The organism is Sphingomonas degradans (assembly GCF_053502645.1).
This window is the reverse complement of record NZ_CP177172.1, coordinates 3,680,367-3,733,398: the sequence shown is the minus strand read 5'-3', so window position 1 is coordinate 3,733,398 and position 53,032 is coordinate 3,680,367. Positions and strand designations below refer to the sequence as shown.

At 69.9% G+C, this 53,032-nt stretch carries 61 protein-coding genes and 1 tRNA gene (2 of these 62 only partly in view); 41 read left to right on the top strand and 21 right to left on the bottom strand.

Annotated elements, in window-relative coordinates; translation table 11 throughout:
- The 5 genes from ACG3SL_RS17170 to ACG3SL_RS17150 form a co-directional block, all read right to left on the bottom strand.
- Positions 1-520, bottom strand: the 5' portion of a protein-coding gene (locus ACG3SL_RS17170) for a hypothetical protein (RefSeq protein ID WP_448662380.1). The gene continues 389 nt to the left of window position 1, outside the view; 520 of the gene's 909 nt are visible here — the first part of the coding sequence; the start codon lies at positions 518-520; its stop codon lies beyond the left edge, outside the window.
- A 118-nt stretch (positions 521-638) separates the two neighbouring features.
- Positions 639-2,111 (bottom strand): NAD(P)(+) transhydrogenase (Re/Si-specific) subunit beta, encoded by a 1,473-nt coding sequence (locus ACG3SL_RS17165; RefSeq protein ID WP_448665161.1) that lies wholly within the window; start codon positions 2,109-2,111, stop codon positions 639-641.
- Positions 2,112-2,136: 25 nt separating this feature from the next.
- Positions 2,137-2,430, bottom strand: coding sequence for a proton-translocating transhydrogenase family protein (locus tag ACG3SL_RS17160; RefSeq protein WP_448662379.1), 294 nt, complete (start codon positions 2,428-2,430; stop codon positions 2,137-2,139).
- A gap of 179 nt (positions 2,431-2,609) precedes the next feature.
- Positions 2,610-3,728 (bottom strand): NAD(P) transhydrogenase subunit alpha, encoded by a 1,119-nt coding sequence (locus ACG3SL_RS17155; RefSeq protein ID WP_448662378.1) that lies wholly within the window; start codon positions 3,726-3,728, stop codon positions 2,610-2,612.
- A gap of 3 nt (positions 3,729-3,731) precedes the next feature.
- Positions 3,732-3,869 carry an aa3-type cytochrome c oxidase subunit IV gene (locus ACG3SL_RS17150; protein ID WP_448662377.1) on the bottom strand — a complete coding sequence of 46 codons (138 nt, stop codon included), beginning with the start codon at positions 3,867-3,869 and terminating at the stop codon, positions 3,732-3,734.
- A 165-nt stretch (positions 3,870-4,034) separates the two neighbouring features.
- On the opposite strand from ACG3SL_RS17150, the gene ACG3SL_RS17145 reads away from it, so the two are divergent.
- Positions 4,035-5,462 carry a sigma-54-dependent transcriptional regulator gene (locus ACG3SL_RS17145; RefSeq protein WP_448662376.1) on the top strand — a complete coding sequence of 476 codons (1,428 nt, stop codon included), beginning with the start codon at positions 4,035-4,037 and terminating at the stop codon, positions 5,460-5,462.
- Positions 5,463-5,554: 92 nt separating this feature from the next.
- Here the strand turns inward: ACG3SL_RS17145 and nudC are convergent, their stop codons facing one another.
- The 3 genes from nudC to ACG3SL_RS17130 are packed head-to-tail and all read right to left on the bottom strand — an operon-like array spanning position 5,555 to position 8,726.
- The gene (gene nudC / locus ACG3SL_RS17140; RefSeq protein WP_448662375.1) at positions 5,555-6,421 is read right to left on the bottom strand and encodes an NAD(+) diphosphatase; all 867 of its coding nucleotides are present in this window, start codon (positions 6,419-6,421) and stop codon (positions 5,555-5,557) included.
- The gene (locus tag ACG3SL_RS17135) at positions 6,418-7,686 is read right to left on the bottom strand and encodes a serine hydrolase domain-containing protein (protein WP_448662374.1); all 1,269 of its coding nucleotides are present in this window, start codon (positions 7,684-7,686) and stop codon (positions 6,418-6,420) included. Before ACG3SL_RS17135 ends, nudC begins: the two co-directional genes overlap by 4 nt.
- Entirely contained in the window at positions 7,680-8,726 is a 1,047-nt protein-coding gene (locus tag ACG3SL_RS17130; protein WP_448662373.1) for an A/G-specific adenine glycosylase, read from the bottom strand. The genes ACG3SL_RS17135 and ACG3SL_RS17130 overlap by 7 nt, the downstream gene beginning before the upstream one ends.
- A gap of 28 nt (positions 8,727-8,754) precedes the next feature.
- On the opposite strand from ACG3SL_RS17130, the gene ACG3SL_RS17125 reads away from it, so the two are divergent.
- From ACG3SL_RS17125 to ACG3SL_RS17100, 6 genes are all read left to right on the top strand, one after another.
- The gene (locus tag ACG3SL_RS17125; RefSeq protein ID WP_448662372.1) at positions 8,755-9,288 is read left to right on the top strand and encodes a DUF721 domain-containing protein; all 534 of its coding nucleotides are present in this window, start codon (positions 8,755-8,757) and stop codon (positions 9,286-9,288) included.
- Entirely contained in the window at positions 9,288-10,004 is a 717-nt protein-coding gene (locus ACG3SL_RS17120) for a thioredoxin domain-containing protein (protein WP_448662371.1), read from the top strand. Before ACG3SL_RS17125 ends, ACG3SL_RS17120 begins: the two co-directional genes overlap by 1 nt.
- A gap of 33 nt (positions 10,005-10,037) precedes the next feature.
- Positions 10,038-10,790, top strand: a complete 753-nt coding sequence (locus ACG3SL_RS17115) for a thioredoxin domain-containing protein (protein ID WP_448662370.1) — start codon at positions 10,038-10,040, stop codon at positions 10,788-10,790.
- A 30-nt stretch (positions 10,791-10,820) separates the two neighbouring features.
- Positions 10,821-14,225 carry a chromosome segregation SMC family protein gene (locus tag ACG3SL_RS17110; protein WP_448662369.1) on the top strand — a complete coding sequence of 1,135 codons (3,405 nt, stop codon included), beginning with the start codon at positions 10,821-10,823 and terminating at the stop codon, positions 14,223-14,225.
- 4 nt (positions 14,226-14,229) lie between these two features.
- Entirely contained in the window at positions 14,230-14,772 is a 543-nt protein-coding gene (locus tag ACG3SL_RS17105) for a YcxB family protein (protein ID WP_448662368.1), read from the top strand.
- A 72-nt stretch (positions 14,773-14,844) separates the two neighbouring features.
- Complete coding sequence (locus tag ACG3SL_RS17100) at positions 14,845-15,318, top strand: hypothetical protein (RefSeq protein ID WP_448662367.1); 474 nt, start codon at positions 14,845-14,847, stop codon at positions 15,316-15,318.
- On the opposite strand, the gene ACG3SL_RS17095 is transcribed toward ACG3SL_RS17100, so the two are convergent.
- The 4 genes from ACG3SL_RS17095 to ACG3SL_RS17080 form a co-directional block, all read right to left on the bottom strand.
- Positions 15,315-16,319 (bottom strand): glycosyltransferase family 4 protein, encoded by a 1,005-nt coding sequence (locus ACG3SL_RS17095; RefSeq protein WP_448662366.1) that lies wholly within the window; start codon positions 16,317-16,319, stop codon positions 15,315-15,317. The genes ACG3SL_RS17100 and ACG3SL_RS17095 overlap by 4 nt on opposite strands.
- Entirely contained in the window at positions 16,316-17,887 is a 1,572-nt protein-coding gene (locus tag ACG3SL_RS17090) for an alpha-amylase family glycosyl hydrolase (protein ID WP_448662365.1), read from the bottom strand. The genes ACG3SL_RS17095 and ACG3SL_RS17090 overlap by 4 nt, the downstream gene beginning before the upstream one ends.
- A gap of 145 nt (positions 17,888-18,032) precedes the next feature.
- Positions 18,033-19,148 carry a glycoside hydrolase family 130 protein gene (locus ACG3SL_RS17085; RefSeq protein ID WP_448662364.1) on the bottom strand — a complete coding sequence of 372 codons (1,116 nt, stop codon included), beginning with the start codon at positions 19,146-19,148 and terminating at the stop codon, positions 18,033-18,035.
- A 31-nt stretch (positions 19,149-19,179) separates the two neighbouring features.
- Complete coding sequence (locus ACG3SL_RS17080; protein ID WP_448665160.1) at positions 19,180-19,473, bottom strand: chorismate mutase; 294 nt, start codon at positions 19,471-19,473, stop codon at positions 19,180-19,182.
- Positions 19,474-19,572: 99 nt separating this feature from the next.
- Between ACG3SL_RS17080 and ACG3SL_RS17075 the strand changes: the two genes are divergently transcribed.
- A complete protein-coding gene (locus ACG3SL_RS17075) occupies positions 19,573-20,586 on the top strand; it encodes a polyprenyl synthetase family protein (RefSeq protein ID WP_448662363.1) in 1,014 nt (337 codons plus the stop codon).
- A gap of 19 nt (positions 20,587-20,605) precedes the next feature.
- On the opposite strand, the gene ACG3SL_RS17070 is transcribed toward ACG3SL_RS17075, so the two are convergent.
- Positions 20,606-20,821 carry a hypothetical protein gene (locus tag ACG3SL_RS17070; RefSeq protein WP_448662362.1) on the bottom strand — a complete coding sequence of 72 codons (216 nt, stop codon included), beginning with the start codon at positions 20,819-20,821 and terminating at the stop codon, positions 20,606-20,608.
- Between the two features lie 59 nt (positions 20,822-20,880).
- Between ACG3SL_RS17070 and hrpB the strand changes: the two genes are divergently transcribed.
- Positions 20,881-23,346 carry an ATP-dependent helicase HrpB gene (hrpB, locus tag ACG3SL_RS17065; protein WP_448662361.1) on the top strand — a complete coding sequence of 822 codons (2,466 nt, stop codon included), beginning with the start codon at positions 20,881-20,883 and terminating at the stop codon, positions 23,344-23,346.
- 26 nt (positions 23,347-23,372) lie between these two features.
- A complete protein-coding gene (locus ACG3SL_RS17060) occupies positions 23,373-23,654 on the top strand; it encodes an ETC complex I subunit (protein ID WP_448662360.1) in 282 nt (93 codons plus the stop codon).
- 7 nt (positions 23,655-23,661) lie between these two features.
- Here the strand turns inward: ACG3SL_RS17060 and ACG3SL_RS17055 are convergent, their stop codons facing one another.
- The 4 genes from ACG3SL_RS17055 to ACG3SL_RS17040 all read right to left on the bottom strand — a co-directional run bounded on the left by ACG3SL_RS17055 (position 23,662) and on the right by ACG3SL_RS17040 (position 26,518).
- On the bottom strand, positions 23,662-24,054 hold the full coding sequence (locus tag ACG3SL_RS17055; protein WP_448662359.1) for an acyl-CoA thioesterase: 393 nt from the start codon (positions 24,052-24,054) through the stop codon (positions 23,662-23,664).
- A gap of 22 nt (positions 24,055-24,076) precedes the next feature.
- A complete protein-coding gene (locus tag ACG3SL_RS17050; protein WP_448662358.1) occupies positions 24,077-24,724 on the bottom strand; it encodes a hypothetical protein in 648 nt (215 codons plus the stop codon).
- Positions 24,725-24,840: 116 nt separating this feature from the next.
- Entirely contained in the window at positions 24,841-25,194 is a 354-nt protein-coding gene (locus tag ACG3SL_RS17045; RefSeq protein WP_448662357.1) for a DNA primase, read from the bottom strand.
- A gap of 85 nt (positions 25,195-25,279) precedes the next feature.
- On the bottom strand, positions 25,280-26,518 hold the full coding sequence (locus ACG3SL_RS17040) for a multidrug effflux MFS transporter (RefSeq protein ID WP_448662356.1): 1,239 nt from the start codon (positions 26,516-26,518) through the stop codon (positions 25,280-25,282).
- Between the two features lie 120 nt (positions 26,519-26,638).
- On the opposite strand from ACG3SL_RS17040, the gene ACG3SL_RS17035 reads away from it, so the two are divergent.
- The 26 genes from ACG3SL_RS17035 (at position 26,639) to ACG3SL_RS16910 (ending at position 46,175) form a co-directional block, all read left to right on the top strand.
- Complete coding sequence (locus ACG3SL_RS17035) at positions 26,639-27,133, top strand: hypothetical protein (RefSeq protein WP_448662355.1); 495 nt, start codon at positions 26,639-26,641, stop codon at positions 27,131-27,133.
- A gap of 287 nt (positions 27,134-27,420) precedes the next feature.
- Entirely contained in the window at positions 27,421-27,888 is a 468-nt protein-coding gene (locus ACG3SL_RS17030; protein WP_448662354.1) for a hypothetical protein, read from the top strand.
- Positions 27,885-29,216 (top strand): DNA-packaging protein, encoded by a 1,332-nt coding sequence (locus ACG3SL_RS17025; protein ID WP_448662353.1) that lies wholly within the window; start codon positions 27,885-27,887, stop codon positions 29,214-29,216. Before ACG3SL_RS17030 ends, ACG3SL_RS17025 begins: the two co-directional genes overlap by 4 nt.
- Positions 29,217-29,252: 36 nt before the next feature.
- Positions 29,253-29,921 (top strand): spermidine synthase, encoded by a 669-nt coding sequence (locus tag ACG3SL_RS17020; RefSeq protein WP_448662352.1) that lies wholly within the window; start codon positions 29,253-29,255, stop codon positions 29,919-29,921.
- 505 nt (positions 29,922-30,426) lie between these two features.
- A complete protein-coding gene (locus ACG3SL_RS17015; protein ID WP_448662351.1) occupies positions 30,427-31,536 on the top strand; it encodes a phage portal protein in 1,110 nt (369 codons plus the stop codon).
- 106 nt (positions 31,537-31,642) lie between these two features.
- Positions 31,643-31,951, top strand: a complete 309-nt coding sequence (locus ACG3SL_RS17010) for a DUF6127 family protein (protein ID WP_448662350.1) — start codon at positions 31,643-31,645, stop codon at positions 31,949-31,951.
- Positions 31,951-32,352 (top strand): HK97 family phage prohead protease, encoded by a 402-nt coding sequence (locus ACG3SL_RS17005; protein ID WP_448665159.1) that lies wholly within the window; start codon positions 31,951-31,953, stop codon positions 32,350-32,352. The genes ACG3SL_RS17010 and ACG3SL_RS17005 overlap by 1 nt, the downstream gene beginning before the upstream one ends.
- Positions 32,349-32,843 (top strand): lyase, encoded by a 495-nt coding sequence (locus ACG3SL_RS17000; protein WP_448662349.1) that lies wholly within the window; start codon positions 32,349-32,351, stop codon positions 32,841-32,843. Before ACG3SL_RS17005 ends, ACG3SL_RS17000 begins: the two co-directional genes overlap by 4 nt.
- A 99-nt stretch (positions 32,844-32,942) precedes the next feature.
- A complete protein-coding gene (locus tag ACG3SL_RS16995; RefSeq protein ID WP_448662348.1) occupies positions 32,943-33,998 on the top strand; it encodes a phage major capsid protein in 1,056 nt (351 codons plus the stop codon).
- A 103-nt stretch (positions 33,999-34,101) separates the two neighbouring features.
- Positions 34,102-34,368: a spike base protein, RCAP_Rcc01079 family gene (locus tag ACG3SL_RS16990; RefSeq protein WP_448662347.1), complete on the top strand. Its 267-nt coding sequence runs from the start codon at positions 34,102-34,104 to the stop codon at positions 34,366-34,368.
- Positions 34,368-35,135: a hypothetical protein gene (locus ACG3SL_RS16985; RefSeq protein WP_448662346.1), complete on the top strand. Its 768-nt coding sequence runs from the start codon at positions 34,368-34,370 to the stop codon at positions 35,133-35,135. The genes ACG3SL_RS16990 and ACG3SL_RS16985 overlap by 1 nt, the downstream gene beginning before the upstream one ends.
- Positions 35,132-35,404, top strand: coding sequence for a hypothetical protein (locus ACG3SL_RS16980; protein WP_448662345.1), 273 nt, complete (start codon positions 35,132-35,134; stop codon positions 35,402-35,404). Before ACG3SL_RS16985 ends, ACG3SL_RS16980 begins: the two co-directional genes overlap by 4 nt.
- A 14-nt stretch (positions 35,405-35,418) precedes the next feature.
- The gene (locus tag ACG3SL_RS16975) at positions 35,419-35,982 is read left to right on the top strand and encodes a head-tail connector protein (RefSeq protein WP_448662344.1); all 564 of its coding nucleotides are present in this window, start codon (positions 35,419-35,421) and stop codon (positions 35,980-35,982) included.
- The gene (locus ACG3SL_RS16970; RefSeq protein WP_448662343.1) at positions 35,979-36,164 is read left to right on the top strand and encodes a hypothetical protein; all 186 of its coding nucleotides are present in this window, start codon (positions 35,979-35,981) and stop codon (positions 36,162-36,164) included. Before ACG3SL_RS16975 ends, ACG3SL_RS16970 begins: the two co-directional genes overlap by 4 nt.
- Entirely contained in the window at positions 36,161-36,556 is a 396-nt protein-coding gene (gene gp17 / locus ACG3SL_RS16965; RefSeq protein ID WP_448662342.1) for a tail completion protein gp17, read from the top strand. The genes ACG3SL_RS16970 and gp17 overlap by 4 nt, the downstream gene beginning before the upstream one ends.
- 174 nt (positions 36,557-36,730) lie before the next feature.
- Entirely contained in the window at positions 36,731-37,138 is a 408-nt protein-coding gene (locus ACG3SL_RS16960; protein WP_448662341.1) for a phage major tail protein, TP901-1 family, read from the top strand.
- A complete protein-coding gene (locus ACG3SL_RS16955; RefSeq protein WP_448662340.1) occupies positions 37,135-37,446 on the top strand; it encodes a gene transfer agent family protein in 312 nt (103 codons plus the stop codon). The genes ACG3SL_RS16960 and ACG3SL_RS16955 overlap by 4 nt, the downstream gene beginning before the upstream one ends.
- A complete protein-coding gene (locus ACG3SL_RS16950) occupies positions 37,443-37,664 on the top strand; it encodes a phage tail assembly chaperone (RefSeq protein WP_448662339.1) in 222 nt (73 codons plus the stop codon). The genes ACG3SL_RS16955 and ACG3SL_RS16950 overlap by 4 nt, the downstream gene beginning before the upstream one ends.
- Positions 37,657-38,211 (top strand): tail tape measure protein, encoded by a 555-nt coding sequence (locus tag ACG3SL_RS16945; RefSeq protein WP_448662338.1) that lies wholly within the window; start codon positions 37,657-37,659, stop codon positions 38,209-38,211. Before ACG3SL_RS16950 ends, ACG3SL_RS16945 begins: the two co-directional genes overlap by 8 nt.
- Positions 38,211-40,475, top strand: coding sequence for a DUF2460 domain-containing protein (locus tag ACG3SL_RS16940; RefSeq protein WP_448662337.1), 2,265 nt, complete (start codon positions 38,211-38,213; stop codon positions 40,473-40,475). Before ACG3SL_RS16945 ends, ACG3SL_RS16940 begins: the two co-directional genes overlap by 1 nt.
- Entirely contained in the window at positions 40,472-41,278 is an 807-nt protein-coding gene (locus tag ACG3SL_RS16935; protein WP_448662336.1) for a DUF2163 domain-containing protein, read from the top strand. The genes ACG3SL_RS16940 and ACG3SL_RS16935 overlap by 4 nt, the downstream gene beginning before the upstream one ends.
- Positions 41,275-41,697: a peptidoglycan endopeptidase gene (locus ACG3SL_RS16930; RefSeq protein WP_448662335.1), complete on the top strand. Its 423-nt coding sequence runs from the start codon at positions 41,275-41,277 to the stop codon at positions 41,695-41,697. Before ACG3SL_RS16935 ends, ACG3SL_RS16930 begins: the two co-directional genes overlap by 4 nt.
- 1 nt (position 41,698) lies before the next feature.
- A complete protein-coding gene (locus ACG3SL_RS16925; protein WP_448662334.1) occupies positions 41,699-43,855 on the top strand; it encodes a phage tail protein in 2,157 nt (718 codons plus the stop codon).
- 17 nt (positions 43,856-43,872) lie between these two features.
- Positions 43,873-44,370, top strand: a complete 498-nt coding sequence (locus tag ACG3SL_RS16920; protein WP_448662333.1) for a DUF2793 domain-containing protein — start codon at positions 43,873-43,875, stop codon at positions 44,368-44,370.
- A gap of 108 nt (positions 44,371-44,478) precedes the next feature.
- The gene (locus tag ACG3SL_RS16915) at positions 44,479-45,615 is read left to right on the top strand and encodes an OmpA family protein (protein WP_448662332.1); all 1,137 of its coding nucleotides are present in this window, start codon (positions 44,479-44,481) and stop codon (positions 45,613-45,615) included.
- A gap of 137 nt (positions 45,616-45,752) precedes the next feature.
- The gene (locus ACG3SL_RS16910; protein ID WP_448662331.1) at positions 45,753-46,175 is read left to right on the top strand and encodes a GNAT family N-acetyltransferase; all 423 of its coding nucleotides are present in this window, start codon (positions 45,753-45,755) and stop codon (positions 46,173-46,175) included.
- 6 nt (positions 46,176-46,181) lie between these two features.
- Here the strand turns inward: ACG3SL_RS16910 and ygfZ are convergent, their stop codons facing one another.
- Positions 46,182-46,913, bottom strand: coding sequence for a CAF17-like 4Fe-4S cluster assembly/insertion protein YgfZ (ygfZ, locus tag ACG3SL_RS16905; protein ID WP_448662330.1), 732 nt, complete (start codon positions 46,911-46,913; stop codon positions 46,182-46,184).
- Positions 46,914-46,957: 44 nt separating this feature from the next.
- Here ygfZ and ACG3SL_RS16900 point away from each other — a divergent pair, with 44 nt between their 5' ends.
- The gene (locus ACG3SL_RS16900) at positions 46,958-48,283 is read left to right on the top strand and encodes a dihydroorotase (protein ID WP_448662329.1); all 1,326 of its coding nucleotides are present in this window, start codon (positions 46,958-46,960) and stop codon (positions 48,281-48,283) included.
- Positions 48,284-48,290: 7 nt separating this feature from the next.
- Here the strand turns inward: ACG3SL_RS16900 and ACG3SL_RS16895 are convergent, their stop codons facing one another.
- Together ACG3SL_RS16895 and bdcA are read right to left on the bottom strand one after the other, a co-directional pair.
- A complete protein-coding gene (locus ACG3SL_RS16895; protein ID WP_448662328.1) occupies positions 48,291-48,560 on the bottom strand; it encodes a DUF1294 domain-containing protein in 270 nt (89 codons plus the stop codon).
- Positions 48,561-48,618: 58 nt separating this feature from the next.
- Complete coding sequence (gene bdcA, locus ACG3SL_RS16890; RefSeq protein ID WP_448662327.1) at positions 48,619-49,332, bottom strand: SDR family oxidoreductase; 714 nt, start codon at positions 49,330-49,332, stop codon at positions 48,619-48,621.
- 72 nt (positions 49,333-49,404) lie between these two features.
- Between bdcA and ACG3SL_RS16885 the strand changes: the two genes are divergently transcribed.
- Positions 49,405-49,998: a TetR/AcrR family transcriptional regulator gene (locus ACG3SL_RS16885; protein WP_448662326.1), complete on the top strand. Its 594-nt coding sequence runs from the start codon at positions 49,405-49,407 to the stop codon at positions 49,996-49,998.
- 22 nt (positions 49,999-50,020) lie between these two features.
- On the opposite strand, the gene ACG3SL_RS16880 is transcribed toward ACG3SL_RS16885, so the two are convergent.
- A complete protein-coding gene (locus tag ACG3SL_RS16880; protein WP_448662325.1) occupies positions 50,021-50,782 on the bottom strand; it encodes a DUF1134 domain-containing protein in 762 nt (253 codons plus the stop codon).
- Between the two features lie 153 nt (positions 50,783-50,935).
- Here ACG3SL_RS16880 and ACG3SL_RS16875 point away from each other — a divergent pair.
- The 3 genes from ACG3SL_RS16875 to ACG3SL_RS16865 all read left to right on the top strand — a co-directional run.
- Positions 50,936-51,028, top strand: a tRNA-Ser gene (locus ACG3SL_RS16875).
- A gap of 20 nt (positions 51,029-51,048) precedes the next feature.
- Complete coding sequence (locus ACG3SL_RS16870; RefSeq protein WP_448662324.1) at positions 51,049-51,828, top strand: FadR/GntR family transcriptional regulator; 780 nt, start codon at positions 51,049-51,051, stop codon at positions 51,826-51,828.
- Positions 51,829-51,916: 88 nt separating this feature from the next.
- On the top strand, positions 51,917-53,032 hold the 5' portion of the coding sequence (locus tag ACG3SL_RS16865; protein WP_448662323.1) for an aldehyde dehydrogenase (NADP(+)). It continues 459 nt past the right edge of the window; 1,116 of the gene's 1,575 nt are visible here — the first part of the coding sequence; it begins with the start codon at positions 51,917-51,919; its stop codon lies beyond the right edge, outside the window.

Below are 53,032 nucleotides of genomic sequence, written 5' to 3'. Positions count from 1 at the left end.
AGGCGATCGACAGCCGCACCTGAAAGAAGATCAGCGCCGCGATCAGGCCCAGCGCCAGCCCGAACTGGATAGCGATCAGCGCCCCCGGCGACGCGATCACCACCGACAGCGCGCTGACGATCAGCCCGTCGAGCAGGACAAGGACGAACATCGCCACCACGAAGGCGAGCGTCACCAGCAAGGTCAGGACGAACACGCGCACTTCGTCCATGCCCAGCCGCAACGACGCCGCGCGTTGTTCCTGCGGGCGCAGGACCGCGCGGAACACGGCAGTCATCAACACCGCGAGCAGCGCCAGCGCCAGCAACTGGGTGGTGATGCCCGCGACAAGCCCCATCTGTGCCGGTGGCGGCAGATCGCCGGGCCGGGGCGTGCGCATCGCCCCGAACGTCATCCCCATCCGCAGCCCGCCGATCAGGAAATTGCCGACCACATAAATCAGCGCCCAGCCGACCACCGCGCCTGGACGGCGCCGGATCAGGCCGAACGCGCCCCCCAAAATCGCACCAACGCTCGCCATGCCCCAGCCCCCGTGGCGCAGCACCCGGTCCTGCCGAACCGGGCCCTGCTCTAGTCATTTCGATCGTCGCGATCCGGGCCCGGCAGGCACGCCCACCGCCCCGGAGACCATCCAGCTGTCAGTCGAGCGACTTGACGATTTCTTCGACCATCTTCTTCGCATCGGCCAGCAACATCATCGTGTTGTCGCGGTAAAACAACTCGTTGTCCACGCCTGCATAGCCGACGCCGCCCATCGATCGCTTGATGAACAACACGGTCTTGGCCTTTTCGACGTCGAGCACCGGCATGCCGTAGATGGGGGAGGATTTGTCGGTCTTTGCCGCCGGGTTGGTCACGTCGTTGGCGCCGATGACGAAGGCGACGTCGGTCTGCGCGAATTCGCTGTTGATGTCCTCCAGCTCGAACACGTCGTCATAGGGCACGTTCGCTTCGGCGAGCAGCACGTTCATGTGCCCCGGCATGCGGCCCGCGACGGGATGAATCGCGTATTTGACGCGGACGCCGTGCGCCTTGAGCTTGTCGCCCATTTCGCGCAGCGCGTGCTGCGCCTGGGCGACGGCCATGCCGTATCCGGGGACGATGATGACCTGTTCGGCCTGGCTCATCAGGAACGCCGCGTCCTCGGCCGAGCCGCGCTTCCACGGGCGATCGGTGGCGACCGCGCCCGCCGGGCCGCCGCTGTCGCCGCCGAAGCCGCCCGCGATCACGCTGATGAAGCTGCGGTTCATCGCGCGGCACATGATGTACGACAGGATCGCGCCCGACGACCCGACCAGTGCGCCGGTGACGATCATCGCGGTGTTGTGGAGCGTGAACCCCATCGCCGCCGCCGCCCAGCCCGAATAGCTGTTGAGCATCGACACCACCACCGGCATGTCCGCGCCGCCGATCGGCACGATCAGCAGGAAGCCGATGACGAAGCTGAGCACCGTCACGGTCCAGAAGATCCAGGGGCTCTGGTCCTGGGTGAAATAGGCGATCAGGCCGAGGATGCCGGCGAGCAGCGCCAGGTTGATGACGTGGCGGCCCGGCAGCAGGATCGGCTTGCCGCCCATATTGCCGTTAAGCTTCAGGAAGGCGATGACCGAGCCGGAGAAAGTGATTGCGCCGATCGCGACGCCCAGGCCCATTTCGACACGGCTCTGGAGGAAGATCACGCCGTCCTCGGCAATGCCGAACGCGCCCGGATTGAGAAACGCGGCGCCCGCGACCAGCACGGCGGCGAGGCCGACCAGCGAGTGGAAGGCGGCGACAAGCTGGGGCATGGCGGTCATCGCGATGCGGCGCGCCGTGGTGATTCCGATCGCCGCGCCGATGCCGATGGCGGCGAGGATTTCGAGAATCGCGACCGTATCCAGCTGCCACCGGCCATAATTCTCGCAGATCGCGCCGGCGGGGCAGGCGGGCGGGGCGATCGGCACATGCGTGACCAGCGTGGTGACGACCGCGATCGTCATGCCGATCATGCCCGCACGGTTGCCCCGCTGGCTGGTGGCGGGGCTGGAGAGCCCGCGCAGCGCGAGGATGAAGCATACCCCGGCGACGAGATAGGCGAAGGACGCCCATGGGTTGGCGGCGACATGTTCCATGTTCAGCATTCCCCCTGAGCGCGCATCACCGCGCCTTCTTCTTGTACATGGCGAGCATCCGCGCCGTGACGGCAAAGCCGCCGAAGATGTTGATGCTGGCGAGCACCACCGCGAGCAGCCCCAGCCATTTGGAAACCGCGCCGCCGCTGCCCAGTCCCGATGCCGCGCTGGCGATCAGCGCGCCGACGATAATGACCGAGGAAATGGCGTTGGTCACCGCCATCAGCGGCGTGTGCAGCGCCGGGGTGACCGACCAGACCACGTAATAGCCCACGAAACAGGCCAGTACGAAGATCGACAGGATCGAGATGAAGTCCATGGCTTTCCTTAATCCTCCCCCTGCGCGGCAGGGCAATTGCACTATACTTCTTCGTCCCCCTCCCGCGTGCGGGAGGGGTTAGGGGAGGGGCCGCGACTTCGCGGCACTTCTTCCACCTCGGGCCCTCCCCCAGCCCCTCCCGCAAGCGGGAGGGGAGTGAGAAGGCCGCATGGTGCCCCCTAAAGCAGCCGCTCGTGGACGACCTTGCCGCCCTGCGTCACGCGGACGGCGTTGCCGATTTCTTCGTCCAGCACCGGCTTGCCTGCTTCCTTGTCCCAGAAGGCGGACAGGAAATTGAACAGGTTGCGCGCGAACAGCGCCGAGGCGTCCGCCGCCAGCCGGCTGGGGACGTTGCGGTGGCCGACGATCTTGACACCGCTTACCTGCGCAACTTCACCCGCAACGGCGCCTTCGACATTGCCGCCCTGTTCGACCGCGAGATCGACGATCACGCTGCCGGGCTTCATGCTGGCGACCTGCGCCGCCGAAATGAGGCGCGGGGCCGGGCGGCCGGGGATCAGCGCCGTCGTGATGACGATGTCCTGCTTGGCGATGTGCGCGGAGACCAGCTCGGCCTGTGCCGCCTTGTATTCGTCGGACATTTCAGTGGCATAGCCGCCGCTGCCTTCGCCTTCGATGCCGGCGACGTTTTCGACGAAGATTGGCTTGGCGCCGAGGCTAAGGATCTGTTCCTTGGTCGCGGCGCGCACGTCGGTGGCGGAGACCTGTGCCCCCAGCCGGCGCGCGGTGGCGATCGCCTGGAGCCCGGCGACGCCGACGCCCATCACGAAGACCTTGGCCGCGCTGACGGTGCCGGCGGCGGTCATCATCATCGGGAAGGCGCGGTCATATTCGGCAGCGGCGTCGAGCACCGCCTTGTACCCGGCCAGGTTGGACTGGGACGACAGGATGTCCATCGATTGCGCGCGCGTGATTCGCGGCATGAACTCCATCGCCAGCGCCTCGGCGCCCAGCGCGGCATAGCGATCGATCCGCGCGCGCTCGCCAAAGGGGTTGAGCCCCGCGACGATCCAGGCACCGGGGGCAAGCCCTGCCAGCGTATCGGGATCGGGACCCTGCACGCCCAGCACGATACCCGCATCGGCCAGCACCGCCGCGCGATCCGACACAGTCGCACCGACGTCGCCATAGGACTGGTCCGCAATCGAGGCCGTGTCCCCGGCATGCGATTCGATCCAGACTTGTGCGCCCAAGCCGATGAATTTCTTGACCGTTTCAGGAGTCGCTGCGACTCGCCGCTCACCGGCGGCGGTCTCCTTGAGTATCGCGATCTTCACTTTTTACTGCGCGATCAGGAAAACGACGAAGGCGGCAACCAGCGCGACGGCGACCGTGCCCCATTTCATCAGGGCGGTGAAACCGTGCCATGTCGCTTCATGCGACTGAATCTCGGCGCTATTATTTCCGGTGTCGGCCATGACTGCGCTTTCCCCTAAAACCTGTTTGATGCGACCTTACGCGCGGAGACGCTTGATCTTCAACCCCGCGCAGGCCAATCGCTTCTGCGGGGGGCTTAAGCCGACCTTTACCCATCCACTTTATGGAGTGCGACCTGAATTGGGACAGTGGGGACAGGAAACGCGATGACGCGCAACGGGCAGCGCCTCCTGATGTTGATCGACGACGAACCGGCGCAGCGTCGGCTGGTCGCGGCTATCGCTGCGCGCCGGGGCTGGCGCACGCTGTTCGCCGGCGAGGGCGAAGTCGCGATCGCGACGCTCGGCACGCCGGACGGCATGGCGCTCGACGCCGTGATCCTAGATCACGCTTCGTCCGATTCGGATGCGGCGGACCTGATCGCGGAACTGCGCGCGCGGCGGCCGCAACTGCCGATCCTGGTGCTAACGGCAAATGGGTCGGTCGCGTCGGCCGTGTCGGCGATGCGCGCGGGGGCGACCGATTTTCTGGTCAAGCCGCTGGCGGCCGAACGGCTGCTCGTCGCGCTGGAAGCGGCGGTGGGGGGCAAGACATCGGGCGAGCTGCGGCCGCTGACCGAGAAGCTGACCGCGCTGCTGGCGTTCGACGAGATCGTCGGATCGGCGCCGCAGTTCCGCGCGGCGCTGGCGATCGCGGCCAAGGCGGCGCGGGCGCGCGTGCCGGTGCTGATCGAGGGCGAGAGCGGCGTCGGCAAGGAAGTGGTGGCGGAGGCGATCCACGCCGCCTCGCCGCGCGGCAAGCGGCCGATGATCACGGTCAATTGCGGGGCGATTCCTGCCAATCTGGTCGAATCCGAGCTGTTCGGGCACGAAAAGGGCGCGTTCACGGGCGCGTTCGAGCGCAAGATCGGGCGATTCGTCGATGCCGATGGCGGCACGCTGTTCCTCGACGAAGTGGGCGAGATGCCGCTGGATGCGCAGGTCAAGCTGCTGCGCGTGCTCCAGACCGGCGAGATCCAGCCGCTGGGCGCGCGGCATGTGCGCGAAGTCGATGTGCGCGTGATCGCCGCGACCAACAAGACGCTGCTCGCCGAAGTCGAGGCGGGGCGGTTTCGCGAGGATCTCTATTACCGGCTCAACGTGGTGCAGGTGGCGATTCCCCCCCTGCGCGAGCGTACCGGCGACATTCCGGCGCTGGCCCGGCACCTGCTGGCGCGGATCGCCGAGCAGCCGGGGCTGCGCCCGCTGGGGATCACCGACGACGCGCTGCAGCTGCTGGGCAGCTATGACTGGCCGGGCAATGTCCGCCAGCTCCAGAACGCGCTGTTCCGCGCCGCCGTGCTGTGCGACGGCGACGGGCTGACGCGCGCGGATTTCCCGCAGATCGCGCAGCTTTCGTCCGGGCGGCCCGCACACGGCGCCGTGCCCAACCAGAATGCCGGCAATGGCGGCGTCACGCTGTTCCGCCCCGACGGCAATATGCGCCCGCTGGACGAGATCGAGGCGGACGTGATCCGACTGGCGATCGGCCATTATCGCGGGCGGATGACCGAGGTCGCACGCCGGCTCGGCATCGGGCGATCGACGCTGTACCGCAAGCTGGGCGAGCTGGGGATCGACCAGAGCGCGGCGTGAGGGGGCGCGCTGGATATGGGGCGGCGTTGTGGCGCTTCTTCCATGTCGGGCCCTCCCCTAACCCCTCCCGCAGGCGGGAGGGGAATAACTGTTCAGCCTTCGTACCAGGCGCGCAGCAGCGTGTGGGCGATCGCATAGTCCGGCGGCGCGATGAAGGGGGCGGCGGGATCGCGGGCAAGCGCGCGACCCACGTCTTCGCGGGTGTACCAGCCGGCATCCTCCAGTTCGTGGACGTCGAGCGTGATCGTGTCGTCGAGTGCCTGCGCGATGCACGCGATCATCAGCGAGGACGGGAAGGGCCAGGGCTGGCTGGCGACATAGCGCACCGCGCCGGTGGGCACGCCCGATTCCTCGGCGATTTCGCGGCGCACCGCTTCCTCGATCGATTCGCCGACCTCCAGAAACCCGGCCAGCGCCGAATAGCGGCCCTGCGGCCAGGGCGGCTGGCGGCCGAGCAGCACCTTGCCATCATATTCCGCGAGCATGATGACGACCGGATCGACGCGCGGGAAATGCTCGGCATGGCAGTGCGGGCAATGGCGGCCCCAGCCGGCGCGGAACAGGTCGGTTGGGGTGCCGCACACCGCGCAGAAGCCGTGCCGGGCGTGCCAGTCGATCAGGCTGCGCGCCGCCGCATAGAGCGCGGCATCGCCGGCGCGAAAGCGTTCGAGCATCGCGAACAAAGCGGGCGAGCGTCCGCCGGGCAGCCGCGTGCCGGGGGCGGGCGCCTGGGCGAACAGCGGCACGTCGCCGTCGAAGCCGAGGAACAGCGTCTCACCCGCAGCGGCTTCCATGCCGGTCCAGACCAGCCGGTCCTCGCCGTCCAGTTCGGGATCGAGCCCGTGCAGGACCAGCAGCCGCGCGGCGGGGTGCGCACGCGCGGCGTCGAGCAGCGCGGGTTCGTGGCGGACGCGGTCGGCACGGTCGATCGTGCCGCCGGTGAAGCCGGGGGCGTTCACCGGGCCAGATCGGCGTAGATGGCGGCAGTGGTGTCCTTGCGCAGCGTGGTTTCGGTGAAGAGGTTGATCATCACCGTCGCGCGCAGCCGGTGGACGGGGTCGACATAGCCGATCGTCCCGGCGGCGCCGCCCCAGCCGAACGTGCCCTTGCCCGGCCCGCCGGGCTTGTCGGCCAGATACACCGAACCGCCCGCGCCGAAGCCGAGCGGAACGCCGTTCGAGTCCTTTTCGAGCAGCGCCTTGTCGACGCCGGCGGGCAGCAGGTCCGACATCGCCAGCCGCACCGTATCCGCGTTCAGGATGCGCACGCCGTCGAGCGTGCCGCCGTTCAGCAGCATGTGGAGGAACCGGTCATAATCGCGCGCCGACATGACCAGCCCGGCGCCGCCATAGGGGAAGCTGGGCGGCTGGAGATAGACCGAGGTCGCGCCGGGATCGGCGGGCACCAGATTGTCGCCGACCCGGGCATAGTTGGTGGCGAGCCGCGCGGCCTGGTCCGCCGGTACGGTCCAATAGCTGGACTGCATCTTGAGCGGCGCGAAGATGCGCGTGTTGACGAAGCTGTCGAACGGCATGCCCGAGGCGACTTCGATCACGCGGCCCAGCACGTCGAGCCCGATCGAATAGCTCCATTTGCTGCCCGGCTCGGCAATCAGCGGCAGCGAGGCGACGCGGTCCGCAAACGCCTCCAGCGTCGCGGGGCGGACGCGGCGCATATTGGGCTCGGTCGCGGCGTTGACCTGCGCCGGATTGATGCCCAGCCGGTTATACTCGTCGAGCAACGGCCCCTTGGTGATGATGTTGTAGCCGAGGCCCGCCGTGTGGGTGAGCAGGTTGCGCACCGTGATCGGGCGCGTGGCGGGGCGAGTGGTCAGGTCCTTGGCCGGATCGACCAGCACCTTCATATCCTTGAACGCAGGGATGAAATCGCTGATCGGCTGGTCGAGCCGCAGCTTGCCTTCCTGCACCAGGATCATCGCGGCGATGCCGGTGATCGGCTTGGTCATCGAATAGACGCGCCACAGGCTGTCGGCATCGGCCGCCGGCGCAGTGGGCGCGGCGGCGATGCGGCCTTCGGCGATCAGGCGGGGGTCTTCGTTGCCGATGCCGGTCAGGATGACGATGCCGGGGACGGTGCCTTCGGCGACATAGCGCTTGGCGACGGCAGTGGTGGCGGGCTGGGCAGTGGCTGGCGCGGTCTGGCTCCATCCCGGCGCGGCCAGCACGAAAGCGGCAGTCATTCCCAGCCCGACCTGTCTCAGCATTCCACTCTCCCGAACCTGCGCGCCGCCTTGGCGAAAACCGTGGGAAGGCCGGCGGCGTCGATCGCATCGACCGGCCACCATTCGCCTTCGCCGGCGTCTGCATGCGCCGCGATCGTGACAGTCGCAAGTGCGACCTCCAGATCGAAATGGGTGAAGCCGTGTTCGACCGTATCGGGCAGCATCCGCCATTCGCCCGCGATCGGTGCATCGGCCAGACCGGGGGGCGCGTCAGCCCAGGGGCCGGTGGGGAGCGCGCGCATGCCGCCGAGCAGCCCCTTGTCGGGGCGCCGCACGAGAAGCACCGAATCGCCGCGTCGGACCCAGAACATCGTGCCGAAGCGCCGGGGTTTCGGCGGCTTCTTCGCCTTGACCGGAAACGTCTCGGGCGCGCCGGTGGCGAAGCCGTCGCACGCGCCGCGTAGCGGGCAGAGCAGGCAGCGCGGGCTGCGCGCAGTGCAGATGCCCGAGCCGAGGTCCATCATCGCCTGCGCGAAATCGCCGGCGCGGGCATCGGGGGTGATCGTGTCGGTGAGCGCGCGGATGCGCGGGCGCGCGCCGGGCAGCGGTTCGGCCAGCGCGAACAGGCGTGTCACCACGCGCTCGACATTGGCATCGACCACCACCGCGCGTTCCCCGAATGCGATCGCCGCGATCGCGGCGGCAGTATAGGCGCCGATCCCGCGCAGCTTCAGCAGTTCGGCCTCGGTCCCCGGCAACTGCCCCAGCGCGGCGACTTCGCGGGCGCAGGCGAGCAGGTTGCGGGCGCGGGCATAATAGCCGAGCCCCGCCCATGCGGCCATGACATCGGCATCGTCCGCCGCCGCCAGCGCCGCGAAATCGGGCCAGCGCGTCGTGAATTTCTCGAAATAGGGGATCACGCTGGCGACCTGCGTCTGTTGCAGCATCACTTCCGACAGCCAGACGCGATAGGGGTCGGGGGCATTGGCGCCGGGGGCGGCGCGCCAGGGCAGAATCCGGGCATGGGCATCATACCAGGCGAGCAGCGGCGCAGCGATTGCGCGAGGGACGTTGTCGGGCACGCCCCGCCTATGGCATGGACTGCCCGCAATGACGAAGCCCCCCCGTACCTCGACCCGACAGCCCAAGCTCGCGCCGCCGCGATCGAATCGCGCGCGCGCGGTGTCCGAGCTGCTGCCCGACGTGGGCCGGGCGGCGTTTCGCAAGTTTGGATTCGTCCAGCACGCGATCGTCAGCCGATGGGGCGAGATTGTCGGCGAACGCTATGCCCGCGTCTCCGCGCCCGAATCGATTCGCTTTCCGCAGGGCAAGCGCGCCGAGGGCGTGCTGAGCCTGGTCATATCGGGCGCGCACGCCCCGATGATGCAGCACATCGCGCCCGAGATCATCGAGCGGGTGAACCGCTTCTTCGGATACGAGGCCGTCGCGCGGCTGGCGATTCGCCATGGCGAAGTGCGCCGCCCGCAAAAGGCGGTGCCGCCGCCCAGCCTGAAGCCGCTGAGCGAGGCGATGGGCGACAGCCTGCGCGGGATTGCCGATCCCGAGCTGAAGGCGGTGCTCGAGGCGCTTGCCGCCGGGGTCGCGGCGAGCGACGACAAACTCAAGATTGGACGGATCGATTGATGCTGCGCCTGTTTGCCGCCCTTGCCCTGGTGTCGCTGGGCGTGACTGCCGCCCCGGCACAGCAGGCCGCGCCCAGGCGCGCGCCGGCGGCGTCCAAATGGGTCACCACGATCGTGCGCACGCCCGCCGGCGGCTATCGCCAGGGCAATCCCGATGCACCGGTGAAGCTGATCGAATATGGCTCGCGCACCTGCCCGACCTGCGCGCGCTTCGCCGCCGAGGGGATGGCGCCGCTGCGCGACCAGTATATCGCCACGGGCAAGGTCAGTTACGAATATCGCGACATGCTGGTCCATGGCGGGCCGGACTTCGCGCTGGCGCTGCTCAACCAGTGCGTGGGGCCGGCGCGGTTCTTCACGACGCTGGACGCGATCTATGCCAACCAGCCCGCGTTCGAGGAACGCGTCGACGCGATGGTGAAGGCGTCGGCCAAGGAGATGGAAGCGATCCAGGCGCTGGCCCCGGCGCAGATGGCGACGCGCTTTGCCGAGCGGCTGGGGTTCCTCAAATTCATGGCCGCGCGCGGGCTGCCCGAGGCGCAGGCGCGCAAATGCCTGAGCGATCCGGCATTGATCAAGGGCATTGCCCAGGTCCATGCCGATGGCATTTCCAAGTTCGATGTGCATGGTACGCCGAGCTTCTTCGTCAACGGGCGCCGGGTGCGCGCCTTTACCTGGGACCAGCTTCAGCCCGAATTATGGGCCGCTGGCGCCTGACCCTCTCGACTGTACGACCGGAGATGTGACCTCATGCGTTTTGCCCTAGCCCTGCTCCCCCTTCTCGCGCTCGCCGGCTGTGGCGGCGGCGGTTCGGGCAACAGCTCCACGCCGGTCAAGGCCGCGACTCCGGTCGCCGCCGTGACTGCCCCCGCCGGCAAGGCATGGGTCGATGTGGTGGAAAAGACCGCCGACGGATACCGCCAGGGCAACCCCAACGCGCCGATCAAGATCGTCGAATATGGCTCGCGCAATTGCCCGACCTGCGGCCGCTTCGCCGCCGAGGGGATCGAGCCGCTGCGCGCCAAGTACATCTCGACCGGCAAGGTTTCGTACGAATTCCGTGACTTCCTGGTCCATGGCGCGCCCGATTTCGCGGCGGCGCTGCTCAACCAGTGCGTGCCGACCGAGGCGTTCTTCGCGGTGCTCGATCAGTTCTTCGCGAACCAGAACACCTTCCTGGATCGCACGCAGGACATCGTGAAGAACCGGCCCGACGTCATCAACCAGCTCCAGTCGCTGCCGCCGGCACAGGCCGCCGCGGGCTTTGCCGATGCGCTGGGCTATGTCGAGTTCATGAAGCAGCGCGGGGTGCCCGAGGCGAAGGCGCGCGCGTGCCTGGCCGACAAGAAGAACATCGACGCGATCGCCAAGGTCAATGCCGAGGCCGTGAGCGTGCACAATGTGAGCGGCACGCCGACCTTCTTCATCAACGACCAGCTGGCGACCGACGTGGCGAGCTGGTCGGGCCTGGAGCCGGCGCTCCAGGCGGCTGGCGCACGCTGATGCCCCGCGCCGCCTGAAGGGGCGCGGCACATGCAGATCAAGCGGCTGCGGCTGACGGGCTTCAAGAGCTTCGTCGACCCAGCCGACTTGCGGATCGAGCCGGGGCTGACGGGAATCGTCGGCCCCAATGGCTGCGGCAAATCCAATCTTCTCGAAGCGCTGCGCTGGGTGATGGGGGAGACCAGCGCCAAGTCGATGCGCGGCACGGGGATGGAGGACGTGATCTTCGCGGGCACCGCGACACGGCCCTCGCGCGATTTTGCCGAAGTCTCCGTCCTCGCCGAGCTGGGCGCGGACGATGAAATGGAAGTCGTCCGCCGGATCGAGCGGGGGGCGGGCTCGGCCTATCGCATCAACGGCCGCGACGTGCGGGCCAAGGACGTGAGCCTGGCCTTTGCCGACGCCGCGACCGGCGCGCACAGCCCCGCGCTGGTGAGCCAGGGGCGGATCGGCGCGATCATCGCCGCCAAGCCCGCCGAGCGCCGGGCGATGCTGGAGGAAGCCGCCGGGATCGCCGGGCTGCACGTGCGCCGCAAGGACGCCGAGCAGAAATTGCGCGCGACCGAGGCGAACCTGACCCGGCTGGACGAAGTGATCGGCGACCAGGAGACGCGTGCCGCCGCGCTGAAGCGGCAGGCGCGGCAGGCCGAGCGGTATCGCGAGCTTTCCGACCGAATCCGCGTGGCCGAGGCGCGGATGATCTTTGCCCGGTGGCGCGATGCCGCCGCTGCCGCCGATGCGGCCAAGGGCGAGGCCAGGGAGGCCGAGGCGCTGGTGACCGCGCGCACCGCCGCGCACGACGAAGCCGCCGCCGCGCAACAGGCCGCCGCCGAGGCACTGGCGGGCATCCGCGCCGATTCGCTGACGGTGCGCGATCGGGCGAGCGAGGCGCAGCACCGGCTGGCGACGCTGCGCGGCGAGCGCGGCGCGGTGGAGCGGCGGATCAGGGAATTGCACGACGCCGCGCGGCGGCTGGAGGACGATCGGGGCCGCGAAGGCGCGCTGGCCCGCGATGCCGCCGAAGCGCTGGCGCGGCTGGCCGAGGAAACGACGCGGCTGGAGGCGCGCGTGGCGGAGGCGAGCGCGCGGATGCCGATGCTCGATTCGGCGCTGGCCGATGCCGAGCGGGCGGCGCGCGATGCCGAAGTCGCGCTGGCACAGGCGCTGGCGGCGCAGGCGAGCGAGGCGGCGGAGGCGCGCGTGGCCGAGGCGGCGCTGGCCGCCGCGCGGGCGCGGGCCGAGCGCGCGGCGCGCGACCTCGCGCGGATCGAAGGCGAACGCCGCGCGCTGCCCGCCGCCGAGCCGCTCCAAGCGGAACGTGCGCGCGCGGTCGAGGCACGCGCACAGGCGGTGCGGCAGGCAGAGGCTGCGCGCGCGGCGCTGGCGCAGGCGGATGCCGAGGAACGCGCCGCGATCGGCGGGCGTGACGGCGCGCAATCGGCGCGGTCGGTGGCACATGCCGAGCTGGCGCAACTGGATAGCGAGGCGGCAGCGCTGGAAAAGGCGACGCGCCCGTCGGGCAAGGACCGGCTGCTCGATGCGCTGACGGTGGCGCCGGGATATGAGCGCGCGCTGGCCGCCGCGCTGGGCGACGATCTGGAGGCGGGGCTCGACCCGCTGGCGGAGCGCCACTGGGCGGGGGCGGCACCGCAGCCGGGGGACCCCGCGCCTGTGCCGGGTACGAGCCCGCTGGCCGGGCATGTGACGGCGCCGGACGCACTGGCGCGGCGGCTGGCGCAGGTGCTGGTGGCGGAAAGCGATTCGGGCGCACCGCTGGCGGTGGGGCAACGGCTGGTGACGCTGGCGGGCGTGCTGCGCCGCTGGGACGGCTATGTCGCGCGATCGGGCGGCGCGGCGGCGGCGGAGCGGCTGGAGCGCGTCAACCGGCTGGCGGCGATCCGCGCGGCGCGGCCTGCTGCCGTGGCGGCGATGGAAGCGGCGGATGCGGAGCTGGCGCGGATCGACGCGACGATCGCGCAGGCGCGGCGCGTGGCCGCCGATGCCCGGCGCGCGCTGGACCAGGCCGACAATGCCGGGCGCGATGCGGCGCGGGCCGAGGACCGCGCCACCGCGCAGCTGGAGCGGCTGGAGGCGCAGCGTGCCGACCTGGACGCCCGCGTGGCGCGCGTCGCGGGCGAGCAGGACGAGGCGGCGGGCGAGCTGGCCCGTGCCGAGGCTGCGAAGGCGGCGCTTCCCGATGGCAGCGCGACGCGCGACCGCGTCGCCGCACTGTCGCGCGAGGCCGAGCTGCGCCGTACGGCGGCAGCGGCGGCGCGCGCCGAGCGCGGCACGCTGGAGCGCGACATCGCGCAGGGCCGCGAGCGGATGGCGGCGGCGGGGGCGGAGAGCCGGAGCTGGAAATCGCGCGCGGGCGAAGCGGCGCGCCGCGCGACCGAAATGGACAAGCGCGCCGCCGAACTGGCCGAGGAAAGCGCGCTGCTCGCCGGGCGGCCCGCAGCACTCGACGCCGCCGTGGCGGAGGCGGAGGCCGAGAGCGAGGCGACGCGCGCCGAATCGGTCGCGGCGCAAGTGGCCGAGCGCGGGGCGGAGGCGGCGCTGAAGGAGACCGAAGGCGCAGTGCGCGCCGCGAACGAAGCGCTGGCGCAGGCGCGTGAGGCGCGCGCGGGGGCGCTGGCGCGCGTCGAGAGCCAGGAAACCCGCCGGGTCGAAATGGGGCGGCTGTCGGGCGAGCGTTTCCAATGCCCGCCGCCGCTGCTGCCGCAAAAGGCCGGGTTCGATTCGGCCAGCGTCACCACGCCGCAGGACGAAGCCACCGGGCACGAGCGGCTGACCGCCGAGCGCGAGCGGATCGGGCCGGTCAATCTGGTCGCGGAAACCGAACTGGCCGAGCTGGAAGCCGCCTTCACCAGCAATGCCGCCGAGCGCGACGAGCTGGCACAGGCCGTCAACCGGCTGCGCGGCAGCATCGGCACGCTCAACCGCGAGGGGCGGCAGCGGCTGCTGGCGGCGTTCGAGGCGGTCGACACGCATTTCCGGCGGCTGTTCACGACGCTGTTCAACGGCGGGCAGGCGCATCTGGAGATGGTCGATTCGGACGATCCGCTGGAGGCGGGGCTGGAGATCATGGCGCAGCCGCCGGGCAAAAGGCTGCAATCGCTGACCCTGTTGTCGGGCGGGGAGCAGGCGCTGACCGCCGTGGCGCTGATCTTCGCGCTGTTCCTGACCAAGCCGGCGCCGATCTGCGTGCTCGACGAAGTCGACGCGCCGCTGGACGACGCCAATGTCGAACGGTTCTGCGACCTGCTGGAGGCGATGACGCGCGAGACGGCGACGCGCTACCTGATCGTCACCCACAATGCCGCGACGATGAGCCGGATGCACCGGCTGTTCGGCGTGACCATGGTGGAACGCGGGGTGAGCCGGTTGGTTAGCGTCGATCTGGGCGGGGCGGAGAGCTTGTTGGCGGCGGAGTAGGGATTTGGACGCTATCGAATTCACGGTTGGCGAGGCGGACTATCTGGCGGCGGTGCGGCGCAATTTCGCCGACCAGTTGCGCGGCACCCGCATGGTCTGGGGCGTGGCGATCCTGAGCGCGGTGTACGTGGCGATTTTCCTGGGCCTGCCCCTGTTAGACGGGGAGAGGTTTACGCTGGTTTCGGTGCTGGTCGCGCTGGCGGGCAGCGTCGCGACGGGTGCGGGGGTGTTCGTGGGTATCATGCTTGTCGCGCGGCGGTTGCTGCCGCGCCGGGCGCGCCGTGCCTATCGCCAGCATCGCGGACTGCGCGATCCGATTCGCGCCGAGTGGGACGATGCGGGGCTGCGGATCGCGGCGGCGACCGGCGAAAGCCGGCTGGCATGGGGCGATTATGTCCGCTGGAGCGCGGATGATCGCGTGCTGCTGCTGTACCAGACCGACTATCTGTTCAACATCCTGCCCCGCGCGGCGATGACCGAGGCGCAGCACGCAAGCATCCTCGCCGCGCTGGCCGCGCACGATGTGCCGCGCGGGCGGTCGCGCTGAGCGCACGCCTTGGCGACGGGGGCGGGGGCTCCCATATGCGACGCTTGCGGGGGCAACAGGGAGATTGAATCCATGCGACTAGCGCTCATCGCCGTCGGCCTCGCGCTGACGGCTGCCACCCCCGCCCTCGCGCAGAACAAGAAGCAAAGCACTGCCGATCAGGCCGGGCAGATTGCCGAACAGCCCGCCAAGGATGTGGGTGCGGTGCGGACCAAGATCCCGCCGGTGCTGCAAACCGCCGCGCGTGGGCCCTATAGCCTGTCGGGACTGGGCAAGTGCCGCGCGATCGGGGCGGCGATCGACGACCTGGACGAAGCGCTGGGCGACGACTTCACTGCCGGCGTCGATCGCAAGAAAAGCCGCAAGTTCCGCGTGACCGGCGATACCGTGGCGGGGCTGATCGTGCCGTTTCGCGGCATCGTGCGCGAAGTGAGCGGGGCTGCATCGGCGCAGCGCGAGCTGAACGCGGCGATCGACGCAGGCTTTGCGCGGCGCGGATTCCTGCGCGGCGTGTACCAGACGCGGGGCTGCAAGCCGGTGCTTTAAGCGAGGATGCGCTCGTACAACGCGATATAGTTGTCCGCCATCGCCTCTACGGAGAAGCGGGCCGCGATCGCTTCGCGGCACGCGCGGCGGTCGATCGTGGCGACGGCATCGACGGCGGCGATCGCTGCCTCGGCTGAATCGACCAGCAGGCCGGTGCGGCCATGGTCGATCAGTTCGGGCATCGAGCCGCGGCCAATCGCGATGACGGGCGTGCCGCAGGCCATCGCCTCGACCACCGAAAGGCCGAAAGGCTCGTCGAAATGGATGAGGTGGAGCAGCGCGCGGGCGCTGCCCAGTGCGCGCAGGCGTTCTTCGCTGCCGACGGGGCCGTGATAGACGATGCGCTCGTTCAGGTGCGGCACGACCTCGCGCTCGAAATAGCCGCGATCCTGGACGATGCCGTAGAGGTTGAGCCGTCGCCCGGTCGCCTGCGCCACGCGGATTGCGTCCGCCGCCCCCTTGTCCGGGTGCATCCGCCCGAAGAACAGCAGGTCGTTGCTGCCCTCCGCGTCGAACGGGAATTCGTCCAGGCGGATGCCGTGGTGGATCGTCGCGGCGTAGCGCAGGCTGGGATGGCGATCGGCATCCGAGATCGCGACATAGTGCACGCGGTGCTCGAACGGCTTGTACATCGGCAGGATGCGGTCCGACGAGAAGCCGTGGATCGTCGTCACCATCGGCGTCGCCACCAGCGGGGCAAAGGCGTGGGCGGGGAAATCGGCCTGGTTGTGGATCAGGTCGAATTCGTTCGCGCGCGAAAAGACGTGCGACAGATGGGCATATTCCCACACTTTCGCGTCGATCGCGGGGTCTTCCTCATAGGGCGCGGGGACGACGCCGGCGAGCGTGCCGGCGGTGACCGAATCCTGCGTCGCGAACAGCGTGACGTCGATGCCGCGCGCGACCAGCGCCTCGGTCAACAGGCTGGTGACCAGTTCCCATGGCCCGTAATGGCGTGGCGGGGTGCGCCACGCGATCGGGGCGATCATCGCGATTTTCATGCGAGAATATAGCCCTCGTTCGGGGTGAGGATCGCCGGATCGGTGCCCCCGCGCGCGGCGATGCGGATGGTGAGCCCTTCGGCCCATTCGGGGATCGCGAAGGGCTGGGGCGTGGCGCCGAGGTTGAGGACGACGAGCACGCGATCCTCGCCCAGCCGCCGCTCATAGGCCAGCACGTCGCCGCTGCACGCGACCGTGTGATAGGTGCCCAGCGCCAGTGCCGGGTGCGCGTGGCGCAGCGCCAGCAGCCGCTGGGTCAGCCGCCACATCGAGGCGGGGTCCGCGCGCTGGGCGGCAACGTTGCGCACCCGCCAGTCGTCGTGGAGCGGCAGCCAGGGCGCGCCGGTGGAAAAGCCGCCCTGCGGGCTGTCGTCCCACGCCATCGGCGTGCGCACCGGATCGCGGCCCATGCCGATGCCGGGTTCGTTCAGCTCGCGCGGGTCCTGGACCTGATCGGCGGGCACGTCGACATCGGCCATGCCGAGTTCGTCGCCATAATAGAGCGTCGGGGTGCCGCGCAGCGTGAGCAGCAGCAGCATCGCAATGCGCGCCTGCTCCGCCCCCACCCGCGTCGCGATGCGCGGGCGATCATGGTTGCCGAGCACCCAGTTGGGCCAGCCGCCGGGGGGCAGCGCGGCTTCATACTCGGCGATCATCGCGGCGAGCGCGGGCGCGCTCCATTCGGCGCCGATCAGCTGGAAATTGAAGGGCAGATGGACGCCGGGCGCCCCATCCTGCCCGTAATAGGTCATCAGTTTGGGCACGGGGAGGTAGATTTCCCCAATCAGCACCCGGTCGCCATAGGCGTCGGCGATCGCGCGCATCTCGGCGGCGATGGCGTGGACTTCGGGCTGGTCGGTCGAATGGAGCTGATGCACGGTCATATATTCGGGCATGCCGGGCTGCCATTCGGCGTTGACCGGATTGTCCGGGAAATCGGCGTGCTTGACCATGTGCCACAGCACGTCGATGCGGAACCCGTCGATCCCGCGCGCGAACCAGAAGCGCAGCACGTCGAGCATTGCCGCGCGCAGTTCGGGATTGCGCCAGTTGAGGTCGGGCTGTTCCTTCAGGAAGGCGTGGTAATAATATTGGCCGGTGGCGTCGTCCCACTGCCAGGCCGATCCGCCGAAATCGCTGATCCAGTTGTTGGGCGGGCCGCCATCGGGGGCGGGGTCGCGCCAGATATACCAGTCGCGCTTGGGATTGTCGCGCGACGACCGGCTTTCCTGGAACCAGGGATGCGCGTCCGAGCTGTGATTGGGCACCAGATCGAGCAGCACGCGGATGCCGCGCGCATGGGCGGCGGCGAGGAGCGAATCGAAGTCCGCCAGCGTGCCGAAGCGCGGGTCGATCCCGCAATAATCGGCGACGTCATAGCCGAAATCGGCCTGGGGGCTGGGGAAGATCGGCGAGATCCAGATCGCGTCGATGCCAAGGTCCCGCAGCACATCGAGCCGCGATTCGATGCCGCGCAGGTCGCCCACGCCGTCGCCGTCCGAATCCTGGAACGAGCGGGGATAGACCTGATAGATCACGGCGGACTGCCACCAGCGTGCGTCGGTCATGTACTGGACCCTCCATATGCGCTCCGCACTCGCTTGTGGGAGGAGCCGGGGGAGGGTCTGAACTGCGTGCGTCGCGAGAGTCGCACCCTTGGGCCCTCCCCTAACCCCTCCCGCAAGCGGGAGGGGGATTTTGTGGTCCTGCCGCTCACTGGAAGCGCGCCTTGGGCAACAGGGTGATGCGGCACGCCAGATCGGCCTCGCCCCCCGCGACGATATAATGGTCGCCCGCGTCGGCGATGCCGGTGGTGAAGACGACGGGCGTGGGCAGATACATCTGGTGCGCGATGTCGGCGGTGAGCGCGGGATTCGCCTCGAGCAGCGGCGCGCCATCCTCCTGCCGCAGGATGCGCGAGGGATCGTCGCGGTCGAGCAATGCCCAGAAGCTGCGATAGATGCCGACCGACTCGCGCTTCTCGACGCCGTGATAGATCAGCATCCAGCCTTGCGGCGTCAGGATCGGCTGGCTGCCGCCGCCGATCCGCTGGGTGCTGCTGGTGCCCTTGCGCGCGCGGATGCCGGGGGTGTCGAGCGGCTTCCAGTGGAGCCCGTCGGGCGATTGCGCCATGTTGATCGCGGGGCCGCCCAGCCAGGGGCTGTCCTCCGGATAGGCGAAATAGACTTCGCCCAACGGTCGCGTGAGCGCCATGAACTTGCCGCCCACCTTGCCCTCGAACAGCAGCATGTCCTTGTTCTGGTGATCGAGGACGACGCCGAGCAGCTTATAGTCGAGCCCGTTCACCGAATGGTACATCGCGGTGCAGTGCCGCTCGGCGGAGACGCCGCACACCGTCATCCACCAGCTGCCGCCGACCAGGCTGATCCGCGCATCCTCGACACCGTAGTCGAGGAAGCTGGCCGAGGGCTGGATCACGCGGTCGTAATGGACCTGCACGATACTGCGCCCGTCGCGGCTGATCTCCACCGGCAACAGCCACGAGATCGACGTGAGCCCGAGCAGCGCCGGGCGGCGGTCGCGCAGCGCGAACTGGCGCGGATCGCCCATGTCGAGCCCGGCCAGCGGGTGGCGATCGAGGACATAGCCCTCGGGGGTCCAGCGGATCGCGCGGGCGCAATCGCCGTCCACTGGCTGTGACAGCGCCTCCGCCACGCGGACCATCAGCAACAGATTGCCGTTGGGCAGCCGCGTCAGGCCGGGATTGAATGCGCCCAGGACGAAAGTGGGCTCGTCGATCGAGCCGCGGAGCGGAGACCGCGAAAGATCGACATCGTCGGGACGAAAGATCAGAAAGTCGTCGGTCACGCAGTTCCCCCTTGCGCAGGGCCGAACGGACTCAGGCGGGGCTGGTTCCGCTGCGGGCCTGCTGATGGTGCCGGATCACTTCATCGATGATGAAGCGCAGAAATTTCTCGGAAAATTCAGGGTCCAGATCGGCCTGTTGCGCAAGGGCGCGCAGCCGGGCGATCTGCGATTCTTCGCGGCCGGGATCGGCGGGGGGCAGCCCCGTCTCCGCCTTGTACCGGCCGACCGCCTGGGTGACCTTGAACCGTTCGGCGAGCAGGAACACCAGCGCGGCATCGATATTGTCGATGCTCTGGCGGTAGCGTTGCAGCGTCTCGTCCGGCATCGTCTGGTCTCCCTTGCGCGCTCCTTTTGCGCGGGTAGCGGCCATACGCAACCCCCGCGCTATTGCCTTTGCGGTGCACAATCGCCAGAGCCGCTGCATATGAGCGCTACCATCCATCGCTTGGGCCAGCGGCCCGAACCCTCCCTGGAACCGCTGCTTGCGCTGGTGGCGCACGATATGAACCTGGTGAATGCCGTCATCCTGGATCGGATGCGGTCGGATATTCCGCTGATTCCCGAGCTTGCCGGGCATCTGATCGCGGGCGGGGGCAAGCGGATGCGGCCGATGCTGACGCTCGCGAGCGCGCAGTTGCTCGGCTATCCGGGGACGCGCCACCACCGGCTGGCCGCCGCCGTCGAGTTCATCCACACCGCGACGCTGCTCCATGACGATGTGGTCGATTCGTCCGACCTGCGCCGGGGCCGCCGCACCGCCAACATCATCTGGGGCAACCCGGCCAGCGTGCTGGTGGGCGATTTCCTGTTCAGCCGCGCGTTCGAGCTTATGGTCGAGGCCGAGAGCCTGAAGGCGCTCAAGATCCTGAGCAACGCCAGCGCCGTGATCGCCGAGGGCGAAGTCAACCAGCTGACCGCCGTGCGGCGGCTGGACATTTCCGAGGAGCGCTATCTCGACATCATCGGCGCCAAGACCGCCGCGCTGTTCGCCGCTGCGTGCCGCATCGCCGCCGTGGTCGCCGATCGCAGCGAGGCGGACGAGGCCGCGCTGGATGCCTATGGCCGCAACCTCGGCATCGCGTTCCAGCTGGTCGACGACGCGATCGATTATGTCTCTGACGCCGACACGATGGGCAAGGACGCGGGCGACGATTTCCGCGAGGGCAAGATGACGCTGCCGGTCATCCTGGCCTATGCGCGCGGCGACGAGGCGGCGCGTGCCTTCTGGAAGGAAGCGATTTCGGGGCGCCGCACCAGCGACGAGGATTTCGCCGAGGCGATCCGGCTGGTCCGCGCCAGCCATGCGGTGGACGACACGCTGGCCCGCGCCCGCCATTACGGCCAGCGCGCGATCGACGCGCTGGGAGGATTCCCCTCGGGCGCCGCGAAAGACGCCATGACCGAGGCGGTGGAGTTCGCGGTGGCGCGGGCGTACTGAGTACCCCCGCGCTGCCGGATCAGACCTCTTCGGGCTTTTCCTCATCGGCGTCGTCGGCGCCGAGCATGTCTTCCTCATCGCTGTCGAGCTGTTCCTCGATCGCCTCGACGATCAGGTCGAGCTGCTCATAGCTCGCGACGAATTCCATCGTCTCGCCTTCCTCGTCCTCCAGCGTGAGGATGTAGTCGCCCTCGCCATCGGGAAGGATCGAAAATTGCGCCAGTGTCTTTGCCATGTCGAATGCTCCTTGCCTCGATTGCGCCCAACACCGGTTTAGGGAATTGGTTGCGCGCCATGGCCGAGACTCTGCCGATACACGCCGTCCTGCCCGACCTGCTCGCCCGATTGCGCGCAGGCGCCAATGCCGTGCTGGTTGCGCCGCCGGGGGCGGGCAAGACGACGGCGGTGGCGCCGGCGCTGCTCGGCGAGGACTGGTGCGGCGGCGAGATCCTGCTGCTGAGCCCGCGCCGGCTGGCCGCGCGCGCGGCGGCGGAGCGGATGGCCGCGCTGGCCGAAGAGCCGGTGGGGCGCAGCTTTGGCTATGCGACGCGGATGGACAGCAAACGGTCGGCGGCGACGCGCGTCACGGTGGTGACCGAGGGGATTTTCGTCAATCGCATCCAGTCCGATCCCGAACTGGCGGGCGTATCGGCGGTGCTGTTCGACGAAGTGCATGAGCGCAGCCTGGACAGCGATTTCGGGCTGGCGCTGGCGCTGGATGCGCAGGCGGCGCTGCGCCCCGACCTGCGGCTGGTGGCGATGTCGGCGACGCTCGACGGGACGCGCTTTTCCGGGCTGATGGGCGATGCGCCGGTGGTGGAGAGCGAAGGCCGCAGCTATCCGCTGGCGCTGCGCCATATCGGCCGCGCGGCGGAGGCGCGGATCGAGGATTCGGTCGCGGCGGCGATCCGCACCGCGCTGCGCGAGACGGAGGGCGGCATATTGGCGTTCCTGCCCGGCGTGGCGGAGATCGAGCGGACGGCGGAACGCATCGCCCTGCCCGAGGGCGCGGTGCTCCACCGGCTGCACGGCAGCCTGGACCCCGGCGCCCAGCGCGCGGCGATCGCCCCGGATCGCGAGGGGCGGCGCAAGATCGTGCTGGCGACGTCGATCGCCGAGACCTCGCTCACGCTCGACGGGATTCGCGTGGTGGTGGATTCGGGGCTGGCGCGGCGGCCGCGTTACGATCGGGCGGCGGGGATGACGCGGCTGGTGACCGAGCGGGCGAGCCAGGCATCGGTGACGCAGCGCGCGGGACGCGCGGCGCGGCAGGGGCCGGGCGTCTCCTATCGCCTGTGGGAAGAGGCGGCGACCGCAGGGCTGCCGCGATTCGACTCGCCCGAGATACTGGAGGCCGACCTGTCGGCACTGATGCTCGATTGCGCGCTGTGGGGCGTGGCCGATCCGCGCGACCTCGCCTGGCTGGACCCGCCGCCCGAGGCCGCGATCAGCGAGGCGCGGGCGCGGCTGCAGACGCTGGAGGCGATCGACGGCGATGGTCGCCCGACCGCGCATGGCAAGGCGATCGCCCGCCTGCCGCTGTCGCCGCGGCTGGGCCATATGCTGGTGCGCGCGGGCGAGCGGGGAATGGCGCGGACGGCGGCGGCAGTGGCGGTGCTGCTGGGCGAACGCGGGCTGGGCGGGACCGACGCGGACCTGGAGCAACGGCTGCGCCGGTGGAAGACCGAGCGCGGGCCGCGCGCGGACAATGGGCGCAAGTTGGCCGAGCGCTGGAGCCGATTGGTGGCGGATGCCGCTGCGGATGGCGGGAGCCCGCGTGCGGGCGGTGGAGAGGATGTGGCGACATGCGTAGCGCTGGCCTTTCCCGATCGCGTGGCGAAGCGGCGCGATGGCAGTGGTGAGACCTGGGCCTCGGTCGGCGGGCGCGGGTTCAAGCTGGACGCGACATCGCCGCTGGCGCGCGCGGAATGGCTGGCGGTGGCGGAGACTCAAGGCATGGCGGCAGGCGCGCGCATCCTGTCCGCCGCGCCGATCGACGCCGCGCTGGTCGAATCGCTGTTCGGCGACCGGATCGAGACGCGGCGCAGCGTGACCTTCGATCCCGGCAGCGGTGCCGTCACGGCGCTGCGCGAACGGCGGCTGGGCGCGATCCGGCTGTCGAGCGGACCCGATGCCGCCGCGTCGCCGGCGGAGATCGAGAAAGCGCTGCTGGAGGGCGTGCGCACCCACGGATTGGCGCTGCTCCCCTGGTCCGAGACCGCGCTGGCGCTGCGGACGCGCGCAGGGTTCACCGGGGACGAGACGCTGGCGGATTCGCAGCTGTTGGCGACGCTGGACGACTGGCTGCCGGGGCTGCTGGCGGGCAAGCGGCGGCTGGACGCCGTGGCGCCCGAGGGGTTGACCCAGGCGCTTCAGAACCAGCTGGGCTGGGACGGGCAGCGCGCGCTCGACCGGCTTGCCCCCGCGCGGTTCGAGACGCCGGCGGGGTCGAGCCATGCGATCGATTATGCCGCCGAAGGGGGGCCGCGCGTAGAGCTGCGCGTGCAGTCGCTGTTCGGGCTGGCGACGCATCCGACGATCGGCAACGGCATTCCGCTGGTGCTGAGCCTGACGTCGCCCGCCGGGCGACCGATCCAGACGACGCGCGACCTGCCCGGATTCTGGGCGGGAAGCTGGGCCGCGGTGGCGAAGGAAATGCGCGGGCGCTATCCCCGGCATCCCTGGCCTGACGATCCCGCCAACGCGGCTGCCACGCTGCGCACCAAAAAAGCCGATGCAAGGAACGCCGGACCGCGTTAGAGCGGAGGCAATCAGTGGAGATTCCCGTGAAGACCGCCCGCATCTATCAGCGCCCGAAGAACGCCATGCAATCGGGCCGTGCCCGCACCGACAGCTGGGTGCTGGAGTTCGAATCGGTCACGCCGCTCGAGGCCGACCCGTTGACCGGGTGGAACGGCGGCGGCGACACGACCAACCAGGTCCGGCTGAGCTTTCCGAGCGTGGATGCGGCCAGGGCCTATGCCGAGCGCGAAGGCTATGCCTATCACGTCGTGCCCGCGCCGGTGCGCAAGCTGAAGCTCCAGGCCTATGCGGACAATTTCCGCTAGACCCTGATTATTCGAGGAACGGCGCCGCCACCTCCGCCGGCACGCGCAGCAGCCTGCCCGTGGCGCGGTCGATCAGCGCCCAGGTGGTCTTGGCTTCGACCCGCACCTTCCCGTCGCTGCCGAGGAAGCGCATGTGGCGATCGAACCGCGCGCCGCGCGGGGGCGATTCCACCCAGGTTTCCGCTGTCACGGTCTCGCCCTGCGCGACATTGCCGCGATAGTCGATCTCGTGCCGGGTGATGACCCAGATATAGGCGGCCTGATGCTCCGGCGCGGCGACGCTGTCCCAATGCGCGACCGCCACGTCCTGAATCCACTTCACCCAAACCGCGTTGTTGACGTGGCCAAGGACGTCGATGTCCTCGGCCGTGGCGGTGATGCGGGCGGTGTAGCGTGCCATTGCAGGCCCGCTTAGCACAGGATCAGCGGCGCGTCGCGCCGGGGGTAGGCTTCAGGTCGCTGCTGCGGATCCGCCAGCTGCGCTGTTGTGCGGTGGCGCCATCGATGTCGGCAGTGCGGTGGAGCGTGATCGAACCGCGCAGGTTGAACGGGCGGTCGCCCTGTTTCATCCGGCCATAGACCTGGACCGGCACCGTGACATAGCGCTGGCCGGCGCCGGCATCGATGCGGCCCGGCGCGCCGATATTGGCGCGGTATTCGGCATATTTGTCGAAACTGGCCGCAAATTCGCCGGCGCCCATGCCGGAGGCGCGCCCGGCATTGTCCCACAGCGCCCAGGCGCGGCGATATTTGCCTTCGCCGATCAGCGCGTAATAGGTCTGGACGACATTGGCGGCGCCCTGCGCGCTTTCCGCCGTGAACGGGGCTTCGCTGACGGGCGTGCGATCGTCGTCGAGGCCGCCGGGCTCGCCGGGCGCGGGCGGATCGAGCGGTGCGGGGGTGGCGGAGGATGCCGGGGAAGGGGCAGGCGTCGGCGCCGGCGTCGCGGCCGCGATCTGGACCGCAGGCTCGCCCGCAGCGGCGTTGGCCGTGTCCGCAGTCGCGTTGGTGGTCGGATCGGCCGAGCAGGCGGCAAGGCCGCAGACCGAGAGCAGCAGTATCAGGCGCATCCATTCCTCATGGGAAGTTGGGGATGCGCAACGAACGCGTCTGGCGCGCGGGGCGTTCCCCGGCGGCGCAACGGGCGGTGCGGGGGCCGCGAGTGGGCGGCCCCCGCACGCGCGCGTCAGGGCTCTAGCGCCCGCTGGTCGGCGTCGCTCAGGTCGTCGTCGTCCGAATCCTCGTCGTCCGACTCGTCCTCGTCCTCGAAATCTTCCTGGAGTTCGTCCTCGACGATCGAGGCGTCGTCCTCGTCCGCGTCATCGTCCTCTTCGGCGAAGTCGTCGTCGAGCATCTCGAGATCGTCTTCGTCCCGGTCGCTGTCGTCGCCCAGGTCGGGGTTCATGTCGACCAGGATCGTGCCGTCGCTGGGGCCGTCGTTGGTCGCCTCGAGGATTTCGGCGCGCTGGGTCTCGTCATAGCCTTCCTCGTCGAAGCCGTCGTCGCCCGAACCGCGTCCCGGGATCTGGAAACCGCCCATACGTCCATCCTTCACATGCCTGCGGGAGCGGGCATCGCCCCCGGAACTCCAAAAGCGCGAACGGCGTTGCGGCCCAAGCGTTCCCTCAGCTTGGCCGGAACATGCGCCCGCGCTCGGTAATCGCCACTACTATAAAAGCGACGACGCCCAGCATTAGAAAACCCCCGTAGAGCGGCACGGTTGTGCCGTCGAACGCCTGGCCGATCGCCGCGCCGACCAGCGCGCCGCCCAGCGTGGTGACGAATCCCTGCACGCTCGACGCGGTGCCTGCGATCGCGCCCATCCGCTCCATCGCCATGGCCGAGAAGTTGGAGTTGGCGAGCCCGAAACAGCCCATCATCATCGCCTGGAGCAGGCCGAAGCTCCAGATCGTCTCATATCCCGCCAGCGTCACGCCCAGATGGACCGCCGCCACGACCACGACGCCGCTGAGCGCAGTGTGCGAGATCCGCCGCGTCCCCAGCCGCATCACCAGCCGCGAATTGAGGAACGAGGCCCCCGCCATCGTGCTGGCGATCGCGGCGAACACGAATACGAGCAGGTCGGGCCGTCCGAACACCTGCTCCATGATCTGCTGGATCGAGCCGATGAAACCGAACAGCCCGCCCGACAGGAGCGTGATGGCGATCGTGTAGCCCACGGCTGCCCGGTCGCGCAGGACGACGCCATAGTCGCGCAGGATCCGCGCGGGCATCAGCGACTGGCGCGCGTCGGTCGCCAGCGTCTCGGGCATGCGCAGCGCGAACCACAAGGCGACCAGCGCCGCCACCGCGCCCACGCCCCAGAAGATCATCCGCCACGATCCGCCTGCCCACAGCACGCCCTGGCCAAAGGCGGGGGCGAGAATGGGGGCAGCCATGAACACCATGAACGCCAGGCTCATGACGCGGGCCATGGCGCGGCCGGCATAGCAATCGCGGACCAGTGCGATCGTCACCACACGGCACCCCGCCGCCATCGCGCCCATCGCCGCGCGCGCGATCAGCAGCAGCACGAAACTGCCCGAAATCGCCGCCAGCGCTGATGTCGCGACATAGCCGATCAGCGCGATGAGCAGCATCGGCCGCCGCCCGAAACGGTCCGACAACGGGCCATAGGCAATCTGCGCGACCGCGAAGCCGATGAGGTAGGACGTAATGACGAACTGGCGATGGTTGGGCGCGGCCACCCCCAGGCTGTTGCCGATCGCAGGCAGCGCCGGGAGCATCGAATCGATGCCGAGCGCAGTCAGCGCCATCATCGACGCGATCAGCGCGACGAACTCGCCGAATCGCAGCGGGGCGGCGTCGGCGCTCTGGGCGGGGGCGGTCGGCGGCTGGCTCATATGCGGGTCCATGGCGCATCGCCGGGCGTGCGTCACCCCCCGGTCTTTCCCGCCAACCCCTTGACCCCGCACCGGTGGCCGCATAGCGTCTTGGCAATATAACACACATCGGAGACGATCATGGCCCGCCCGGTTCTGCTGCTGATTTTCGCGCTTCCGCTCGCGCTTGGCGCATGCGGCGGGGGCAGCGGCACCAGCTTTTCGATCGAATCCGACGACAACGCCACTTTCTCCAGCGACGCGAACGGGCAGGTTTCGATCAAGACCGACGGCTTCACCGGCGGGTTCAAGATCCCCAAAATGACCGTCACTGCCGAGAATTTCGACCTGGACGGCGTGAAGCTCTACCCCGGATCGACCGTGCGCAAGTTCGACATCAAGGCCGACCGCAATGCCGGCAAGGACAAGGGCAGCGTCGCGATCCAGTTCGACAGCCCGGCACCTGCGGACAAGGTTGCCGCCTGGTTCCGCGACGGCATGACCAAGCATGGCTTCACGCTGGAACAGGACGGCACGGGGCTGAAAGGGACCACCCAGGACGGCGAGCCGTTCACGCTGCGCCTGGCGGGGGACGGGGCGGACAAGAGCAAGGGCGAGCTGCGCGTCGGGCAATAAGCATTGGCGGCATCCGGGATGACGAGTTAACCAAATAGACAAAATTGGCTTGACATCGTCACGCTGATATGGCACATGCAGTGCACGCTGAAGAATTGCGAGTCGGGGCCTTCGGGCCTGTGACAAGGGCCGGGCATCCTGGGATGCCGCGGCCCTTTTGCTTTGCGGGGGATGCTATGCAGGAGACGGATACGGCGGATATGCCGGGGGAGACGATCGCGGCAGGAAACCGGCGGTTGTTGCAGCGGGCCAAGGCGCGCCCGAACGCGTGGACTGCGGCGCGGCGCATGCGGTTTCTGGATACGCTAGCGGCGACGTGCAATGTGCGGATGTCGGCGGATGCTTCGGGAATGTGCGTTCAGGGGGCCTATGGACTGCGTCGGCGCGACCCGGAGTTCGCGCGACTGTGGCGCGAGGCGCTGACCATCGGGTACCAGAGGCTGGAGGAGGCACTGCTCGAACACGCGCTGGGCAGCGTGAGCCCCGACGCGATCGCGCTGGAGCCCGTGCAATTGCCGCATACCCCGCAAGGGTCGGCGGAACCGATCGGCGTATCGGCAGGGCAGCGCGCGCTGGTGCGGACGCCGGGGACAGCGGACTATGCGCTGGCGCTGCAATTGCTCAACCGTCACCGGGCCACTGTCGAAGGATCGGGTAAACCCGCACATCCGCGCCGCGCGACCGAGGACGAGACAAACGCCGCGCTGATGAAGAAGCTCGACACATTGGCCCGACAGCGTGGGAACAAAGCATGAACGATAAAGGCGCCAAGCCATGGGGCGAGCGCGACCTGATCGCCGAGCTGGTCGCGCTGCCCCAGGCGCAGCGCGACCGCGTGGTGCGCGCCCTGACATTGGAGCAGCGGCGCGAGCTGGTCGATCGCTGGTTCGCCTGGGCGCACAAGGGGCAATATTGGCCCGAGGGGGCGTGGCGCGTGTGGATGATCCGCGCCGGGCGCGGTTTCGGCAAGACGCGCGCGGGGGCGGAATGGGTGAGCGCCTTTGCCCGCGCGCATGGCGATGCCCGGATCGCGCTGGTCGGCGGCAACGCGCAGGACGTGCTGCGCGTGATGATCGAGGGACCGGGCGGACTGCGCAACGTGGCGCGCGACGACGAGCCGGTGCGGGTGCGCGCGGCGCGCGGCGAAGTGGCGTTCGCATCGGGGGCGCGGGCGTTCCTGTACACCGCCGAGGCGCCCGAAGCGCTGCGCGGGCCCGAGCATCACATCGCGTGGTGCGACGAACTGGCCAAATGGCGGCGCGGCGGCGAGGCGGCGTGGGACAATCTGATGCTGGGGCTGCGGCTGGGCGAGACGCCGCGCGTGCTGGTGACGACGACGCCGCGCCCGGTGCGGCTGATGCGGCGAGTGATGGCGATGCCGGGCTTTACCGAGACACGGGGCCGCACGCGCGACAACCCGCATCTGCCGCGCAGCTTCGTCGAGGCGATGATCGCCGATTATGCGGGCACGCGGCTGGGCCGGCAGGAGCTGGACGGCGAGATGATCGACGATGTCGAGGGCGCGCTGTGGACGCGCGCGATGATCGAGGCATGTCGTGTCGCGACGGCCCCCGCGCTGGTGCGCGTGGTGGTGGGCGTCGATCCGCCCGCCAGCGCGGGCGGCGATGCGTGCGGGATCGTCGCGGTGGCGCTGGGCGCGGACGGCAAGGGCTATGTGCTGGAGGATGCGAGCATCGCCGGCGCCTCGCCCGAAGGCTGGGCGCGCGCAGTGGCGGCGTGCGCGGCGCGGCATGGCGCGGACCGGGTGGTGGCGGAGAAGAATCAGGGCGGCGACATGGTGGAAAGCGTGCTGCGCGGCGCCGAGGCGGGGCTGCCGGTGCGGCTGGTCCATGCCAGCCGGGGCAAGGCGGCGCGCGCCGAGCCGGTGGCGGCGCTGTATGAAAAGGGCAGAGTCGGCCATGTCGGCGCGTTCCCCGCGCTGGAGGACGAGCTTTGCGGGTTGCAGGGCGGGGGCGGTTACCAGGGGCCGGGGCGTTCCCCGGACCGCGCCGACGCAGCGGTATGGGCGCTGACCGCGTTGCTGCTCGACAAGCAGGGTGCGGCGGCGGTGCGCATGCTGTAGGGGGCGCGGCTTGCCATAGGGACGAAGGACTGCCGCATGACGCCGCGCGAACTGCTCGACATCGCCGAAGTGCCGGGGGGCGATCCCCTGCGGCTGTTCCGCCGGGGCGAGGATTTCATGATCGTGCTCGACCGCAACGAGCTGATGAACAGCCGGATGAGCGGTTCGGAGGAAGCGCTGGCGACGCTGACGATCGAGCGGGTGGCGAAGCACCATCCGCATTTGCTGATCGGCGGATATGGCATGGGATTCACGCTGCGCGCGGCGCTGGCGATGCTGGGCGGGAACGCGCGGCTGACGGTGGCCGAGCTGGTCCCCAAGATCATCGAATGGGCGCAGGGGCCGATGGCGGCGCTGACCGCAGGATGCCTGGACGATCGCCGAGTCGAGGTGGTGATCGACGATGTCGGCGCGATGATCGCGCGGGCGCGGGGCACGTATGACGCGATCCTGCTCGACGTGGACAATGGCCCCGACGGGCTGACGCGGCCGGGCAATGACGGGCTGTATTCGGATCGCGGGCTGGCGGCGGCGCGCGGGGCGCTGAAGCCCGGCGGGTTCCTGGCGGTGTGGTCCGCCGCGCCCGACCCGCGATTCACGCGGCGGCTGCGCGATGCGGACTTCCGGGTGGAGGAAGAAGTGGTCCGGGCGCGCAGCAACGGCAAGGGCCCGCGGCATGTGATCTGGTTTGCGCAGAAGCGATAGGGACGGGGGCGCTTGGGCTGACGAAGAAGAAGTGCCGCAGAAGTGCGGCCCCTCCCCCGACCCCTCCCGCTTGCGGGAGGGGGGGGCGTGGGGCTGCGGGCCGGGATGGAGCCGCCTGCGGTCCCGGCTTTCGCCGGGATGACGGTTTGGGGCGGGTTCGTCTGGGGTTCTGGCGTTCCCCTCCCGCTTGCGGGAGGGGTTAGGGGAGGGGCCGCATTTCTGCGGCGTTTCTTCTTCAGACCCTTCCACCGCCCGTCCTGTTCGCGGGAGGGAGGCGCGGGCCGGGATGGAGCCGCCTGAGGTCCCGGCTTTCGCCGGGATGACGGTTTGGGGAGCGCCTGCGCGTTAGCGCTCCCCTCCCGCTTGCGGGAGGGGCTGGGGGAGGGGCCGCACTTCTGCGGCGCTTCTTCTGTTTTCGCTCCCCCCTTCGCAAGTTGGCGCTCGCGGCCTGAGGTTCCGGCCTTCGCCGGGATGACGGGTGGGCGTAATTCTCAAGGAGACAACAATGAACTGGTTCGGACGCAAGGCGGCCGGGCGCGGGGACGTGCGTCCGGCGTTGGCGGGGGCGGGGTTTTCCGTGCGGGCGGGGGATTGGCCGCAAGGCTATGAGGCGCAGGTGCGCGATGCCTTTGCCGCCAATCCGGTGGCACAGCGCGCGGTGCGGCTGGTGGCAGAAGGGGTGGGCGATGCCCCGCTGACGGCGAGCGATCCCGCGCTGGTGGCGCTGGTGACGCAGCGATCGGGCGGGCAGGCGCTGCTGGAGACGCTGGCGGCGCAGCTGTTGCTGCACGGCAATGCCTATGTCCAGTTGCTGACCGACAGCAACGGCGCGCTGTGCGAGCTGATCGCGCTGCGGCCCGAGCGGGTGCGGGTGGAGGCCGATGCGCGCGGCTGGCCGGTGGCGTATCAGTACAAGGTCGGCGCGCATGTCACGCGGCTGGCGGCGGAGGATGCGGGCGGGCGGCCGGCGATCGTCCACCTCAAGAGCTTTCACCCGCTGGACGACCATTATGGGCTGGGGTGCCTGGGCGCGGCGGCGGGGGCCGTGGCGATCCACAATGCCGCGACCCGTTGGAACAAGGCATTGCTCGACAATGCCGCGCGGCCGAGCGGGGCGCTGGTGTACGATACCGGCGACGGCGCGCCGATGAGCCCTGCGCAGTTCGAGCGATTGCGGCGCGAGATGGAGGCGGGGTTCGCCGGCGCCGCCAATGCCGGGCGCCCGATGCTGCTGGAGGGCGGGCTGAAATGGCAGGCGATGAGCCTGACCCCTGCCGACATGGATTTCGTGGGACTGAAGGCGGCGGCGGCGCGCGAGATCGCGCTGGCCTTTGGCGTGCCGCCGATGCTGCTCGGGCTGCCCGGCGACGCCGCCTATGCCAATTACCGCGAGGCCAATCGCGCGCTGTGGCGGCAGGCGATCCTGCCGATGGCGCGGACGATCCTGAGCGGAATCGCGCAGGGGCTGGGGGGATGGTTTCCCGACGCGGCGCTGGCCGTCGACCTGGACCGGGTGGCGGCGCTGGCCGAGGACCGCGAGCGGCTATGGGCGCAGGTGAGCGGCGCCGATTTCCTTACCGACGCGGAGAAGCGGGCGATGCTGGGTCTGGACTGAACGGGTGCGCGCGCCTCGCGACCAGCCACGGAAGGATCGGGGACTTCAGGTGACGCATGCCGGCGATGGTGCCGGCACGGCGGCCGGACAGCAACAGGAGCGGGACATGAGCGACGAATTGGTGCTGGCCCAGCTGATCGAGCAGGCCGAGGGCGATGGCGCCGACCTGGCGACGCTGCGCGCGATCGCCGAGGAGGCGGGGGAGCTGGGCGCTACGCGGGCGCTGGCGCGGCTGGGGCTGGCCGATGCGGGGGCGGCGAAGGACATGGGCGAGCTGCGCGAATTGCTGGGGGCGTGGCGCGACGCCAAGCGATCGGCGCTGAAGGCGGCGTTCGCCTGGGCCGGGCGGATGCTGGCGGCGCTGGTGCTGGTGGGGCTGGCGGTGAAGCTGGGGTTTCCGGGGTGGCTCAAGTAATGCGCTTCGCGGGCTATGCGTCGGTGTTCGACGTGGCGGATCGCGGCGGCGACGTGGTGCGGCGCGGGGCCTTTGCGCGGGCGGGTGCGGTGCCGTTGCTGTGGCAGCATCGCGGCGCGCCGGTGGGAGTGATCGAGCGGCTGGAGGAGGACAGCCGGGGGCTGCGCGTGATTGGGCGCGTCGACCGGCCCGAGCTGGCGGCGCTGGTGCTGGCGCGCGCGGTGACCGGGCTGTCGTTCGGATACCGGGTGACGCAGGCGCGGCGGGGGCCGCAGGGGCGCGAGATCGCGGCGCTGGAGCTGGTCGAGGTCAGCCTGGTCGCCAGCCCGATGAATCCGCTGGCGCGGGTGCATGCTGTGCATTGTACAAGCCCGGCGGAAGCTGCGACAAGGGCGCCATGACCGACGAACCCGAATATCGCCCGACCTCTGCATTCCTGTGCAGCCTGATCGACGAAGAGCCCCCGCTGGAAGGCGATGCCGAGGCCGATGCGCGCGCCGCGCAGCTGATCGCGCTGACCCAGGATGCCGATCCGGCGAATCGCGACTGGGCGCTGATGCTGCTCGCGCAATCTGAGCGCGACGATGCCGAGACGCGCGCGGCGCTGGTCGCCGGGCTGGACGACGAGAATCACGATGCGTCGCTCGAGGCGCTGATCGGCGTGGCGATCCGCGAGCCGCTGGTCGCGCTGCCGCGCGTCGCCGCGCTGCTGGACGAGGAAGGGATCGACACGCTGACGCTGGAGGCAGCGGCCTATGTCGCCGATGCCTCGCTGTTGCCGGCGCTGGAGGGGATTCGCGACGAACTGGGCGGGGATGGCGACATGTTCGACCAGATCCTGGACGAAGCGATCGAATGCTGCACGCGCGGCACGCCGCCCGAACCGTTGTAAATACCGGCGGCGCGCCGCCGCACCGACACGATACCGAATACCCAAGGCCCGGCGGGATGCTTCCCGACCGGGCCTTTTCTTTTGGCCTGGGAGAATGACATGATCGAAGTGAAAGCAGACACGCTGGACGCGACGTTCGACGCGGTGGAGCGCGCGGGGCTGCCGCCGGTGCGGCCGATGCTTGCGGGCGGGCGGCCCGTGGGGGATGCGGGGTTCGACAGTTTCCTGCGTAGCGGGGCCGTGACCGAGGCCAAGGCGCTGTCGGGGGCGAGCGATGCCGCCGGCGGCTATGCCGTGCCGCGCGAGATCGACGCCACGATTGATGCGACGCTGAAGGCGATTTCGCCGATCCGCGCGATCGCCAATGTCGTGACGGTGGGGAGCAGCGGATACCGCAAGCTGGTGGCCAGCGGCGGGTTCAAGAGCGGCTGGGCGGCGGAGACGGCGGCGCGCGACGCGACCGACACCCCGGTGTTCAACGAAGTCGCCCCGCCGATGGGCGACCTGTACGCCAACCCGGCCGCGAGCCAGGCGATGCTCGACGATGCGGCGTTCGACGTGGAAAACTGGCTGGCCGGCGAAGTGGCGCGCGAGTTTGCGGCGGCGGAGGGCGCCGCGTTCGTGGGTGGCAACGGGGTGAACAAGCCGAAGGGCTTCCTGCAATCGCCGACCGCGGCGACGAGCGACGCGACGCGGCCCTTCGGCACGCTGCAATATGTGCCGAGCGGGGCGGCGGGCGCCTTTGCCGCGAACCCCGAGGAGAAGCTGATCGACCTGGTCCAGACGCTGCGCGCGCCGTATCGGCAGGGCGCGGTGTGGGTGATGAATTCGGCGACGCTGGCGCGCATCCGCAAGTTCAAGACGAGCGACGGCCAGCTGCTGTGGATGCCGGGCCTGTCGGCGGGGCAGCCGGCGACGCTGCTCGGCTACCCGGTGGTCGAGGCCGAGGACATGCCCGACATCGCCGCGAACAGCCTGTCGGTGGCGTTCGGCAATTTCCAGGCGGGATATCTGATCGCCGAGCGCGGCGAGACGCAGGTGCTGCGCGATCCGTACAGCAACAAGCCGTTCGTCCACTTCTATGCGACCAAGCGCGTCGGCGGGATGGTGAGCAATTCGGAGGCGATCAAGCTGCTGAAGTTCGCGGCGAGCTGACGTCCCTTTCCGCCGCGGGTGGCGGCCCCTCCACCATTCGCTGCGCGAACGGTCCCCCTCCCCCAGGCGAGCTGGGGGAGGATTTTTTCGTGGAGACATTCCTATGGCAGACCCATTTTCGAGCCTGGCGGACCAGGTCTCGGCCCCCGCCACGCGCGCCGTCGCGGTGGTGCCGCACGACAGCAATGCGCTTGCCGACATTCCCAAGGCGTTGTTCGTCGGCACCGGCGGCACGATCGCGATGCGCGGCGTGAACGGCACCAGCGACCAGAGCTGGAAGAACGTGGCGAGCGGCAGCATCCTGCCGATCCGCGCGCAATATGTGCGCGCCACCGGCACCACCGCCGCCGACATATTGGCGCTGTACTGATGCTGGGGCTGGGCTTTGCCAGCTGGCAGGTCGCGGCGCGGGTGCGCGCGGGGCCGCAGGCGATCCTGGGCCCCGCGCTGCTGGCGCTGTGGGACGCCGAGCGGCTCGACACGCTGGCGCTGGCGGGCGCGAACGTGAACGGCTGGACCGACACGGTCGGTGGCGCGGTGCTGACGCAGACGGTGTCGGGGTACAAGCCGCTATGGTCGGCGAGCGATTTCGGCGGCCGGGCGGCAGTGACGTTCGACGGGACCGACGATTTCCTGACGCTGGAGGGCGTGCCGGCGGCGCTGCCCACCGGCGCGGCGCCGGGCGAGATCTGGTGGCTGGGCGACCAGCGGACGCCGGCGAGCGACACGTCGTTCCGCCGGTTGGTCGCCTATGGCGGCACCGGCAATGCCAACAGCCGACAAGTCAACCGGACGGTGCCCGCCGGAGTGGCGCGGGCGATGGCGCTGGCCGGGGACGGCACAACATCTGCGAGCATATCCGAAACGCTGGTCGATGCGACCGGGCGGCATGTGGTGCGCGCCCGGTTCGAGGCGACGCGGCTGGGTGTGGCGGTGGACGGGCAGGCGATGGGCTTCGTGGCGGTTGCCGGGCTGGCGACGGGCACCACGCGCGTCCGGCTGGGCGCGACGACGGCGGCGGCGCCGGGGTCGTTCGCCAACGTGGCGTGCAGCGCGCTGCTGTTCACGACGCTGTTGTCCGATGTGCAGGCGGCGATGCTGGCGCAGTGGCTGAAGGACCGGGGAGGGATCGCATGAGCCGCGTGGTGGTGTTTCCGCAGCGCGAGGATGCTGCGGCGTATCTGGCGTTCTGCGCCCTGCACAATCCCGATCCGACGCCGGTCGCCGCCTGGTATCCCGCGGACGTGACCGACGCGGCGGGCGCCTGGGTCGTCGGCTATCTGGGGCCGGGCGGGAGCTGGAACGGCGGCGACTGGCCCGAACCGGCGGGCTGCGCGGCGGCGCGGGCGGGCGGCACGATCGTCGATCGGGTGGCCTGGGAAGAGGATGCGGCCATAGCCGCCTGACCGGAGACACGGACATGGGGATGGGACAAGGCGGCCCGGGCACACAGGTGCTCGGGACGGAGGATCGCGCGCGCGCGGTGGCGGCGGTGCGGCAAATGCTGCGCAGCGCGAGTGCGGCGGAGGATGCGGCGATCGGCGGCTTTGCCGACAGCGCGCTGGCGCTGGCGGAGACCTTTACCGGGCTGGCCCTGATCGCGCGGGCGATGACGGAGACCGTCGAGAGCGGCGCGGGGTGGCAGAGGCTGGCGGGATCGCCGGTGCGCGCGATAACGGGCGTGCAGACCGTGGCGGCGGATGGCAGCACGGCGCCGCTGGCGGTGGGCGCCTATGCGATCGACATCGATGCGCTGGGCGAAGGGTGGGTGCGTGCTGCCCATGCTGGGCGGCTGCGCGTGACCTATCAGGCAGGGCTGGCCGACGACTGGGACGCGCTGCCGCCGGGACTTGCGCAAGGGGCGACGCTGCTCGCGGTGCATCTGTTCGAGGCGCGCGAGGGGGCGTTGCCGCCCGCCGCCGTCGCCGCGCTGTGGCGCCCATGGCGGCGGATGCGGCTGCGGCCCGAACGGCGCTGCGCATGATGGAAGCTTTGGAGGCGCGGGGACGCGCGATCGGCGAGGATGCGGTGGCGCGCGTCGTGGCGCGGCTGGAGGCGCGAGTGCGCGAGGACGCGCCCGGCGTGGCGATCGAGGCGCGTGACGACGGCGTCGTGCTGCGCGGGCGCGATCCGGCGCTGCGCTGGGTGGGAGGATTGCTGCGATGAGCGTGCAGAGCGTGGTGCAGGACGCGGTGAAGGCGGCGCTGGCGGGGCATGCGCCGCTGGCCGTGACGGGCGTGTTCGATGCCCCGCCGGTGCGTGCCGCGCGCCCCTATGCCCTGATCGACGAGCCGGTGCTGGTCGATTGGGGGACCAAGGACATGGCCGGGCGCGAGGGGCGGATCGCCGTGCGGCTGTTCGACAGCGGCGAGCGGCCGGTGCGGCTGCGGACGCTGGCGGGGGCAGCGGAGGATGCGGTGGCGGCGATGTCGCCGGTGCTGGGCGAGGGGTGGCGCGTGGTGAGCCTGGTGCTGCTGCGCAGCCGCATCCTGCGCGAAGGCGAGGGGCGCTGGGTCGCGAGCAGCGAATGGCGGGTGCGGATGCTGCGGAGTTCGTGAGGGGGGCGGCGGCGGCGGGGGCTTGTCTGTCCCCCTCCCGCTTGCGGGAGGGGTTAGGGGAGGGTGCGACGTGGCGGTTCTCTTCGGACCGCTTCGCCTGCCTCCCGCACTCACCCTCCCCCGGCCCCTCCCGCAGGCGGGAGGGGAGAAAATACTCAAAACAGGAGAAGCGAAATGGCGGCGGAGAAGGGTAGTGCGTTCCTGCTCAAGGTCGGGAATGGCGGCAATCCGGTGGCGTATGCGACCGTGGCGGGGCTGCGGACGACGCAGTTGAGCGTCAATGGCGAGACGGTGGTCATCACGTCCAAGGATTCGGGCGGGTGGCGCGAATTGCTGTCGGGGGCGGGGGTGCGTTCCGTCAGCGTTTCGGGCGCGGGCGTGTTCACGGGCTCTGCGGCGGAGATGCGGGTCAAGGCCAATGCGCTGGCGGGCACGCTGGACGATTACCGGCTGAGCTTCGAGAGCGGCGAGACCATGACCGGGCGGTTCCTGGTCACGCGGCTGGACTATGCCGGGGATTTCAACGGCGAGCGCAGCTATACGCTGAGCCTGGAAAGCAGTGGCCCGGTGGTGAGCGCATGAGCGCGGCAAATCCCGTGCGGGGCGAGGCCGCACTGCGCGTGGGCGGCGCCGAGCTGGTGCTGCGCCCCAGTTTCCAGGCGCTGGTCGCCGCCGAGGGCGAAGTGGGGCCGTTGTTTGCGATGGTCGAGCGCGCGGCGGACGGGCGGCTGAGCCTGTCGGAGATGGTGGCGCTGTTCTGGCACTGCCTGGCCGAGGTGCCCGAGGGGCTGACCCGGACACGCTTTGCCGATGCGGTGGCGTCGCGCGGGCTGGCGGCGAACATGCCCGCGCTCAAGACGCTGATTGGCCAGATATTGGCGGGGCGGTGACTCGCCTTCGGCAGGCTCAGGACGAGGGCTTCGCCGATGCCGCCGGGCGGCTGGCAGGGGCGGCGGGGCTGGCGTTCGGGTGGAGCCCCGCCACGTTCTGGGCCGCGACGCCCGCCGAACTTGCCGCGCTGGTGCATGCCGCGCGGGGGGACGGCCACGTCACCCCGCCCGATGGCGCGATGCTCGCGCGGCTGAAGGAGCAATTTCCCGATGGATGAAGAAATCGAACGGCTGGTGGTGTCGGTGCGTGCCGATACCGCCGCATTCGCGCGCGACGTGGCCGAGATGCGCGGGAGCCTGGAAGGGCCGCTGGAGGCCGGAGTCGACCGGGCCGGGCGCGCGATCGAAGGCGCGCTGGGCCGCGCGGTGCGCACGGGCAAGATCGGGTTCGAGGATTTGCGCAGCGTCGCGCTGTCGGTGCTCAACCAGATTTCGTCCGCCGCCTTGCAGGGCGGGATCGATGCGGTGCTGGGCGGCGGGAGTGGCGGGCTGGGCGGGTTGCTGGGCAGCCTGCTCGGCGCGCCGGGGCGCGCGACTGGCGGGCCGGTGAGCCCCGGTCGCCCCTATTGGGTGGGCGAGCGCGGACCCGAGCTGTTCGTGCCGACCAGCGCGGGGGCCGTCGCGCCGGCTGCCGGCAGCGGCGGGCGCGAGGTGCGGGTGGCGATCACGGTCAATGCCGCAAGCGATGCCGCTCCGCGCGCGCTGGCGCAATCGAGCCGGCAAGTGGCGCGCGCAGTGAAGGCGGCGCTGGCGGGAGTGGAGTGATGGGATGGTGGCTGGCGCGCGGGCGGGAGGGGCAGGCGACGGGGACGATCTCACGCTTCGATCCGATGTACTGGACCGTCAATTTCCCGCGTCCGATGATGGCGAGCGTGGTCACGACCGCACCCGATGCGCTGCGGGTGGATGCCGTGTTCTATCGGCAGGACGATCTGGCCGGGCTGATCTGGGAGGCCGACGACCGGCACGACCATCCGTTGTTGCGCTACGACACGAGCCGTGATTTCCGCGGGTGCCGGTTGCGGTTTCGCTGGCGGTCCGCCGGGGTGGTGGCGCTGGACGCCGTCAACGGCCCGGTGCTGACGATCGAGGGGCGCGATGCGGGCGGCGCCCCGCGCGCCTGGTATGTGCGGCTGTGGAACTATGCGGAAGGCACGCCGACCGATGCGGTGGTGTCGATCGACTTTGCCGCGCTGGACGGCGGGTTCGCGCTGCCGGGGGAGGCGGACCCCGTGTTTGCCGGGGATGTGGACCGGATGTTCGTATCGCTGGTGCCGGCCGGATACACGGCTGCGGATGCGGCGCTGGTGGCGCCGGTCGAGGCATGGGCGGAGCTGTCCGACATTGCGTGCGCGGGGCCGGGCGCAGTGCTGGCGATCGGGGATGTGGTGGTGCCCGAACATGGGCTGCGCATCGCCGGGGGCTATGACGACAGCTATAACCTGACGCCGGCGCGACTGCTGCGTAACATGCTGCACCTCGGCTATCGCGGCGACATTCTCCATTATGTCGGGATGAGCCATTATTTCCGGCTCGAGGGCAGCGGCGGCGGCTATTATGTGAGCCTGGCCGGGGGTGTGCTGAATGGCCCCTGCGCGGCGTGGCATGGCGATTTCGCGCGGCGCGCCAAGGCGCTGGGCTATGGCGTGATCTGGTCGCTGTCGTACGAATTGTTCGACGCGCATTGCTGGGGCGACTGGAAGCAGCGCGCGGCGGACGGCAGCCCGGCACTGACCGGGTGGAGCCCGCCTTCGACGCTGTTGTCGCCGGCGCATGCCGGGGCGATGGCGTATCTGCGCAGCGTCGCGACGGCATTTGTCGGGATCGCTGCGGCGGCGGGGCTGGCGGTGCAGTTCCAGGTGGGCGAGCCGTGGTGGTGGGTGATGGCCGATGGCCGGCTGTGCATCCATGACGATGCCGCGCGGGCGGCGCTGGGCGATCCGGCGCCGCAGAACCTGCGCGGCGCGACCGATGCCGGGGTGCTGGATGCGGCGGGGGCGCTGCTGGCGGCGTCGACACTGGGCCTGCGCGATGCGGTGCGTGCGGCGGCGCCGGGGGCGAAAGTGTTGCTGCTGACCTATCTGCCGACCGTGCTCGATCCCGCGATGCCCGAGGCGAAGCGGGCGAACATGCCGGTCGGCTGGGCGGCGCCGGCGTTCGATGTGCTCCAGCTCGAGGATTATGACTGGGCGGCGGCGGGGAATGCTGCGGCGAGCGCCCGGGCAGTCGCGGCGGCGCAGGCGCGGCTGGGCTATCCTGTGGCGGACCAGCATTATCTGTCGGGTTTCGTGCTGCGCCCCGAGGACCGGCACCAGTGGCGCGCGATTGCCGAGGCGGCGGCCGTGGCGCGGCGGCGGGGCGTGGCGGACACCTTTGTCTGGGCGCTGCCGCAGGTGCTGCGCGACGGCTTTACCCCATTCGACATCGAACCCGAGGAGGACGAAGTGGAGGCGTTTGACGACGTGCTGTTCCCGATCGCGCTGGGCCGCGAGGCGGAAGTGGCGCCCGAAGTATCGACCGCGATCGTAACCAGCGCGGGCGGGCACGAGGCGCGCAACGCCGAATGGGCCGAGGCGCGCACCCGCTATGACGTGGGGCCGGGGGTGCGATCGGAGGCGGACATCGCCGCGCTGCTCGCGTTCTTTCGTGCGCGGATGGGGCCGGCGCGGGGATTCCGGCTGCGCGACCCGTTCGACTGGCAGGGGGAGGATGAGCCGATCGGGACCGGCGACGGCACCGCCACGGCATTCGCGCTGGTGCGGCATTATGGTGGGGTGGCGCGGCGGATCACGCTGCCGGTGGCGGGGACCGTGCGGGTGGCGGTGGACGGGGTGGAGACGCAAGGCTTCACGCTGGGGCCGGAGGGCGTGGTGACGCTGGACGTGGCGCCCGCTGCCGGAGCGGTGGTGACGGCGTCGTTCGTGTTCGACGTGCCGGTGCGCTTTGCAGAGGACCAGCTGCGCGTCAGCCGTTCGACCTTTCTGGCCGGGGTGGCGGCTTCGGTGCCGCTGGTGGAGATACGGCGATGAGCGCGCTGGCGGGGGAATTGACCACGCTGGCGCTGTGCTGGCGGATCGCGCGGCGCGACGGCGTGACGATCGGGCTGACCGCGCATGACCGCGACCTGGAGATCGACGGACTCGTCTATCGCGCGGCGCCGGGGATGACGCCTAGCGCGATCAGCCGCAGCGCGTCGCTCGACGCGGGGACGATGGACGTGGCCGGCGCGCTGACCAGCGCGGCGATCCGCGAGGACGACCTGCTCGCCGGGCGATGGGACGGGGCGGCGGTGGCAGTGTTCGCGACCGATTGGACCGCGCCTGACGCCGGCGTGCCGCTGGGCGAAGGTGTGATCGGCAGCGTCGAGACACGCGACGGCGCGCTGACCGCCGAGCTGCGCGGGGTCGCGACCCGGCTGGAGGGGCCGGTGGTGGAAGAGACTTCGCCCGAATGCCGCGCCGAACTGGGCGATGCGCGGTGCCGGGTGGCGATGGCCGGGCGGCGGCGGTTCGCGCGGGTGACGGCGGTGACGGGGGCGGTGCTGACGCTGGATGCCGTGGAGCCGGTGGCGAACGGATGGGGCGGCGGGCGGCTGCGCTGGTTCGGCGGGCGCAACGGCGGGCTGGAGGATGCGATTGCAGTATCCGCAGGCTCGCAGGTGACGCTGCGCCGCCCGCCGCGCTACGATCCGCTGGGCGCGCTGGTCGAGGTGCACGAGGGGTGCGACAAAAGCCTTGCGACCTGTGCGGCGCGTTTCGGCAATGCGCTCAATTTTCGCGGCGAGCCCTATCTGCCCGGCATCGACCTGTTGACGCGGTATCCGGGCGGATGAGCGCGGTCGCGGCGGCGCGCGGAGCGATCGGCGCGCGGTTCCGGCTGCATGGGCGCGATCCCGATACCGGGCTGGATTGCGTGGGGCTGGCGGCGCTGGCGCTGCGGGCCGAGGGATTCGCGGGGCCGGTGCCGCAGGGGTACGCGCTGCGATCCGGGGATGCGGTGCGCGTGCGCGCGGCGATTGCGGCATCGGGGCTGGTCGGGGCGGACGATGCGCGGCCCGGCGACCTGCTGCTGCTCGCGGCGGGACCGGGGCAGCTGCATCTGGCGATCTGGACCGGCGACGGGATCGTCCATGCCGATGCGATGCTGCGCCGGGTGGTCGAGCGGCCCGGCGCGCCACCGTGGCCGATACTCGGGCGGTGGCGAACAGAGCTGGGGCGAACAGAGCTGGGGCGGACAAACCAGGGGAAATAATATGGCGAGCGTGGTTCTGACCGTGGTCGGCGGCGCCATCGGGGGACCGATCGGTGCGTCGATCGGCGGCGCGGTGGGCGGGATTTTCGACCGCGAAGTGCTGTTCAAGCCCAAGGGGCGCGAGGGGCCCCGGCTGAACGAACTGCGCGTGCAAAGCTCGTCCTATGGCACGCAGATTCCGAAGCTGTTCGGAACGATGCGCGTCGCCGGATCGGTGATCTGGGCGACCGACCTGGTCGAGCATCGCAGCAGCCAGGGGGGCAAGGGCCGGGCGACCACGACGACGTATAGCTACACCGCCAGCTTCGCCGTCGCGCTGTCGGCGCGACCGGTACTGGGGGTGGGGCGGATCTGGGCCGATGGCAAGCTGTTGCGCGGGGCGGCGGGGGACTTCAAGGCGAAGACCGGGTTTCGCTTGCACCTGGGCGGGGAGGATCAGGCCGCCGATCCGCTGATCGTGGCGGCGGAGGGGGCCGCACTGGCCCCTGCACATCGGGGCATCGCCTATGCGGTGTTCGAGGACCTGGAACTGGGCGATTTCGGCAATCGCATCCCCTCGCTCACCTTTGAAGTGATCGCCGATGCCGGGCCGTGCGATGCCGGGGCGATTCTGGCGACGCTGGCGGACGGCGACTTGGCGGCGGAGGGCGGGGGCGTGCCGCTGGGCGGGTTTTCGGCCTATGGCGCCAGCGTGCGCGCCGTGGCGGAGACGCTGGCGGGCGCGGCGGGGGGATGGTTCCGCAGCGGCGTGGGCGGGCTGACGCTGTGCCGGGGCGACGGGCCGGCGGTGCCGCTGACCGACCCTGGCGCGGGGGCGCGGCGCAAGGGGGCGCGCGGCGTGCGCGCGATCGCCAGCGCCGATGCCACTGCCAAGGCGGTGACGCTCACCTATTACGACCCCGCGCGCGACTATCAGGCGGGGGTGCAGCGCGCGGTGCGTCCGGGTGCCGGCACGCGCGAGACGCGGCTTGAGCTGCCTGCCGCGATCGATGCGGGCGCGGCCAAGACGATGGCTGAGGCGACGCTGGCCCGGCTGGAGGCGGAGCGCGAGCGGCGGACGCTGTACCTGCCCTGGCATGCGCTGGCGCTGGCGCCCGGCGCGCGGGTGACGATCGCGGACGCCGGGGGCATCTGGCGCGTCGATCGCTGGACGCTGGAGGACATGGTGCTGGCGCTGGAATGCGTCGCGGTGGCGCCGGGGGCGCCGCCTGCCACCGCAAGCGACGGGCGGGTGTCGCCTGCGCCGGACCGCGTGGCGGGGGCGACGCGGATCGAGGCATTCGAGATGCCGCTGCTCGACGATGTGCTGGCAAGCGTGCCGCGACTGGCGATCGCGGCGGCGGGCGAAGGCGCCGGGTGGCGCAGCGCCGCGCTGTTGCTGAGCGTGGATGGCGGCGCAAGCTGGGCGCCGGCAGGGTCGACAGCGGCGCCGGGGGTGCTGGGGCGGATCGTGGAGGCGCCGGGCGCGGGGCCGGTGGCATTCGAGGACCGTGTGAACACGCTGGTGGTCGAACTGGCGCATCCGGCGATGGTGCTGGGCGATGCCGACGCCGCCGCGATGCAGGCGGGCGCCAATCTGGCGATGGTGGGCGACGAATTGCTCCAGTTCGCGCGCGCCGTGCCGCTGGGCGGTGCGCGCTGGCGGCTGACTGGATTGTGGCGCGGGCGGCGGGGGACCGAGGCGGCCATCGGGACGCAGCGGCCGGGCGACCGGTTCGTCTGCATCGCGCGCGATGCGCTGACCGTGCTGGACCTGCCGACCGGATTGGCGGGCGGCACGGCCGGGCTGATCGCGCAGGGCATCGGCGATGCGGGTAGTGGCGTTTCGGTCACGGCGGCGATCACCGGCGCCTCGCTGGTGCCCCCCGCGCCGGTCCATCTGCGCGCGGCGGTGGGCCAGGATGGTGCACTGCACCTATCCTGGGTGCGGCGCAGCAGAAACGGGTGGCACTGGGCCGATGGAATCGACGCGCCGCTGGGCGAAGAGGCCGAGCGCTACCGTATCGAGCTGTTGGCGGGGGGCGAGGTGATCCGCAGCGCCGAATCGACCCAGGCCGCGTGGGTGGCCGAGGCCGCGCTGTGGGCCGGTGCGACGCATGCCCGGATCCGCCAGATCGGCGCGCTGGGGCTGTCGCTACCGGGGGTTATCCAACTGTAATCGTTAGGAGAAAATCGATGACGGAGCTTACTGCGCGGCATCAGCTGCCCCTGCTTCAGCCCGGCCAGGCGCAGAAGGAGATGTCCCATAACGAGGCGCTGACGCTGCTCGACCTGATGGTGCAGCCCGCCATGGTCGCGATTGCGGACACACCGCCGGCATCGCCCCAGCCCGGGCAGTGCTGGCGGGTCGGTTCGGCGCCTATGGGGGCGTGGGCGGGGAAGGCGGGGCAGCTTGCCGGGTGGACCGACGGCGGATGGCGTTTCGTGCAACCCCGCGAAGGGCTGACCGTATGGATCGAGGAAGGTACTGAATTCGCTACCTTTTATGGCGGAGACTGGCACGCCGGAGAGCTGCGGGGCAGGGTGTTCGTCGAAGGATTGCAGGTGGTTGGAAAAAGATTCTCCCGCATTGCGGAACCGCAAGGGGGGTCGGTGGTTGATGCGCCAGCACGGGCCGCTATCGTAGCGGTACTGAATGCTTTGCGTGCGCATGGTTTGATCGATCCGACCTAACCTGTGACATGCAAGCAACAGTGCCCGGATTGTGTGCTTGCGCGGAAACTTTCGTTTCGGTAGTGAGTTTGTCGCTGTCCGTAGTGACAACTGAGAAAGGGGATTATTATGCGGAAGCTTGCCGTAATTCTGGCACTCGCAACGACCGCTCTGAGCACGCCCGCCCTCGCACGCGACGACGCGTGGTACGTGGGCATCGAAGGCGGTGCAATGCTGGTCGAGGACATCGATTTCAACGTCGCTTACCGGCCTGACGCCGCTAGCGCAGACCACAAGTACGGCTTCGATGTCGCCGGTACCGTGGGTTACGACCTGGGCCCCGTCCGCCTCGAAGCGGAAGTCGGCTATCGCAAGGCGAGCATCGACTCGTACCGTTCGACCCTGGCCACCCCGGTTGCTGGCGCTTCGGGCGCGTTCACGAACCGCGCTCCCGGCACGTTCGACTATGCAGGCGGCAGCTCGTCGGCACTCAGCTTCATGGTCAACAGCCTGTTCGACTTCGGCGCTGACGACGGCGTCCAGGGCTTTGTCGGCCCCGGCCTCGGTGTCGCTCGCGTCAAGGAAAAGATCGGCCTGACCCAGGGCGGCAACTTCCTCGATGATTCGGACACGGTCGTCGCATGGCAGGTCCTCGCCGGCGTTCGCGCGCCGCTGAGCGACAAGGTCGACGTTTCGCTGAAGTACCGTTTCTTCAACGCCCCCGGCGTTGAGCTGACGGACGTTGCAGGGCGCAACACCTACTTCCGCTATCGCTCGCACTCGATCATGGGCGGCCTGACGTTCAACTTCGGCGCTCCCGAGCCCGTCGTTGCTCCCGAGCCGGCTCCGGCGCCCGCGCCGGCACCGACCTGGACCCCGACCCCCGAGCCGACTCCGGTCGCTCCCGTCGTGCAGTGCACCCCGGGACCGTACATCGTGTTCTTCGACTGGGATAAGTCGGACATCACGCCGGAAGCAGCGAGCATCCTCGACAACGCCATCAGCAACTACCAGAACTGCGGCAACTCGAAGGTCATGCTGGCTGGCCACGCCGACCGTTCGGGTTCGGCAAGCTACAACGTTGGCCTGTCGCAGCGTCGCGCTGACAGCGTGAAGGCCTATCTGACCGCCCGTGGCATCTCCGACGGCGTGATCTCGACCGAAGCGTTCGGCGAAAGCCGGCCGCGCGTCGAGACCGCAGACGGCGTCCGCGAGCTCCAGAACCGTCGCGTGGAAATCTCGTACGGTCCGGGCGCTGGCATGTAAGCCTCGCCGATCCCTTTCGAGGGATTGGACGGATAAAGAAGGGGAGGCCGGGCAACCGGTCTCCTCTTTTTTTGTGCGTGCGGCAAAGGCGGGTGGCGGGTTGCGTCGATACGCGCGCGCCCGCACTATCGCCGGCGATGACACTCCACCTGACCATTGCCGACGCGCCCGACGACGCCGATCGCGACGCGATCCTCGCGCCGTTGCGCGACTATAATATCTCCCGCGCCGGCGACCTGCGATATCGCCCCGTGGCGATCCTACTGAAAGATGCGGCCGGGGAGCGAGTCGGCGGGCTATGGGGCGAATGCGCCTATGACTGGATGTTCGTCGAATATCTGGCGGTGCCGGAGGCGCATCGCGGCGCGGGCCACGGTGCCGCGCTGATGGCTGAGGCCGAGGCGATCGCGCGGGCGCAGGGCTGTGTCGGCATCTGGCTCGACACGTTCTCGTTCCAGGCGCGTGGATTCTACGAGAAGCTGGGGTTCGAGGTTTTTGGCGCGATCGACGACTATCCCGTCGGGCACCAGCGCTTTTTCCTGCGCAAGCGGCTGGCCTGAGCGCGGTCAGGCCGGGGCGAGCGCCGCCGCGAGCCATTCCGGGACCAGCGCGTCGCCCAGCGCCTCGACGCGGCGCAACTCCACCATCCGCCCGAGATCGGGATAGGTCGCGCGGGTGCGATCGCCGGCCTCGCCCAGCGGGGCGACGACCAGCCGCCGGTTGACCTTGGCGCGATAGTGCATCCGGGCGGTGTTCTCCTGGCCGATGTAACAGCCCTTGGCGAAGCCGACGCCGTGCAGTTCCTCGGCATTGCATTCGAGCCACAGGGTCTTGTCCTGGCCCAGCTCGGCCGCGCCCTCGGTCACGCCAAGCGCGAGGCGGTGGGCGGTCCAGTTCGTTACGGGCTCGCCCGTCGCATCGCCCAGCCAGCGGCGGCCCAGCGCGGGAAGCCGGGGGTCGGGCACGCCTGCATCACCGGACGGCGACCAGCGGACGCCGCCCTCGACCGGGTGAATTGTGATCGCGCGGCGCAGCCGGTAGATCGACAGCCGCCGCGCCAGCGCCTCGCGCTGCGCCGCTTCGCAATCGATCAGGATCGCGTCGCCATCGTCCCAGAGGAGAAAGTCGAACAGCGCCTTGCCCTGGGGCGTGAGCAACCCCGCCCATTGCGGCGCACCCGGTGCGACCAGCGCCAGGTCCTGCGTCAGCAGCCCCTGGAGGAAGCCGCGCACATCCTCCCCGGCAATGCGGAGCAGGGCGCGATCGGCAAGCCATGTGGCGGGACTGGTCTCTGACATGACGAACAGGTAGGAGGCCGCGAGCGGCTACGGAAGAGGCGATCATGACCAGTGTCGATCTGAAACTCACGGGCGGGCGCGTCCACTTGCCCGGCGGCCCCGCACAGGTCGATGTCGGCGTGCGTGACGGGCGCATCGTCGCGATCGGCGCGGTAGGCGATGCGGGGCAGGTGATCGACTGTACCGGGCTCGACATATTGCCGGGCGTTATCGACAGCCAGGTCCATTTCCGCGAGCCGGGGCTCGAGGCCAAGGAAGATCTGGAGAGCGGCAGCCGCGCGGCGGTGCTCGGCGGAGTGACGGCGGTGTTCGAAATGCCGAACACCAAGCCCAACACCGATTCGGCCGAAGCGATCGCCGACAAGCTGGCGCGCGCCAAGGACCGGATGTGGTGCGACCACGCCTTTTACGTCGGCGCGACCAACCATAATGCCGAGCATCTGGCCGAGCTGGAGCGCCTGCCAGGCACCGCGGGGGTCAAGATTTTCATGGGCGCCTCGACCGGCGACCTGCTGGTGTCCGACGACGCCAATCTGGCGCGCGTGCTGGCGTCGGGGCATCGCCGCGTCGCGATCCATGCCGAGGACGAGTTCCGGATGCAGGAGCGGCTGGGCGAGCGCGTCGCGGGCGACCCGTCCTCGCATCCGGTGTGGCGCGACGACGAGAGCGCGATCCTGGCGACGCGGCGCATCCTGCGGCTGGCGCGCGCGGCGCGGCGGCGCATCCATGTGCTCCACGTCACCACGCCCGCCGAGCTGGAACTGCTCGGCCAGAACAAGGACATCGCGACATGCGAAGTCACGCCACAGCACCTGACGCTGGCGGGCGAAGACGCCTATCCGCGGCTGGGCACCTATGCCCAGATGAACCCGCCGATCCGATCGGGCGCCCATCGCGACGGGCTGTGGAACTGGCTGGCGCAGGGCGTGCCCGATGTGCTGGGGTCGGACCATGCGCCGCACACCCGCGCGGAGAAGGCACAGGACTATCCGAACAGCCCCAGCGGGATGCCCGGCGTGCAGACGCTGTTGCCGCTGATGCTGAACCATGTGGCGGAAGGGCGGCTGACGCTGGCGCGGCTGATCGACCTGACCAGCGCGGGGCCGCAGCGCGTGTTCGGGCTGGTCGGCAAGGGGCGGATCGCGGTCGGCTATGATGCCGATTTCACCGTGGTCGACCTGAAGGCGCGCTGGACGATCGAGGAAAGCTGGCTGGCGTCGCGCTGTGGCTGGTCGCCCTTCACCGGCATGGCGCTGACCGGCAAGCCGATGGGCACGATCGTGCGCGGCAACCAGGTGATGTGGGACGGCGAGCTGGCCCAGGCCGCGATCGGCGCGCCGGTGCGGTTCGAGGCCGTAGCGTTCGGCTGAACGGCGTTCATCCCGCGAGCATCCAGCCGGCGGCGGCGCCGGCCTGGACCATCGCGATCACCCACAGCCCGGTGGAAAAGGGCTGTTTGCGCGTCTTGTGCCGGAACAGCCGCCGCGCCGCGAACGCCCCCGGCGTGCCGCCGACCAGCGCGAGGCCGAGCAGTTCGCGTTCCGGAATACGCCAGCCCCCGCGTGCCGCCCGGCGCTTGTCCTGCCAGAACCGCAGCACGGTGAGCAGGTTGACGGCGAGGAGCAGCAGCGCGGCGGGGAGGAGCATTCCTCCTGATAGGCTGCTGCCGGGCGGGGGGGGAATGGCTGGGCGGCCCCGGCGGGCGCTATGCCCCGAACGCGCCGTCGATCGTGTGCATCGCCCCGGTCACGAACCCTGCCTCTGGCCCTGCGAGCCACGCTACCATCCCCGCCACCTCTTCGGGGCGGCCGTGGCGCTTGATCGCCATGAAGCTGTGCATCAGGTCCTTCATCGGCCCCTCCGCCGGATTGGCGTCGGTGTCGATCGGGCCGGGCTGCACGACGTTGATGGTGATGCCGCGCGGCCCGAAATCGCGCGCCAGCCCGCGTGCCATGCCCTGTAGCGCGGATTTGCTGAGCGCGTAGGACGCCATGCCGGGCACCGGCATGCGATCGCCGTTGACCGAACCGATGATGATGATCCGCCCGCCCTCCGGCATCTGTCGCGCCGCTTCGACCGAGGCATGATAGGGCGCGTGGATATTCACCTGGAACAGGCGATCGACGGCGTCGGGATCGACCTCCAACGCATCGCCGAACAGGGCGAATCCGGCATTGACGACCAGCACGTCGAGCGGCCCGCGATCGCGCACCGTGGCGATCACCGCGTCGCGATCGGCGCTGTCGGTGTGGACGGCGGCGGCGCCGGTCTCCACCGCCAGCGCCTGTGCGGCGTCGGTCGATCCGGCATAGGTGAAGGTGACGGTCGCGCCGTCTGCGGCGAAGCGCCGGACGATTGCCGCACCGATTCCGCGGCTACCGCCAAGCACGAGCACCGACTTTCCCTGATAGGCTGACATGGATCATTCCTTGATGATTAAATTAGTACGCGCTACATAAATGGCAGCAGCGCATCGTCAAGGCATTATGTAATGACCAATACAAATATATCGCGTCCACGCGGCAGGCCCCGGCGGTTCGACCCCGACCAGGCCGTGGCGACCGCGCAGCGGCTGTTTCACGGGCGCGGCTATGATGTGGTGAGCGTCGCCGAGATCACCGAGGCGCTGGGCATCAATCCGCCGAGCTTCTACGCCGCCTTTGGCAGCAAGGCCGGGCTGTATGATCGCGTGCTCGACCACTATGCCGCGACGGGCGCAGTGCCGTTGTCCGACATATTGCGCGCTGATCGCCCGGTCGCCGACGCGCTTGCCGAGGTGCTCGAAGTGGCTGCACGCCAGTATGCCGCCGATGCGGAGACGCCGGGCTGCCTGGTGCTGGAGAGCGTCCGCTGTGCCGACGATACCGCGCGCGAGGCCGCGCGGGTCTTTTACCGCGCAGCCGAGCGCAGCATTCGCGACTATGTCGCCGCGCGCCACCCGGCAGAGGCGGAGGCGCTGACCGATTTCGTCACCACCACCATGGCCGGGCTGTCCGCGAGCGCGCGGGCGGGGCATGACGGCCCCCGGCTCCTTGCCACTGCCGCCTTGGCGGGCAAGGCATTGCGGCAGATCCTGCCCGGTTAGACTTGGGCGCGGCCCGCCCTCCTCAGAACGGCATCCAGTTCCGCTTCTCGCTGAACTTCATATACCCCGCATTGACGCCCAGCCGCCAGCCGACGCCGAGCCGCACGGGGATCAGCACCACGTCGCCGCGCCGCAGATAGCTGGCCGAAAAGCCCCCGACGAAATAGGCATGGCCCTCGCCCGCAGGGAAGCGCTTGTAGAGGTCCTGGCTGTCGTAGAGGTTGTAGACGAGCACGAAGACCTTGTTTGCGTCGCCGCCCAGGTCGAAGCCGATCGACGGGCCGGTCCAGAAGACGTTACGCTGCCCCTCGATCTTGTGGAACAGCGCGCCCGAGCCATAGCGCAGGCCGAGGCCGATCGCGCCCGACCCCTCGCTGCCGGCGATATAGGCATTGGGTTCGCCCTGATCCTTTAGGATATTCTCGATGATCCCGGCCAGCCCCGACGCGCCCTTGCCGAACACGCCCTCTGCCGCGCCGACCAGATCGTCGCGCTTATAGGTGGTCGCCTGGTCGCGCAGTGCCTCCTGGCCCGCCGGGGCTGCGCGGTTCGGGGGATAGGGGGCGGGCGTGGGGGTTGCCGGCGAGGGCGTCGATTCGTCGCGCGGCACCGATTGATAGCCGCCGCGATCGTCCTGCGGCGCAGGATCGCGCGCCGGCGGGGTGTTGAGGTCCGAATCGATGCCCGCGTTGGGATCGATCGTCGTCATCTGGGCCGAAGCGGGGGCCGCACCGAGCCCCAGCGTCGCGGCCGCCGCCCACAGCATCAAAACGCCCAAACGCATATCATACCCCCGGAAAAACTCGCCCTACGCTATGCCGCGCGCCCTGTCGCTGCAATGAACGGCGCGACCGGGCGATTCGATTTTGCGTCAGAGCGGTTCTCCCGTTGATTGCCGCGAATACCGTCGCTATAGGCCTCCGCTCGGGCCCTTTCCGGAGACGTGGGTGAGTGGCTGAAACCAGCGGTTTGCTAAACCGCCGTACCGGGATTACTGGTACCGAGGGTTCGAATCCCTCCGTCTCCGCCATATTCACCCAAAGGGATGGGATGACCGCAGCCGAGCCCGCGAAGCCGAAAAAGACCCGCATACGCCCGCCGCGCCCCCGCTCGCTGCGCCTGCACGGCACCGTGGCGCGCGACCTGGGCATTCGGATCGTGAGCGGCGTGCTCCAGCCCGGCGAGACGCTGGAAGGCGAAATCGCCGCCAGCCTGCAGTTCAATGTATCGCGCACCGCCTATCGCGAGGCGATTCGCATCCTGTCCGCCAAGGGGCTGGTCCATTCGCGGCCCAAGATCGGGACGCAGGTGAGCCGCCGCAGCGCGTGGCACTTGCTCGACCCCGATGTGCTCGCCTGGATGTTTGCCGGCGAGCCCGACGAGAAGCTGATCGTCAGCCTGTTCGAACTGCGCCGGATCGTCGAGCCGGATGCCGCGCGACTGGCGGCCATTCGCCGCACCGATATCCAGCTTGCGCGGATGAAGGCCGGGCTGGACGGCGTGGCCGAGCATGGCTTTGCCACCGAACTGGGCCGGCGATGCGACCATGAGTTTCACTCCGCGCTGCTCGAGGCGTCGGACAATGATTTCGTGATCTCGCTGGCGAACGGGATCGCCGATGCGATCGCGATCACCACGGCGTTCAAGCAGCACCGCCGCCCCGCGCCGCACGACGCGCTGCCGGGGCATATGCGCGTGTACGAAGCCATCGCCGCCGCCGATCCGCAGGCCGCGCATGATGCGATGGCGGAACTGGTCGATACCGGGCTGAACGACACGATGGAAGCGCGCGAGCCGGGGGGCAGCGGGCTGATCGCGGCGTGCTGCTGATACTTGCGCGGCATTGAACCGGGCGGCTTCACGCCTTAGATAGCGCGCCTGTTACCGCTAACTATTTTTGACGATCGGGGAGCTTGAAATGGCGTTGACCGGAGAATTGTTTATCGCATCGAAGCGCGTGAAGCGCGATGGTGCCGGCTTCAAGGCCATTGCCGCGGCGACGGGGCAGGAAGTCGAGCCCAGCTTCAGCCTGGCGACCACCGACGATGTCGAGACCGCGACCAAGGCGGCGGCAGCGGCATTCCCGATCTATTCCAGCCTGCCGCGCGAACGCCGCGCAGCATTTCTGGAAGCGATCGCCGACGAGATCGAAGCGCTGGGCGACGAACTGATCGAGCGCGCGATGCTCGAAAGCGGCCTGCCCCAGGCGCGCCTGATGGGCGAGCGCGGGCGCACCGCCGGCCAGATGCGGCTGTTCGCGAAGGAAGTGCGCCTCGGCGAATTCCTGCGCGCGCGCATCGATCACGCCATTCCCGACCGCAAGCCCGCCCCCAAGCCCGACCTGCGGCTGCGCATGGTGCCGGTCGGCCCGGTGACGGTGTTCGGCGCGTCCAACTTCCCGCTCGCTTTCTCGGTCGCCGGTGGCGACACGGCCTCGGCGCTGGCCGCAGGCTGCCCGGTGGTGGTGAAGGGCCATTCGGCGCACCCCGGCACCGGCGAACTGGTCGCGGGCGCGATCACGCGCGCGGCGGCGAAGACCGGCATGCCCGAAGGCGTGTTCTCGCTCATCAACGGTCCCGGCAATTCGGTGGGCCAGGCGCTGGTCACCGATCCGCGGATCAAGGCCGTGGGCTTCACCGGATCGCGCGGCGGCGGCGTTGCGCTGATGAAGGCGGCGGCGGCGCGTCCGGTGCCGATCCCCGTCTATGCCGAGATGAGCAGCGTGAATCCCGTGTTCCTGCTCCCCGAAGCGCTCAAGGCGCGGGCCGAGGCGCTGGGTGCGGGCTATGTCGCGTCGGTGACGATGGGTGCGGGCCAGTTCTGCACCAATCCCGGTCTCGTGCTGGCACTCGAAGGCCCGGACCTCGACCGGTTCGTCGAGGCGGCGTCGGCGGCGATGATGGGTGCGCCGTCGCAGACGATGCTGACCCCCGGCATCCACAAGGCGTATGAGAGCGGCGTCGCGCGCCTCGCCTCGGCACCGTCGATCACCAAGGTGGCCGAGGGGCAGGCGCCGTCTGGCCCGACCTGTGGC

What these genes read in the sequence shown, in the direction of transcription:
- ACG3SL_RS17165 (WP_448665161.1), bottom strand. Translation starts at nt 2,111, where the DNA reads ATGGAACATGTCGCCGCCAACCCATGGGCGTCCTTCGCCTATCTCGTC.
- ACG3SL_RS17160 (WP_448662379.1), bottom strand. Translation starts at nt 2,430, where the DNA reads ATGGACTTCATCTCGATCCTGTCGATCTTCGTACTGGCCTGTTTCGTG.
- ACG3SL_RS17150 (WP_448662377.1), bottom strand. Translation starts at nt 3,869, where the DNA reads ATGGCCGACACCGGAAATAATAGCGCCGAGATTCAGTCGCATGAAGCG.
- ACG3SL_RS17145 (WP_448662376.1), top strand. Translation starts at nt 4,035, where the DNA reads ATGACGCGCAACGGGCAGCGCCTCCTGATGTTGATCGACGACGAACCG.
- ACG3SL_RS17135 (WP_448662374.1), bottom strand. Translation starts at nt 7,686, where the DNA reads ATGCTGAGACAGGTCGGGCTGGGAATGACTGCCGCTTTCGTGCTGGCC.
- ACG3SL_RS17125 (WP_448662372.1), top strand. Translation starts at nt 8,755, where the DNA reads ATGACGAAGCCCCCCCGTACCTCGACCCGACAGCCCAAGCTCGCGCCG.
- ACG3SL_RS17120 (WP_448662371.1), top strand. Translation starts at nt 9,288, where the DNA reads ATGCTGCGCCTGTTTGCCGCCCTTGCCCTGGTGTCGCTGGGCGTGACT.
- ACG3SL_RS17115 (WP_448662370.1), top strand. Translation starts at nt 10,038, where the DNA reads ATGCGTTTTGCCCTAGCCCTGCTCCCCCTTCTCGCGCTCGCCGGCTGT.
- ACG3SL_RS17110 (WP_448662369.1), top strand. Translation starts at nt 10,821, where the DNA reads ATGCAGATCAAGCGGCTGCGGCTGACGGGCTTCAAGAGCTTCGTCGAC.
- ACG3SL_RS17100 (WP_448662367.1), top strand. Translation starts at nt 14,845, where the DNA reads ATGCGACTAGCGCTCATCGCCGTCGGCCTCGCGCTGACGGCTGCCACC.
- ACG3SL_RS17095 (WP_448662366.1), bottom strand. Translation starts at nt 16,319, where the DNA reads ATGAAAATCGCGATGATCGCCCCGATCGCGTGGCGCACCCCGCCACGC.
- ACG3SL_RS17090 (WP_448662365.1), bottom strand. Translation starts at nt 17,887, where the DNA reads ATGACCGACGCACGCTGGTGGCAGTCCGCCGTGATCTATCAGGTCTAT.
- ACG3SL_RS17080 (WP_448665160.1), bottom strand. Translation starts at nt 19,473, where the DNA reads ATGCCGGACGAGACGCTGCAACGCTACCGCCAGAGCATCGACAATATC.
- ACG3SL_RS17075 (WP_448662363.1), top strand. Translation starts at nt 19,573, where the DNA reads ATGAGCGCTACCATCCATCGCTTGGGCCAGCGGCCCGAACCCTCCCTG.
- ACG3SL_RS17070 (WP_448662362.1), bottom strand. Translation starts at nt 20,821, where the DNA reads ATGGCAAAGACACTGGCGCAATTTTCGATCCTTCCCGATGGCGAGGGC.
- hrpB (WP_448662361.1), top strand. Translation starts at nt 20,881, where the DNA reads ATGGCCGAGACTCTGCCGATACACGCCGTCCTGCCCGACCTGCTCGCC.
- ACG3SL_RS17055 (WP_448662359.1), bottom strand. Translation starts at nt 24,054, where the DNA reads ATGGCACGCTACACCGCCCGCATCACCGCCACGGCCGAGGACATCGAC.
- ACG3SL_RS17050 (WP_448662358.1), bottom strand. Translation starts at nt 24,724, where the DNA reads ATGCGCCTGATACTGCTGCTCTCGGTCTGCGGCCTTGCCGCCTGCTCG.
- ACG3SL_RS17045 (WP_448662357.1), bottom strand. Translation starts at nt 25,194, where the DNA reads ATGGGCGGTTTCCAGATCCCGGGACGCGGTTCGGGCGACGACGGCTTC.
- ACG3SL_RS17040 (WP_448662356.1), bottom strand. Translation starts at nt 26,518, where the DNA reads ATGAGCCAGCCGCCGACCGCCCCCGCCCAGAGCGCCGACGCCGCCCCG.
- ACG3SL_RS17035 (WP_448662355.1), top strand. Translation starts at nt 26,639, where the DNA reads ATGGCCCGCCCGGTTCTGCTGCTGATTTTCGCGCTTCCGCTCGCGCTT.
- ACG3SL_RS17030 (WP_448662354.1), top strand. Translation starts at nt 27,421, where the DNA reads ATGCGGTTTCTGGATACGCTAGCGGCGACGTGCAATGTGCGGATGTCG.
- ACG3SL_RS17025 (WP_448662353.1), top strand. Translation starts at nt 27,885, where the DNA reads ATGAACGATAAAGGCGCCAAGCCATGGGGCGAGCGCGACCTGATCGCC.
- ACG3SL_RS17020 (WP_448662352.1), top strand. Translation starts at nt 29,253, where the DNA reads ATGACGCCGCGCGAACTGCTCGACATCGCCGAAGTGCCGGGGGGCGAT.
- ACG3SL_RS17015 (WP_448662351.1), top strand. Translation starts at nt 30,427, where the DNA reads ATGAACTGGTTCGGACGCAAGGCGGCCGGGCGCGGGGACGTGCGTCCG.
- ACG3SL_RS17010 (WP_448662350.1), top strand. Translation starts at nt 31,643, where the DNA reads ATGAGCGACGAATTGGTGCTGGCCCAGCTGATCGAGCAGGCCGAGGGC.
- ACG3SL_RS17005 (WP_448665159.1), top strand. Translation starts at nt 31,951, where the DNA reads ATGCGCTTCGCGGGCTATGCGTCGGTGTTCGACGTGGCGGATCGCGGC.
- ACG3SL_RS17000 (WP_448662349.1), top strand. Translation starts at nt 32,349, where the DNA reads ATGACCGACGAACCCGAATATCGCCCGACCTCTGCATTCCTGTGCAGC.
- ACG3SL_RS16995 (WP_448662348.1), top strand. Translation starts at nt 32,943, where the DNA reads ATGATCGAAGTGAAAGCAGACACGCTGGACGCGACGTTCGACGCGGTG.
- ACG3SL_RS16990 (WP_448662347.1), top strand. Translation starts at nt 34,102, where the DNA reads ATGGCAGACCCATTTTCGAGCCTGGCGGACCAGGTCTCGGCCCCCGCC.
- ACG3SL_RS16985 (WP_448662346.1), top strand. Translation starts at nt 34,368, where the DNA reads ATGCTGGGGCTGGGCTTTGCCAGCTGGCAGGTCGCGGCGCGGGTGCGC.
- ACG3SL_RS16980 (WP_448662345.1), top strand. Translation starts at nt 35,132, where the DNA reads ATGAGCCGCGTGGTGGTGTTTCCGCAGCGCGAGGATGCTGCGGCGTAT.
- ACG3SL_RS16975 (WP_448662344.1), top strand. Translation starts at nt 35,419, where the DNA reads ATGGGGATGGGACAAGGCGGCCCGGGCACACAGGTGCTCGGGACGGAG.
- ACG3SL_RS16970 (WP_448662343.1), top strand. Translation starts at nt 35,979, where the DNA reads ATGATGGAAGCTTTGGAGGCGCGGGGACGCGCGATCGGCGAGGATGCG.
- gp17 (WP_448662342.1), top strand. Translation starts at nt 36,161, where the DNA reads ATGAGCGTGCAGAGCGTGGTGCAGGACGCGGTGAAGGCGGCGCTGGCG.
- ACG3SL_RS16960 (WP_448662341.1), top strand. Translation starts at nt 36,731, where the DNA reads ATGGCGGCGGAGAAGGGTAGTGCGTTCCTGCTCAAGGTCGGGAATGGC.
- ACG3SL_RS16955 (WP_448662340.1), top strand. Translation starts at nt 37,135, where the DNA reads ATGAGCGCGGCAAATCCCGTGCGGGGCGAGGCCGCACTGCGCGTGGGC.
- ACG3SL_RS16945 (WP_448662338.1), top strand. Translation starts at nt 37,657, where the DNA reads ATGGATGAAGAAATCGAACGGCTGGTGGTGTCGGTGCGTGCCGATACC.
- ACG3SL_RS16940 (WP_448662337.1), top strand. Translation starts at nt 38,211, where the DNA reads ATGGGATGGTGGCTGGCGCGCGGGCGGGAGGGGCAGGCGACGGGGACG.
- ACG3SL_RS16935 (WP_448662336.1), top strand. Translation starts at nt 40,472, where the DNA reads ATGAGCGCGCTGGCGGGGGAATTGACCACGCTGGCGCTGTGCTGGCGG.
- ACG3SL_RS16930 (WP_448662335.1), top strand. Translation starts at nt 41,275, where the DNA reads ATGAGCGCGGTCGCGGCGGCGCGCGGAGCGATCGGCGCGCGGTTCCGG.
- ACG3SL_RS16925 (WP_448662334.1), top strand. Translation starts at nt 41,699, where the DNA reads ATGGCGAGCGTGGTTCTGACCGTGGTCGGCGGCGCCATCGGGGGACCG.
- ACG3SL_RS16920 (WP_448662333.1), top strand. Translation starts at nt 43,873, where the DNA reads ATGACGGAGCTTACTGCGCGGCATCAGCTGCCCCTGCTTCAGCCCGGC.
- ACG3SL_RS16915 (WP_448662332.1), top strand. Translation starts at nt 44,479, where the DNA reads ATGCGGAAGCTTGCCGTAATTCTGGCACTCGCAACGACCGCTCTGAGC.
- ACG3SL_RS16910 (WP_448662331.1), top strand. Translation starts at nt 45,753, where the DNA reads ATGACACTCCACCTGACCATTGCCGACGCGCCCGACGACGCCGATCGC.
- ygfZ (WP_448662330.1), bottom strand. Translation starts at nt 46,913, where the DNA reads ATGTCAGAGACCAGTCCCGCCACATGGCTTGCCGATCGCGCCCTGCTC.
- ACG3SL_RS16900 (WP_448662329.1), top strand. Translation starts at nt 46,958, where the DNA reads ATGACCAGTGTCGATCTGAAACTCACGGGCGGGCGCGTCCACTTGCCC.
- ACG3SL_RS16895 (WP_448662328.1), bottom strand. Translation starts at nt 48,560, where the DNA reads ATGCTCCTCCCCGCCGCGCTGCTGCTCCTCGCCGTCAACCTGCTCACC.
- bdcA (WP_448662327.1), bottom strand. Translation starts at nt 49,332, where the DNA reads ATGTCAGCCTATCAGGGAAAGTCGGTGCTCGTGCTTGGCGGTAGCCGC.
- ACG3SL_RS16885 (WP_448662326.1), top strand. Translation starts at nt 49,405, where the DNA reads ATGACCAATACAAATATATCGCGTCCACGCGGCAGGCCCCGGCGGTTC.
- ACG3SL_RS16880 (WP_448662325.1), bottom strand. Translation starts at nt 50,782, where the DNA reads ATGCGTTTGGGCGTTTTGATGCTGTGGGCGGCGGCCGCGACGCTGGGG.
- ACG3SL_RS16870 (WP_448662324.1), top strand. Translation starts at nt 51,049, where the DNA reads ATGACCGCAGCCGAGCCCGCGAAGCCGAAAAAGACCCGCATACGCCCG.